Origin of the sequence: Microbacterium sp. NPDC060132, from assembly GCF_042729675.1 — a bacterium.
Classification (GTDB): Bacteria; Actinomycetota; Actinomycetes; order Actinomycetales; family Microbacteriaceae; genus Microbacterium; species Microbacterium sufflavum.
The window spans coordinates 3,184,468-3,241,018 of record NZ_JBHWXU010000001.1; the positions used below are offsets into that span (position 1 = coordinate 3,184,468).

Annotated in this window: 54 protein-coding genes and 1 tRNA gene (2 of these 55 running past the window's edge); 10 read left to right on the forward strand and 45 right to left on the reverse strand. The window is 71.7% G+C overall.

Annotation, left to right across the window (positions count from 1 at the left end):
* Positions 1-1,241 carry the 5' portion of a glycoside hydrolase family 1 protein gene (locus tag ACFWCH_RS15420; protein WP_378803768.1) on the reverse strand. It extends 133 nt beyond the left edge of the window, so only the first 1,241 of its 1,374 coding nucleotides appear in the window; its start codon is at positions 1,239-1,241; its stop codon lies off the left edge, out of view.
* A 221-nt stretch (positions 1,242-1,462) separates the two neighbouring features.
* On the opposite strand from ACFWCH_RS15420, the gene rpsT reads away from it, so the two are divergent.
* Entirely contained in the window at positions 1,463-1,723 is a 261-nt protein-coding gene (rpsT, locus tag ACFWCH_RS15425) for a 30S ribosomal protein S20 (protein ID WP_136030523.1), read from the forward strand.
* A gap of 214 nt (positions 1,724-1,937) precedes the next feature.
* Here the strand turns inward: rpsT and holA are convergent, their stop codons facing one another.
* From holA to ACFWCH_RS15445, 4 genes are read right to left on the reverse strand one after another with little or no spacing between them, the layout of a single operon-like run.
* On the reverse strand, positions 1,938-2,975 hold the full coding sequence (gene holA, locus ACFWCH_RS15430) for a DNA polymerase III subunit delta (protein WP_136030521.1): 1,038 nt from the start codon (positions 2,973-2,975) through the stop codon (positions 1,938-1,940).
* Between the two features lie 9 nt (positions 2,976-2,984).
* Complete coding sequence (locus ACFWCH_RS15435) at positions 2,985-3,404, reverse strand: ComEC/Rec2 family competence protein (RefSeq protein ID WP_378803769.1); 420 nt, start codon at positions 3,402-3,404, stop codon at positions 2,985-2,987.
* Positions 3,314-5,383 carry a ComEC/Rec2 family competence protein gene (locus tag ACFWCH_RS15440; RefSeq protein WP_378803770.1) on the reverse strand — a complete coding sequence of 690 codons (2,070 nt, stop codon included), beginning with the start codon at positions 5,381-5,383 and terminating at the stop codon, positions 3,314-3,316. The genes ACFWCH_RS15435 and ACFWCH_RS15440 overlap by 91 nt, the downstream gene beginning before the upstream one ends.
* Positions 5,380-5,979, reverse strand: a complete 600-nt coding sequence (locus ACFWCH_RS15445) for a ComEA family DNA-binding protein (RefSeq protein WP_136037318.1) — start codon at positions 5,977-5,979, stop codon at positions 5,380-5,382. Before ACFWCH_RS15445 ends, ACFWCH_RS15440 begins: the two co-directional genes overlap by 4 nt.
* A 215-nt stretch (positions 5,980-6,194) precedes the next feature.
* Between ACFWCH_RS15445 and ACFWCH_RS15450 the strand changes: the two genes are divergently transcribed.
* The gene (locus ACFWCH_RS15450) at positions 6,195-6,872 is read left to right on the forward strand and encodes a hypothetical protein (RefSeq protein WP_378803771.1); all 678 of its coding nucleotides are present in this window, start codon (positions 6,195-6,197) and stop codon (positions 6,870-6,872) included.
* A gap of 25 nt (positions 6,873-6,897) precedes the next feature.
* Here the strand turns inward: ACFWCH_RS15450 and leuS are convergent, their stop codons facing one another.
* Both leuS and ACFWCH_RS15460 read right to left on the reverse strand, forming a co-directional pair.
* Positions 6,898-9,435, reverse strand: a complete 2,538-nt coding sequence (gene leuS / locus ACFWCH_RS15455; protein WP_136037320.1) for a leucine--tRNA ligase — start codon at positions 9,433-9,435, stop codon at positions 6,898-6,900.
* Between the two features lie 73 nt (positions 9,436-9,508).
* Positions 9,509-10,819, reverse strand: coding sequence for an anthranilate synthase component I family protein (locus ACFWCH_RS15460; protein ID WP_378803772.1), 1,311 nt, complete (start codon positions 10,817-10,819; stop codon positions 9,509-9,511).
* A gap of 41 nt (positions 10,820-10,860) precedes the next feature.
* On the opposite strand from ACFWCH_RS15460, the gene ACFWCH_RS15465 reads away from it, so the two are divergent.
* From ACFWCH_RS15465 to ACFWCH_RS15475, 3 genes are read left to right on the forward strand one after another with little or no spacing between them, the layout of a single operon-like run.
* Positions 10,861-11,532: a DedA family protein gene (locus tag ACFWCH_RS15465; protein ID WP_136033589.1), complete on the forward strand. Its 672-nt coding sequence runs from the start codon at positions 10,861-10,863 to the stop codon at positions 11,530-11,532.
* 4 nt (positions 11,533-11,536) lie between these two features.
* On the forward strand, positions 11,537-12,562 hold the full coding sequence (locus tag ACFWCH_RS15470; RefSeq protein WP_136033591.1) for an App1 family protein: 1,026 nt from the start codon (positions 11,537-11,539) through the stop codon (positions 12,560-12,562).
* Position 12,563: 1 nt separating this feature from the next.
* Positions 12,564-13,427, forward strand: a complete 864-nt coding sequence (locus ACFWCH_RS15475; protein WP_378803773.1) for a 3-methyladenine DNA glycosylase — start codon at positions 12,564-12,566, stop codon at positions 13,425-13,427.
* A gap of 15 nt (positions 13,428-13,442) precedes the next feature.
* Here ACFWCH_RS15475 and ACFWCH_RS15480 read toward each other — a convergent pair whose 3' ends face one another.
* Genes ACFWCH_RS15480 through ACFWCH_RS15500 form a run of 5 tightly spaced genes read right to left on the reverse strand, consistent with a single transcriptional unit; the run spans position 13,443 to position 17,868 of the window.
* Positions 13,443-14,729 (reverse strand): glycoside hydrolase family 3 N-terminal domain-containing protein, encoded by a 1,287-nt coding sequence (locus ACFWCH_RS15480; RefSeq protein ID WP_378803774.1) that lies wholly within the window; start codon positions 14,727-14,729, stop codon positions 13,443-13,445.
* Positions 14,730-14,748: 19 nt separating this feature from the next.
* Entirely contained in the window at positions 14,749-15,405 is a 657-nt protein-coding gene (locus ACFWCH_RS15485) for an SDR family oxidoreductase (RefSeq protein WP_136030705.1), read from the reverse strand.
* A 28-nt stretch (positions 15,406-15,433) separates the two neighbouring features.
* Positions 15,434-15,961, reverse strand: a complete 528-nt coding sequence (locus ACFWCH_RS15490) for a DUF3592 domain-containing protein (protein WP_136030703.1) — start codon at positions 15,959-15,961, stop codon at positions 15,434-15,436.
* Positions 15,958-16,749: a hypothetical protein gene (locus ACFWCH_RS15495; RefSeq protein ID WP_136030700.1), complete on the reverse strand. Its 792-nt coding sequence runs from the start codon at positions 16,747-16,749 to the stop codon at positions 15,958-15,960. The genes ACFWCH_RS15490 and ACFWCH_RS15495 overlap by 4 nt, the downstream gene beginning before the upstream one ends.
* Before the next feature lie 48 nt (positions 16,750-16,797).
* Positions 16,798-17,868, reverse strand: a complete 1,071-nt coding sequence (locus ACFWCH_RS15500) for an NAD(P)-binding domain-containing protein (protein WP_378803775.1) — start codon at positions 17,866-17,868, stop codon at positions 16,798-16,800.
* A 134-nt stretch (positions 17,869-18,002) separates the two neighbouring features.
* Between ACFWCH_RS15500 and ACFWCH_RS15505 the strand changes: the two genes are divergently transcribed.
* Positions 18,003-18,078, forward strand: a tRNA-Ala gene (locus ACFWCH_RS15505).
* Positions 18,079-18,222: 144 nt separating this feature from the next.
* On the forward strand, positions 18,223-18,408 hold the full coding sequence (locus tag ACFWCH_RS15510) for a hypothetical protein (RefSeq protein ID WP_136030696.1): 186 nt from the start codon (positions 18,223-18,225) through the stop codon (positions 18,406-18,408).
* A 64-nt stretch (positions 18,409-18,472) separates the two neighbouring features.
* Here the strand turns inward: ACFWCH_RS15510 and ACFWCH_RS15515 are convergent, their stop codons facing one another.
* The 8 genes from ACFWCH_RS15515 to ACFWCH_RS15550 form a co-directional block, all read right to left on the reverse strand.
* Positions 18,473-18,757, reverse strand: a complete 285-nt coding sequence (locus tag ACFWCH_RS15515) for a hypothetical protein (RefSeq protein ID WP_136030694.1) — start codon at positions 18,755-18,757, stop codon at positions 18,473-18,475.
* 91 nt (positions 18,758-18,848) lie between these two features.
* Positions 18,849-19,850 (reverse strand): Lrp/AsnC family transcriptional regulator, encoded by a 1,002-nt coding sequence (locus ACFWCH_RS15520; protein ID WP_240744543.1) that lies wholly within the window; start codon positions 19,848-19,850, stop codon positions 18,849-18,851.
* Positions 19,851-19,873: 23 nt separating this feature from the next.
* A complete protein-coding gene (locus ACFWCH_RS15525; protein ID WP_136035915.1) occupies positions 19,874-20,773 on the reverse strand; it encodes an alpha/beta fold hydrolase in 900 nt (299 codons plus the stop codon).
* Between the two features lie 25 nt (positions 20,774-20,798).
* Positions 20,799-21,977, reverse strand: coding sequence for a Xaa-Pro peptidase family protein (locus ACFWCH_RS15530; protein ID WP_206251110.1), 1,179 nt, complete (start codon positions 21,975-21,977; stop codon positions 20,799-20,801).
* 9 nt (positions 21,978-21,986) lie between these two features.
* Positions 21,987-22,886, reverse strand: a complete 900-nt coding sequence (locus tag ACFWCH_RS15535; RefSeq protein WP_136030686.1) for an ABC transporter permease — start codon at positions 22,884-22,886, stop codon at positions 21,987-21,989.
* On the reverse strand, positions 22,883-23,845 hold the full coding sequence (locus ACFWCH_RS15540) for an ABC transporter permease (RefSeq protein ID WP_136035917.1): 963 nt from the start codon (positions 23,843-23,845) through the stop codon (positions 22,883-22,885). The genes ACFWCH_RS15535 and ACFWCH_RS15540 overlap by 4 nt, the downstream gene beginning before the upstream one ends.
* A gap of 32 nt (positions 23,846-23,877) precedes the next feature.
* On the reverse strand, positions 23,878-25,497 hold the full coding sequence (locus ACFWCH_RS15545; protein WP_136045768.1) for an ABC transporter substrate-binding protein: 1,620 nt from the start codon (positions 25,495-25,497) through the stop codon (positions 23,878-23,880).
* Positions 25,497-26,702 carry a dipeptidase gene (locus tag ACFWCH_RS15550; RefSeq protein ID WP_136030679.1) on the reverse strand — a complete coding sequence of 402 codons (1,206 nt, stop codon included), beginning with the start codon at positions 26,700-26,702 and terminating at the stop codon, positions 25,497-25,499. Before ACFWCH_RS15550 ends, ACFWCH_RS15545 begins: the two co-directional genes overlap by 1 nt.
* A 156-nt stretch (positions 26,703-26,858) precedes the next feature.
* On the opposite strand from ACFWCH_RS15550, the gene ACFWCH_RS15555 reads away from it, so the two are divergent.
* Positions 26,859-28,526 carry a dipeptide ABC transporter ATP-binding protein gene (locus tag ACFWCH_RS15555; protein WP_378803776.1) on the forward strand — a complete coding sequence of 556 codons (1,668 nt, stop codon included), beginning with the start codon at positions 26,859-26,861 and terminating at the stop codon, positions 28,524-28,526.
* A 10-nt stretch (positions 28,527-28,536) separates the two neighbouring features.
* Here the strand turns inward: ACFWCH_RS15555 and ACFWCH_RS15560 are convergent, their stop codons facing one another.
* From ACFWCH_RS15560 to rplU, 10 genes are all read right to left on the reverse strand, one after another.
* Positions 28,537-29,226: an SDR family oxidoreductase gene (locus ACFWCH_RS15560; protein ID WP_136030677.1), complete on the reverse strand. Its 690-nt coding sequence runs from the start codon at positions 29,224-29,226 to the stop codon at positions 28,537-28,539.
* A 1-nt stretch (position 29,227) separates the two neighbouring features.
* On the reverse strand, positions 29,228-29,608 hold the full coding sequence (rsfS, locus tag ACFWCH_RS15565) for a ribosome silencing factor (protein WP_136030675.1): 381 nt from the start codon (positions 29,606-29,608) through the stop codon (positions 29,228-29,230).
* Positions 29,608-30,762, reverse strand: coding sequence for a hypothetical protein (locus ACFWCH_RS15570; protein WP_378803777.1), 1,155 nt, complete (start codon positions 30,760-30,762; stop codon positions 29,608-29,610). The genes rsfS and ACFWCH_RS15570 overlap by 1 nt, the downstream gene beginning before the upstream one ends.
* Positions 30,759-31,361 carry a nicotinate-nucleotide adenylyltransferase gene (gene nadD / locus ACFWCH_RS15575; protein ID WP_136035386.1) on the reverse strand — a complete coding sequence of 201 codons (603 nt, stop codon included), beginning with the start codon at positions 31,359-31,361 and terminating at the stop codon, positions 30,759-30,761. Before nadD ends, ACFWCH_RS15570 begins: the two co-directional genes overlap by 4 nt.
* Before the next feature lie 7 nt (positions 31,362-31,368).
* Entirely contained in the window at positions 31,369-31,593 is a 225-nt protein-coding gene (locus ACFWCH_RS15580) for a hypothetical protein (RefSeq protein WP_136030670.1), read from the reverse strand.
* Positions 31,594-31,657: 64 nt separating this feature from the next.
* A complete protein-coding gene (locus tag ACFWCH_RS15585; RefSeq protein WP_136035385.1) occupies positions 31,658-32,911 on the reverse strand; it encodes a glutamate-5-semialdehyde dehydrogenase in 1,254 nt (417 codons plus the stop codon).
* A 9-nt stretch (positions 32,912-32,920) separates the two neighbouring features.
* Positions 32,921-33,706, reverse strand: a complete 786-nt coding sequence (gene proB / locus ACFWCH_RS15590) for a glutamate 5-kinase (protein ID WP_136030666.1) — start codon at positions 33,704-33,706, stop codon at positions 32,921-32,923.
* A complete protein-coding gene (gene obgE / locus ACFWCH_RS15595) occupies positions 33,703-35,205 on the reverse strand; it encodes a GTPase ObgE (RefSeq protein WP_136030664.1) in 1,503 nt (500 codons plus the stop codon). Before obgE ends, proB begins: the two co-directional genes overlap by 4 nt.
* Positions 35,206-35,306: 101 nt before the next feature.
* Complete coding sequence (rpmA, locus tag ACFWCH_RS15600) at positions 35,307-35,564, reverse strand: 50S ribosomal protein L27 (protein ID WP_017202370.1); 258 nt, start codon at positions 35,562-35,564, stop codon at positions 35,307-35,309.
* 19 nt (positions 35,565-35,583) lie between these two features.
* Positions 35,584-35,892: a 50S ribosomal protein L21 gene (gene rplU / locus ACFWCH_RS15605; RefSeq protein ID WP_168387232.1), complete on the reverse strand. Its 309-nt coding sequence runs from the start codon at positions 35,890-35,892 to the stop codon at positions 35,584-35,586.
* A 213-nt stretch (positions 35,893-36,105) separates the two neighbouring features.
* Here rplU and ACFWCH_RS15610 point away from each other — a divergent pair, with 213 nt between their 5' ends.
* Positions 36,106-36,375: a DUF4031 domain-containing protein gene (locus ACFWCH_RS15610; RefSeq protein ID WP_136030663.1), complete on the forward strand. Its 270-nt coding sequence runs from the start codon at positions 36,106-36,108 to the stop codon at positions 36,373-36,375.
* On the opposite strand, the gene ACFWCH_RS15615 is transcribed toward ACFWCH_RS15610, so the two are convergent.
* The gene (locus tag ACFWCH_RS15615; protein ID WP_378803778.1) at positions 36,337-39,069 is read right to left on the reverse strand and encodes an Rne/Rng family ribonuclease; all 2,733 of its coding nucleotides are present in this window, start codon (positions 39,067-39,069) and stop codon (positions 36,337-36,339) included. The genes ACFWCH_RS15610 and ACFWCH_RS15615 overlap by 39 nt on opposite strands.
* A 280-nt stretch (positions 39,070-39,349) precedes the next feature.
* Between ACFWCH_RS15615 and ACFWCH_RS15620 the strand changes: the two genes are divergently transcribed.
* Positions 39,350-39,967, forward strand: coding sequence for a vitamin K epoxide reductase family protein (locus tag ACFWCH_RS15620; RefSeq protein ID WP_136034030.1), 618 nt, complete (start codon positions 39,350-39,352; stop codon positions 39,965-39,967).
* Positions 39,968-40,030: 63 nt separating this feature from the next.
* On the opposite strand, the gene ndk is transcribed toward ACFWCH_RS15620, so the two are convergent.
* The 14 genes from ndk to ACFWCH_RS15690 all read right to left on the reverse strand — a co-directional run.
* Complete coding sequence (ndk, locus tag ACFWCH_RS15625; protein ID WP_136034032.1) at positions 40,031-40,447, reverse strand: nucleoside-diphosphate kinase; 417 nt, start codon at positions 40,445-40,447, stop codon at positions 40,031-40,033.
* A 1-nt stretch (position 40,448) separates the two neighbouring features.
* Entirely contained in the window at positions 40,449-40,871 is a 423-nt protein-coding gene (locus ACFWCH_RS15630; protein ID WP_378803779.1) for a DUF4233 domain-containing protein, read from the reverse strand.
* Entirely contained in the window at positions 40,868-42,220 is a 1,353-nt protein-coding gene (locus ACFWCH_RS15635) for a bifunctional folylpolyglutamate synthase/dihydrofolate synthase (RefSeq protein WP_378803780.1), read from the reverse strand. The genes ACFWCH_RS15630 and ACFWCH_RS15635 overlap by 4 nt, the downstream gene beginning before the upstream one ends.
* Positions 42,217-45,606: an isoleucine--tRNA ligase gene (ileS, locus tag ACFWCH_RS15640; RefSeq protein WP_136034039.1), complete on the reverse strand. Its 3,390-nt coding sequence runs from the start codon at positions 45,604-45,606 to the stop codon at positions 42,217-42,219. The genes ACFWCH_RS15635 and ileS overlap by 4 nt, the downstream gene beginning before the upstream one ends.
* Before the next feature lie 252 nt (positions 45,607-45,858).
* On the reverse strand, positions 45,859-47,364 hold the full coding sequence (locus tag ACFWCH_RS15645; RefSeq protein WP_378803781.1) for a dipeptide ABC transporter ATP-binding protein: 1,506 nt from the start codon (positions 47,362-47,364) through the stop codon (positions 45,859-45,861).
* Positions 47,361-48,173 (reverse strand): ABC transporter permease, encoded by an 813-nt coding sequence (locus tag ACFWCH_RS15650; protein WP_136030943.1) that lies wholly within the window; start codon positions 48,171-48,173, stop codon positions 47,361-47,363. The genes ACFWCH_RS15645 and ACFWCH_RS15650 overlap by 4 nt, the downstream gene beginning before the upstream one ends.
* Positions 48,170-49,114: an ABC transporter permease gene (locus tag ACFWCH_RS15655; RefSeq protein ID WP_136030942.1), complete on the reverse strand. Its 945-nt coding sequence runs from the start codon at positions 49,112-49,114 to the stop codon at positions 48,170-48,172. The genes ACFWCH_RS15650 and ACFWCH_RS15655 overlap by 4 nt, the downstream gene beginning before the upstream one ends.
* 40 nt (positions 49,115-49,154) lie before the next feature.
* Positions 49,155-50,774, reverse strand: a complete 1,620-nt coding sequence (locus ACFWCH_RS15660; RefSeq protein WP_378803782.1) for an ABC transporter substrate-binding protein — start codon at positions 50,772-50,774, stop codon at positions 49,155-49,157.
* Positions 50,775-50,868: 94 nt separating this feature from the next.
* The gene (locus tag ACFWCH_RS15665; protein WP_378803783.1) at positions 50,869-52,392 is read right to left on the reverse strand and encodes a serine hydrolase domain-containing protein; all 1,524 of its coding nucleotides are present in this window, start codon (positions 52,390-52,392) and stop codon (positions 50,869-50,871) included.
* Positions 52,389-53,102, reverse strand: coding sequence for a type 1 glutamine amidotransferase (locus ACFWCH_RS15670; protein ID WP_247981819.1), 714 nt, complete (start codon positions 53,100-53,102; stop codon positions 52,389-52,391). The genes ACFWCH_RS15665 and ACFWCH_RS15670 overlap by 4 nt, the downstream gene beginning before the upstream one ends.
* Positions 53,099-54,211, reverse strand: a complete 1,113-nt coding sequence (locus ACFWCH_RS15675) for a dipeptidase (RefSeq protein WP_378803784.1) — start codon at positions 54,209-54,211, stop codon at positions 53,099-53,101. The genes ACFWCH_RS15670 and ACFWCH_RS15675 overlap by 4 nt, the downstream gene beginning before the upstream one ends.
* Before the next feature lies 1 nt (position 54,212).
* Entirely contained in the window at positions 54,213-55,103 is an 891-nt protein-coding gene (locus ACFWCH_RS15680) for an aminotransferase class IV (protein WP_378803785.1), read from the reverse strand.
* A gap of 30 nt (positions 55,104-55,133) precedes the next feature.
* Positions 55,134-56,282, reverse strand: a complete 1,149-nt coding sequence (gene menC / locus ACFWCH_RS15685) for an o-succinylbenzoate synthase (RefSeq protein ID WP_378803786.1) — start codon at positions 56,280-56,282, stop codon at positions 55,134-55,136.
* On the reverse strand, positions 56,279-56,551 hold the end of the coding sequence (locus ACFWCH_RS15690) for a MurR/RpiR family transcriptional regulator (protein ID WP_136030929.1). The gene runs 414 nt beyond the window's last position; only the last 273 of its 687 coding nucleotides appear in the window; the start codon falls outside the window, past its right edge; its stop codon occupies positions 56,279-56,281. Before ACFWCH_RS15690 ends, menC begins: the two co-directional genes overlap by 4 nt.

Sequence of the window (56,551 nt, forward strand, 5' to 3'; positions counted from 1 at the left end):
TAGCCGTCGGCCCACTCCCAGTTGTCCAGCAGCGACCACACCGTGTACTCCTCGACCGGCACTCCGGCGTCGATGGCCTCGGCGACCGCGGCGATGTGCCCCGACAGGTAGGAGATCCGGTCGGCGTCGTCCACGCGGGCCGCCGTGTCGGGCTCGGGGAAGGAGGCACCGTTCTCACCGATGATCACGGGCGGCAGCTGCGGGTGCCGGGCGTGCAGGTCGACCAGCAGGTCGCGCAGGGCGGACGGCATGATCGGCCACTCCGGTCCGAAGCCCGTCACCGGCACACCGGGGGTCGGCACGATGTCGAACGGGATGGGTCCTCCGGCGGTGGACGCCGTCACGGTCGTGGGGTTGTAGAAGTTGACGCCGTAGAAGTCGATCGAGCCGCCGATCGCCGCCAGGTCGCCCTCCTCCACGGGCAGCGGCGGCAGCCCGATCGCCTCCAGGTCGGGGTACGCGCCGTCGAGCAGCGGGGTGCTGAAGATCCGGTTGTGCAGGAGGTCGTAGACGAACGCCGCCTCGTGGTCTTCCGGGGCATCCTGCAGCGGGAGTACCCAGGTGTGGTTGTTGACCAGTCCCACCGCCGTGGCACCCCGCGTGCGCAGCGCCGCCGCAGCCCGCGCGTGAGCCAGCAGCTGGTGATGGGCGGTGGGCAGGGCGTCGAACAGCAGCTGCTTCCCCGGTGCGAGGGCACCCACCGCGTAGCCCTGGAGCGTCGTCATCGCCGGCTCGTTGAGGGTGTACCAGTGCGCGACGCGGTCGCCCAGGCGGTCGGCCACGATCGCCGCATACTCGCCGAATCGCTCGGCGGTGTCGCGCGCGAGCCACCCGCCCGTCTCCTCCACGGTGCTCGGCATCTCCCAGTGGAACAGCGTGGGGAAGGGCGTGACGCCGCGCTCCAGCAGCAGATCGACGAACCGGGAGTAGTGGTCGAGGGCTGCGGTGTTCCCGCGCCCACGTCCGTCGGGCTGCACCCGCGCCCACGGGATCGAGAAGCGGTAGCGGTCGAGGCCGAGGGCGGAGGCGAGGTCGGCGTCACGCTCGGGATGGCGGTAGCTGTCGCAGGCGGGGTCGGCGGTGGAGCCGTCGACGATCGCGCCGGGAGCTTCGAGGTAGTCGTCCCAGATCGAGCGCCCTCCCCCGTCGGCGGAGCGCGAGCCCTCGATCTGGAGCGCCGAGGTCGCCGCAGACCAGCGGAGCCGGCCGAGCGCGGGGGAAGGAACGGAGGCGGGGGTCATGGGGCTCCTTGACGTCGTTGTCGGGTCACGATGATTCTGCACCCGGTACCACTCCGAGCGCGACGCAGTTTCGCGGACGCGGCCTCGTTTCGCGCGATGCATCCCGGACTGGTAGAGTTGGCTCTTGGCTTGCGTGTGGGTTCTTCCCTCACGACCGCCGTGCAGCAGCCCTCTTCTGCTGCCGGCACTCCGAACAACTCCTGTACAGAAAGCGTCCACACGTGGCAAACATCAAGTCGCAGATCAAGCGCAACAAGACCAACGAGAAGGCTCACGAGCGCAACAAGGCCGTGAAGAGCGAGCTGAAGACTCTCGTCCGCCAGACCCGCGAGGCCGTCGCCGCCGGCGACAAGGCCGCCGCCGAGAAGGTCCTGAAGAAGGCCACGGTCAAGCTCGACAAGGCCGTCAGCAAGGGCGTGCTCCACAAGAACCAGGCGGCCAACCGCAAGTCGGCCATCGCCAAGAAGGTCGCCGCTCTCTGAGCATCTGATCATCCGGAAGGCCCGTCTCCTCGCGAGGCGGGCCTTCTGTCGTTCCCGGAACACGTGGGGTCGACACGGGACAAGCGAGGGGCCGGGAACATGCCCTCCATCGCGGAGGCGGCGTGCAGCGGCACACGCTCGCGCCGGGACTGCGTGCCGGCGACGTGCATCTTCACGGGTGGCGGACCGCTGCCAGGCTGCGGGCGCCGCACGCTCAGCCGCCGAAGGGCTCCCGCGTGGCGATGACCGTGACCATGCGCTCGAGCGCGAAGATCGGGTCGCGGGCGGCACCCTTCACCTCGGCGTCGGCGCGGGCGGTGGCCTGGATCGCCATCCCGAGCGACCGCTCGTTCCAGCCCGCGAGGTCGCGGCGGGCGCGGTCGACCTGCCAGTCCTTCATCCCGAGGCGCTGCGCGAGCTGACGGCTCGGCTCCCGATTCCCGGCGACCCGCGCCATCGTGCGCAGCTTCATGGCGAACGCCGCGACCATGGGCACCGGATCCGCTCCGGAGGCCAGGGCGTGCCGCAGCGACACCAGGGCCTCGCCGTAGCGCCCGGCGATCGCCGTGTCGGCAACGACGAACGCCGACACCTCGACGCGGCCGCCGTAGTACTTGGTGACGACCTCTTCCGTGACGTCGCCCTCGACGTCGCCGATCAGCTGCTGGCAGGCGGCGGCGAGCTCGGTGAGGTCATCGGCGAACGCGGAGACCAGGGCTCGCAGGGCCGGGGGCGCGATGCGCTTCTTGGCAGCCGCGAACTCCCCCGCCGCGAAGTCGACCCTGTCGCCGTCTCGCTTGATCGCCGGGCAGGGGATCTCGATGCCCCCGCCCGTGCCGGCACGCAGGGCGTCGAGCAGCTTCTTGCCACGAACGCTCGCGCCCGTGTGACGGAGCACGACCGTGGCGCCCTCCTGCGGTTGCTCGAGATAGGACACGGCCTCCTGCAGGAACGCGTCGGAGCACTTCTCGACGCCGGAGACCCGCACGAGGCGCGGCTCACCGAACAGGGAGGGCGACGTGAGGGCCAGGAGCGTGCCCGGGGCGTAGTCGTCGGCGCGGACGTCGCTGACCTCGAGGGCCGGATCCTCGGCGCGCAGATAGTCGCGGACACCGGCGATCGCACGCTCGGCGCAGACCTCTTCCGGACCGGAGACGAGCACGATCGGGGCGGGACGGGGCTCGCGCCACGACACCTGCGGGATCTTCGCGGGCTTCGCGCCACCGCGGGCGGGAGGACGGGACGCTGCCATGACCCCAGCCTACCGGCGGCGTCCGACACCGCGATCGGACGATCGCTGCCGCTGGTTCGGCGCAGACCTGCACGATGTCCCGCTGCCACGGCGACGACCTCGACGCTCGGGAGTCGTCTCGCTCCACATCGCCAGAGCGCCGTGACGCAGCCCGAGGAGGATGCGTCCGCGCTCGTCGGTCCGATACACCTGGGCCCCCAGCGCGCCCAGCAGGTCGAGCGTCTCACGGCGCGGGTGCCCGTAGTCGTTGTCGGCACCCACGCTGATGAGCGCGACCACGGGTGAGAGCGCCTGGTAGAGCCCGGGGTCCTGGTCGGCGCTGCCGTGGTGGGCGACCTTCACCACCGCGTACGGGCCGAGGCGCTCCGAACGCTGGAGCAGGCGCTGCGCAGGGGCCGACAGATCGGCGAGGAAGAGCGAGCGAGGCACCTCTCCCCACTGAACTCCATCACGACGCCGAGGTCGTTGCCCGCGGGGAACGCCGTCGTATCGCGAACGGGCCACCGCACGCGCCAGCTCGCCCCGCCCAGGGTTCCCCTGAGCCCCGCGGACGCCTGCTCCACCCGTGCTCCCCCGGCCGCGAGCGAGGCGAGGGTCCGCTCGTCGTCCGCGTCGGCGGTCGGCCCGTGCAGCACCGCGGACACCCGGCCCCGCACGGCCTCGACGCCGCCCGCATGGTCCAGGTCGAAGTGGGTGAGCACGAGCAGGTCGAGTCGATCGATGCCGAGCGAGCGCAGGCAGTCGCGAAGAGGTTCCGGCGCCGGACCGGTGTCGATCAGAGCCACGGCGCCCTCGGATCGGACGAGCAGCGCGTCGCCCTGACCCACGTCGCACGCGGCGATCGACCAGGCGTCCGGGGTCGCGGCCGTCGCGAGGGGCCCGCCGAGCAGGGCCTGCGCCCCGGCGAGGGAGCCGGCGACCACGAGCACCGTGACGGCGCCACCGCGCAGCACGGCGCCGCCGCGCACGCGCCACCGCGGACCACGGCTCCCGCCCTCCAGGCACACGACCGCGACCGCGGCGCCGAGCCCGGCGACCAGTGCCGCGCTGCCGATCCCTGCGGGCAGCAGGATGGTCGCACCGGGCAGGTCCGCGGTCACCTGGGCGGTCGTCGCGATCCAGGTCGCGGGCAGCCACGCGGTGGCGGCCAGGAGGTCGGCGACCGCGGGCACGGGCGCCGCGAGGCAGGCGAGCAGCCCGACCACGGTCGCGACCGGTGCCGCGGGTTCCGCGATCAGGTTCGCCGCCACGCCGATGAGCGACTGCTGTTCCGCGAACAGCGCGATGATGGGCCCGCACGCGAGCTGCGCCGAGAGCGGGACCGCGATCGCCAGTGCGACCGGGCCCGGCATCCACCGTCGCAACCCGCGTGACAACGGCGGTGCGAGCAGGATGAGTGCGCCCGTCGCGGCGGCCGACAGCGCGAAGCCGGGCGTCGCGGCGAGCCACGGATCGGACACCAGGATCATGATCGTCGACAGGGCGAGCACGCCTGCACCGGCGCTCGGTCGTCCTAGGAGCACGGACAGCATCCCCGCGCCCGCCATCACCGCGGCGCGCACCACGCTCGGCTCCGGCGTGACCAGCACCACAAAGCCGGAGAGCGCCGTGGTCGCGAGCACCACCCGCAGCGCCCGGCCGCCACCGCACAGCGCCGTGAGCCCGAAGACCGCCGCCACCACGATCGCGCAGTTCGCCCCGCTGACGGCCGTGAGGTGACTGAGACCGCTCGAACGCATGTCTTCGTCCAGGTCGGAGCCCACCGCCCTGGTGTCCCCCACGGCGAGTCCCGGCAGGAGCGCCCCGCCCGGCTCGGGCAGCCGCAGCGCGCGGTCGACGAAGGCGCGGCGCGCCGTGGCGGCCACGCCGAACACCCCGGACGGAGGCTGCACGACCTCCGTGGTCGTGGCGTAGAGCACCAGCACCGCGCGCTCCCCCGCCTCCGTCGCCGAGGTCTCCCCCACGACGCGGAGCCGAGCGCCGAGGTCGATGCCGTCGGCGGGCACGGTCCCGATCCGCACCGGCACCGCGACCGGGCGCGCCCGACCCGGCGGACCGAGGCTCTGCGTGGTCGCCTCGACCCAGAGCCGCCCATCCTGACCCGTGGACGCGGACGACGTGACCTCGACCACCGCTTCGACCACGCGGCCGCCCTGCCCCGCGGCGGCTTCGCGCGACGGAAGGGCGTACCCCACGGACAGCGCCGTGGCCGCGGCCGCCGCGAGCATCAGGAGGACCAGCCCCGCGCCGTGCCTCCCCCGTGCGAGCAGCACCAGCAGGACGACGCCCGCCGCGACGCCGCACACGAGCGCACAGGCCGCCGCGAGACCGGGCTGGAACACGCAGACGAGCGCCGCCGCCCACACCGCGAGGGCGACCGGCACGAGCCGGAGATCGCGGGACTTCACACCCGTACCCCGTCGCGTAATCCCGCGAGCAGCTTCTCCCCGATGCCCGGCACGCCGAGGAGGTCGTCCACCGACTGGAAGCGTCCGTTCTCCTCCCGCCACGCGATGATGCGGGCGGCCAGGGCGGGGCCGATCCGCGGCAGCGTCTCCAGCGCGGCCTGGTCGGCCGCGTTGAGGTCGATCCGCGCGTCGGTGGGTGCCGCGACGGGAGAGCCGGTGCCCGACCCGCCGACCACGGGCACGAGGATCTGCTCGCCGTCCTCGACCCGGCGGGCGAGGTTGATCGCGGCGAGGTCGGCGTCGACCGTCGTACCACCCGCGGCCGCCACCGCATCGACCAGCCGCGCATCACCGCCGACGACATATAGTCCCGGCCGCTCGACCGCGCCGAGCACGTGCACGTACAGCACGTCGGACGACGGCGCGGCCGTCGCGCGGTCGCCCACCGGGAAGGACTCCGCCGGTGCGCCCTGACCGCGCAGGATGCCCAGTCCGACGGCGGCCGACAGCACGACGAGAGCCAGTGCCACCGCGGCGCCCACACCGAGCCGCAGTCGTCGCTGCCGGGGTACGGGTGTCGGTGCGGGAGGAGTCACCCCGTCACGGTAGGTCTCCGCAGACCCCCCGCGACCACGGAGAACCGCCGGTCGTGGACAACAGCGGCGCCCGGTCCGCCGTGCAGAGCCGAAGGCGGGGCGATCGGAGCCGAGCTCGCTCCGACGCCGCCAGGCTGGCAGCACGCATGAGCCGGCGCCCGGGCACGCCGCTCTCTCTTCCGATGCGTGCCCGCCGCGTGGCGCAGACTGGACCGGTGACCGACATCGTCGACGACCTGCCCCCGGAGGCCTCTCATCACGACGCTGAGCGCGCTTTCCGCGAGGCGGGCTGGACGCCGAGCGGCGCGGGCGACTGGGCCTTCGCCCTGCGCTCGCCCGACGGCGTCGCCGCGGTGCGCATCAGCCCGTTCGATCCGGTCGGACCGTACACGGCCGCGCTGTATCGCGAAGCCGCGCACACCGGTCAGGTACCGCGATTGTTCGCGCACCGCCGACTCGCGGGCGGCGGGGATCTGCAGGTGATGGAGTGGCTCCACGCGGTCGACGAGAAGGACGCGGTCGCCTTCCACACCGCCATCGCCGAACGCGCACCGCACGTCGCCGAGCTCGTCGACGTCGTGCGCCGCATCCATGCCAGGGCAGCGCGGGCGCTGCCCTGGTGCGGCCCCCTCGATCAGAACCCGTCCAACATCATGCGCGGCAGCGACGGGCGTCTCGTCGCGTGCGATCTGTACTACGCGGACGGTCCGGCTCTGTATGCGATGGCCGGCTCCGATCCGACCCGGTTCGTGACGCTCCTGCCGGAGTCCGAGCGCCGCTACCTGACCGAGATCCCGCTCGCGGAGTCCGGCCCGTGGGACGAGGCGTCTCGCGCGGCGATGCGCCGGGGCATCGCCGTCGCGGACGCCGCGCGCGCCGACCAGGACGCGTGACCGCGGCTCCGGAGGTCGCGACGGATCAGCCCGCGACGACGATGCTGACGATCTTGGGAGCGCGCACGACGACCTTCACGATCTCGCGGTCGCCGATCGACCGGATCACGCGCTCATCCGCGCGGGCGAGCGCTTCCAGCTCGGCCTCGCCGATGCGCGCGGGGACCTCGAGCTGAGCCCGCACCTTGCCGCCCACCTGCACGACGGCCGTGACCGTGTCCTCCACGAGCAGCGCGGGGTCGGCCGAGCGCCACGTGACCAGTCCGACGGACGGTTCGTGCCCGAGCAGCTCCCACATCTCCTCCGCGGTGTGCGGCGCGATCAGGTCGAGCATCACGGCGATCGTCTCGGCGGCCTCGCGCACCGCGGGGTCGCCCGCACCGCCCGCGCCGTCGATGGTCTTGCGGGTGACGTTCACCAGCTCCATCAGCCGGGCGACCAGCACGTTGAACTTGGTCTGCTCGACCAGGGCCGGAGCCTCCGCGAGCAGCTTGTGCGTGGCGCGACGCAGGGCCGCGTCTCCCCCGTCGAACACCACGTCGACCGGGCTGGACACCTCGTGCCCGATGCGCAGCGCACGCGAGAGGAACTTCTGCGCGCCCGTGGTCGACACGTCCGCCCAGTCCTTGTCGTCCTCCACCGGACCGGCGAAGGCGAGGCCCACGCGCAGCGCATCGGCGCCGTGCGCGTCGAGCTCCTCCTGGAACAGCACCAGGTTGCCCTTGCTCTTCGACATCTTCTGCCCGTCGAGCAGCACCATCCCCTGGTTGATCAGGTTCGAGAACGGCTCGGTGAAGTCGATCAGGCCCATGTCGAACAGGACCTTCGTGATGAAGCGTGCGTAGAGCAGGTGCAGGATCGCGTGCTCGACGCCGCCGATGTACGAGTCCACCGGCGCCCAGCGCGACGCCTGGGCGGGGTCGAACGCCACGGTGTCGCTGTTCGGCGAGAGGAAGCGCAGGAAGTACCACGAGCTGTCGACGAACGTGTCCATCGTGTCGGGGTCGCGCAGCATGGGGTCGCCGGTCTCCGGGTCGGTCGTGCGCACCCAGCTCTCCGCCCCGCCCAGCGGCGAGGTGCCCTTGGGCTTGAGGTCGAGTCCCTCGACGCTCGGCAGCTTCACGGGCAGCCGGTCCTCGGGCACCGGCACGATGCGGCCGTCGTCGCCGTGCAGCATCGGGATCGGCGTTCCCCAGAAGCGCTGTCGCGAGATCAGCCAGTCGCGCAGACGGTAGTTCTTCGCCGCACGGCCCGTGCCCGACGCCTCCAGCTGCTCGATCGCGCGGGCGATCGCGTTGCGCTTGGACAGCCCGTTCAGCGGACCCGAGTTGATCATGCGACCGTCGCCCGTGAGCGCGACACCGGTCGATGCGGGGTGCTGCTCGTCGAGCGCGGCGCCCGTGTCGATCGGGACGCCCTCCTCGTCGACCTCGATCACCGGCATGGCCCCCGTGATCGGCGCGGTCGTGTCGACCACGACCTTGACCGGCAGGTCGAAGGCGCGGGCGAAGTCGAGGTCGCGCTGGTCGTGCGCGGGAACCGCCATCACGGCGCCGTGGCCGTAGTCGGCCAGCACGTAGTCGGCGGCCCACACCGGCAGCTTCTCGCCGTTCACGGGGTTGATCGCGTAGCGCTCCAGGAACACGCCCGTCTTGGGGCGATCCGTGGACTGCCGATCGATGTCGGACTCCTTCTGCACCTGCTCCAGATAGTCCTGGAACCGCTGGCGCACCTCGACGGGAGCCTCGGCGGCCAGTTCAGCGGCGAGATCGGAGTCGGGCGCCACCACGAAGAACGTCGCACCGTGCAGGGTGTCAGGGCGCGTGGAGAACACCGTCACCGGCTCGTCACGGCCCTCGATGCGGAAGTCCACGTCGGCGCCGACCGAGCGGCCGATCCAGTTGCGCTGCATCTGCAGCACCTTGTGCGGCCAGAAACCCTCGAGCTGATTCAGGTCGTCGAGCAGCCGATCCGCGTAGTCGGTGATGCGGAAATACCACTGGGTGAGCTTCTTCTTCACGACCTCGTAGCCGCAGCGCTCGCAGCGACCGTCGACGACCTGCTCGTTCGCCAGCACCGTCTGGTCGTTCGGGCACCAGTTGACCGGGCTCTTCTTGCGGTACGCCAGGCCGCGCTCGTACATCTTCAGGAACAGCCACTGGTTCCAGCGGTAGTACTCCGGGTCGGACGTGTGCAGGACGCGGCTCCAGTCGAACGAGACGCCGTACTGCTCGAAGCCGACCTTCTGCTGCGCGATGTTCTGATAGGTCCACTCGCGCGGGTCCGCGCCCTGGCGGATCGCCGCGTTCTCGGCGGGCAGGCCGAACGAGTCCCAGCCGATCGGGTTGAGCACGTTGTGCCCGCGGTGACGCCAGAACCGCGCCACGATGTCGGAATAGAGGTAGTTCTCCGCGTGCCCCATGTGCAGGTCGCCCGAGGGGTACGGGAACATCGCCAGGACGTAGCGCCGCGGGCGGGTGTCGCCGTCGCCGCCGGTAAGGAACGTCTCGTGCTCCGCCCAGTACTTCTGCCACTTGGCCTGGATGGCGTGCGCCGAGGGCATCTCCTCGTCGACGGGAGCGGTGGACAGGTTCTCGGACAACGAACGCACGACCAATCTGAGGGGAATTGCGGGATCAGTTCAGGATATCGGAACCCCACGGCCAGGGCGGCTCCGCGCCCAGCGCCGCGAGCGGAGCCCTCGCCTTGGTCGCGACCTCGGCGACCTCGGCCGCCGGCACCGAGCCCCACGTGATCCCGCCGCCCGCTCCGACCACGGCCTCGTCCCCCGCGATCACGATGCTGCGGATCACCATCGCGAGGTCGACGGCGCCGTCCACGCCCACGTAGCCGAAGCAGCCGGCGTACACGCCCCGGGGGCCGCCCTCCAGCTCGTGCAGCCGCGTCATCGCCGACAGCTTCGGCGCCCCGGTCATGCTGCCGGCGGGGAACGCGGCCGCGAGCAGCGCGCCGAGCGTGACGCCGTCCGCCAGCGTGCCGCTCACCGTGCTCACGAGCTGGTGCACGGCCGGGTAGCTCTCCACGACCCACAGCCCGTCGACACGGATCGTGCCGGGCACGCACACGCGCGACAGATCGTTGCGCATGAGATCGACGATCATCACGTTCTCCGCGCGCTCCTTCGGGTCGCCGGCGAGCTCGGCGGCGAGTGCGGCATCCGTGTCGGGGTCGCTGCTGCGCGGCCGGGTGCCCTTGATCGGCCGGGTGCGCACGACTCCGCCCGCCGCGTGGAGGAACTGCTCCGGACTGGCGCTCAGCAGCGCGCGCCCGCCGATGCGCACGAAGCCCCCGTGGTGCGCGGGGGTCGCCGACCGCAGCCTCCGGTACACCTCGACCGGGTCGTGCGTCCCCGGCACGGTGAAGCGCGTGGTGAGGCAGAGCTGATACGCGACGCCCGCGCGGATCAGGGCGCGGCACCGCTCGATGAGCTCGGCGTACTCCGCGGGGGTGTGCCGGGCCACGGTGGTCCCCGGTACCGGATCCGGCCGCGCGGGAGTGAGGTCGACCGCCGCGACGAGGAGCTCGTCCGCCCAGGGGTCGGCGTCGGGCCCGGCGGGGTCGAGCGCCCACAGGCGATGGCGCGCATGGTCCCAGGCGATCGCGTGGGTCACCCGCATCCAGCCGTCGGGCACCGGGTCGTCCGCGGACACCGGGGCACCGGCGGCCGCGGCACCGCCCTCGTACGTGCACCAGCCGACCCATCCGCCGAGGAACGGGGGGAGCCCGGGCTCGGAGACGCGGCCGTCCAGCCGCACATCGTCGGGTCTCGGCGACAGCACGCCGACCCCCAGCAGACTCCACCCCTCCGCGGCTCCCTCCCCCGCGTCCAGCCAGAACACGTCACCCGCCCTGGCGGCGAGCACGCGGAACAGCCGCTCGGGGTCCGCCCAGGTCGGCAGGGGTCGGGGGCTCAGGTGCGCGCGCACCTTCCCAGCCTAGGTGCGGCGACGCCCGATATTCTCAGGGGGTGGACGACCTCCTGCTCTGGCTCCTCGACACCGTGCAGTCGATCGATCCGGTCACGCGCACGCTGGTCGCCGGACTCGCGGTCATGCTGGAGACGAGCATCCTGATCGGGCTCATCGTCCCCGGCGACACGATCGTGATCATCGCCTCCATGGGGATCGCGACCCCCTGGGAGGGTGTGGCGATGGGCGTGACCGTCGTGGTCGGCGCCCTGATCGGCGAGAGCATCGGCTTCGGGCTCGGCCGGTGGCTCGGTCCCCACATCCGCTCGTCGTGGCTGGGGCGCCGCATCGGCGAGCAGAACTGGGTGCGCGCGGAGAACTACCTGGCCCGCCGCGGCGGCATCGCCATCTTCCTCTCCCGCTTCCTTCCGGTGCTGCACTCCCTGGTGCCGCTGACCGTCGGGATGAGCGAGTACCCGTACCGCCGCTTCCTGGCGTGGACGACGCCCGCCTGCATCATCTGGGCCACGGCCTACGTGAGCGTGACCTCGCTCGCGGCGGGAAGCTTCCGCGACCTCGTCGACCGGGTGCACTACGCGAGCTACATCTTCGTCGGCGCCATCGCACTCTTCCTGCTCCTGGCGTATCTGGGCAAGAAGCTGCTGCAGCGGCTGGAGGCGCGGCATCTGGAGGCGCCGGAGGCGGGCACGGACGCCGACGTGAAAGACTGAGGCAATGGCTTCCCCACCCCCGGCGCCCAGGATCCACTGGTTCGCACGGCTCGAGCACCGCCTCCACGTGTGGCGCGAGGGGCGAGCGCGCCGACGCGGCCGCAGCGCCACGATCCTCCCATTCCCCGGCTACGGCGGTCCCGGGTGGGTGCGCGTGCTGGGGCGGGTGCTCATCGTGCCGCCGCAGCGCAGCAACCGGGACGGCGAGCCGGCGAGCATCCGCGGCTGGCGCAGCTTCGTCGGCATCCCGGTCGGGTTCGCGTCGGTCAGCGTGCACGTGGGCGACAGCACTCACCAGGTCGTCGCCGACCGCGGTGGTGTGATCGACGCCGTGATCCGCGCCGACCTGGAGCCCGGGTGGCAGACCTTCACGGTCACGGTCGAGGGGCAGGAGCCGATCGAGGCGCGGGCGTTCATCGTCGCGGCGGACACCCGGTTCGGGGTCGTGTCCGATGTGGACGACACGGTGATGGTCACGGCGCTCCCGCGCCCGTTCATCGCCTTCTGGAACTCCTTCGTCGTGGATGAGCACGCCCGCATCCCGGTCCCGGGCATGGCGGTGCTGCTCGACCAGCTCCTGCGCCAGCACCCCGGCGCGCCCATGGTGTACCTGTCCACGGGCGCCTGGAACGTCGCACCCACGCTCTCCCGGTTCCTCGGGCGGCACCTGTTCCCCGCAGGGTCGCTGCTGCTGACCGACTGGGGCCCGACGCACGACCGCTGGTTCCGCAGCGGCCGCGAGCACAAGCTCACGAACCTGCGCCGCCTGGCCACCGAATTCCCCGAGGTGAAGTGGCTGCTGATCGGCGACGACGGCCAGCACGACGAGGCCATCTACACGCAGTTCCAGGAAGAGCACCCCGACTCCGTGGCCGGTGTGGCCATCCGGCGCCTCCTTCCCGCCGAGGCCGTGCTCGCCGGTGGGCGCGCCGAGATGGAGTCGCACGAGGCGGACGCCGCCCCGTGGGTCAGCGCCGAAGACGGTGCCGGTCTGCGCGACCAGCTCGGCGACGTGGGCATCCTGCACTGACATGGCCCTGTCGCGCGAGGAGTGGCTCCCGCGGGAGCAGGCGCATCGGGAGCGTGCCGACACGCTGACCGCCGACCACCGTGCCCGCCTGTCCCGCGGCGAGAAGCACCCGGTGTGGGACTTCCTCCACACCTATTACGCCTGCAAGCCCGCGCAGCTGCGGCGCTGGCACCCCGGTGCGGGGGTCGAGCTGCGTGACGCCGCCGAGCGTGCCGGGTGGCGCTGGTACTCCCCCGGCGCGACCCCCGACGCGGTGGTTCCCGATGTCGACCGGTACGCGGCCGAGAAGCCCGAGCTGGCCGCGCTGGTCGAGCGCATGCTGCGTCGCACGGCCTCGCGGCCCGGTCAGTTCGGCTGCTTCGGACTCCACGAGTGGGCGATGGTGTATCGCGCGGACGAGCACCGTCACCCCGTGCCGCTGCGCCTCGGGAAGGACGGCACCGATGCGGTCGTGGAGACGCACGACCTGCGGTGCACCCACTTCGACGCGTTCCGGTTCTTCACCCCGGAGGCCGTGCCACGCAACCGGACGACGCTCAGCAGGGACGGGCAGCCCCAGGTCGAGCAGCCGGGGTGCCTGCACGCCGGCATGGACCTGTACCGCTGGGCCATGAAGCTCGGGCCCCTCGTGCCCGGTGAGCTGCTGCTCGACACCTATGAGCTGGCGAGGGACATCCGCCTGCTGGACATGCAGGCCGCCCCCTACGACCTGGCCGCCTGGGACGTGGAGCCCGTGCGCATCGAGACGCCGGAGGGCAAGGCCGACTACGTGCGACGACAGCGCGGCTTCGCGGAGCGGGGGGCGGTGCTGCGCGCGGCTCTGCTCCGCGCCTGGCTCGGCTCGGACGCACGCGCCGTCGCCTGAGCCGTCGCTTCCGCCTCAGCCGGCCGGGGTGCAGGTGTCGCAGACTCCCCAGGTCGCGGTGGATCCCGCGAGCTGCATCCGCAGGGCCAGAACTCGCGTCGCGGCGTCCGCCAGCCGCTCCGCGGGCAGGGTGCCCGCGTCGACCGCCGCCGCGATGCCCGCGGCCATGCGTCCGGCGGTCTGCGCGTCGGAGCCGGCGACCATGAGCACCAGGTCGTTGCCCGCCGCGACCGCCGCCACCCCGTTCGCCACCGGATCGGCGTAGGCGGGGTCGCCCGACGACAGCAGCATCCCGAGGTCGTCCGTCACCGAGACACCGTCGAAGCCGAGCTCGTCACGGGCGAGCGTGTGCCACGTCGCTGAGAGGGAGGCGGGCAGCGGGTCGACGGCGGTGTAGGCGAGATGCCCGTACATGAGGAGGGAGGCTCCCGCGTCGATGCCCGCGGCGAAGGGCACCGCGTCCGTCGTCTTCCACTCCTCCAGGCTCCGTCCGGTGGTCGGGATCGCGTGGTGCGAGTCGCCCGGAGCCGCACCGTGGCCGGGGAAGTGCTTGAGTGCGGAGGCGACGAACGGCTGCTGCGCCGAGGTGGCCGCCGCGACGCGCTCGGCCGCCCCGGACGGATCGGTGCCGAGGGCCCGCCCGAAGATGAACGAGCCGCTGTCGGCGGTGACGTCTGCGACCGTGCCGAAGTTCACCGTGATGCCCGCACGGGCCACCAGTGCACCGCGGGCGGCGAACGCGGCCGACGTGTCGGCGGCCGGGCGGTCCTTGAGGGTCGTTGAGGCGGGGAACACGTCCCCGTCGAGCCGGGAGACCAGGCCGCCCTCCTGGTCCACCGCGATCAGCGGAGGCAGCGTCGGGTCCACCGCGAGAGCATCCGTGAGCGCGTGCAGCTCGGCGTCGGTGCCGGGGATGTTCACCCCCATCAGGATGAACCCGCCGAACCCGGCCTGCATGTAGGCGGCCAGCGCTGCCGGGTCGGTGCCGCCGATATGTCCCATCACGATGGAGGCCGCCTGCTGCGCCACGGGCAGGTCGGCGACCGCGGCGGCGGCGCGTTCGCGGAGATACGCGGTGTCGGCGGCGTCCACCGTGGCGTCGGCGCTCCCGGCATCGTCGGTGGGCGCGGGAGTCTCCCCCGCGGTGGTCGCGGCAGCGGCAGGCGCGGGAGGGGCGGTCCACGTCGCTGCGGTCGATGTCGCAGCGGGCAGCGGTGGCGCGGCGGCGGGCGGCGCACAGAGGGCGAGCGCCAGCGCGGCGAGCACTCCGACCGTGCGCCGTCGCGCGGGCCTCAGGGGCACGTCGGGGCCTCCGTCACGGTCAGCCCGCGAGGGCCTCGGCGATCGGGAGCGAGGAGTCCGCGTCGCCGTTGCCGAAGCGGATCGTGCGGCCGACTGTCGCCGGATTCTGCAGGACCTCGACGATGACGGCCGCGACGTCGGCGCGCGAGACCTCTCCCCGGCCTTCGGGGTCGATCTGGATGCGTCCGGTCGGCTCGTCGAACGTGAGACCGCCCGGTCCGAGGATCGTCCCGGCGAGGTTCGAGCCGCGGAGGTGCTCGTCGGCGGCCCACTTCGCGTCGGCGTACGCGAAGAACGGGTCGTCCTGCGGGATCCCGTGCTCCGCGGTGGAGCCGATCCAGGACACCAGGACGTAGCGCTCGACGCCGGCACGCTCGGCGGCGTCCATCGACCGCTCCGCCGCGTCGCGATCGACAGCGTAGGTGCGCTTCGGGTCACCGCCGCCCGCGCCGGCCGACCACACCACGGCGTCGTGCCCGCGGATGATCTCGGCGAGGGCGTCGACGTCGAGCTGTTCGATATCGGCCACCAGGGCGGTGGCCCCCGTGGCCTCCACGTCGGCGACGTGGTCGGGGTTGCGGATCACGCTGGTGACCTCGTCGCCGCGGGCGACGAGCAGCGGGGCGAGCAGGAGGGCGATGCGGCCATGGCCGCCGAAGACGAGGACGCGCGACATGCTTCCACCCTACGCGCCGGGTCCGACGTCAGCGCGGGGTCTGCGCGCTGTCGATCACGAACGCCTGCGGGTGGTCGGGCAGGTAGCGCACCACGACCGGGGCGCCGCTCGGCAGGTACGCGTCGCGGTCGGGGTAGACCGCCGGGGTGAAGAAGTTGCTCTCCAGCGTGTACTCCACGCCCTCCGCGGTGGTGAACGTGACCCAGTCCCCGTCGATCGTGGCCGTCGTTGGTCGCCCGTTGTCGTAGATGTACGCGCGCGTGACAGGCACGCCGGTCAGGCTCAGGATGCCGATCACGAGCGACCCGAGCATCACGAAGGCGAGCACCCGGAACACGATCCGCACGATCGTCCCGCCGATCCCGGCCCGCGGACGGGTGTCGAGCGGCAGCAGCCCCTCCCGCTCGCGGATGGCCCGCAGCGACCCACCCGGTGTGGCTCCTCTGGCCGACACGGCGAAGAGCCCGAGGATCGAGAAGCCGGCGATGAACACCATGGCGTAGCCGTGCGACGCGGGGAAGTTGACGAGCCACATGAGGGTGTCGAGCGGGTTCATCGCGTCGCCTCTTTCTCGATCGTGACCGCCACCGTGTGCGGATCCTCCCGCCGGTAGTACGCCCAGATCGGCGCGCCCACCTGCAGCCGCGACACCGCCTGGGGATACACGAACACCGTGGTGTCGGCCTCCCAGGTCGCCGCCCCCTCCGGTGCCACCAGCACCTTGAGCGCGAGCTCGCTCTGCCCCTCCCTGCGGCGTCCGGTCGGGCGCACCTCGAGCACCGACGCGGGCACCGCGGTGCCCGTGGTCCTGGCTCGCACCTGGGCGGGGTCGATGAGCCCGCGGTCGATGCGCCACTGCAGCATCGCCTCTCGCACGGTCGGGTCGCTGAGGTCGGCGAGCTGCACCGTGTCGTGGTCGGTCGTGCTGTACCGCACCGGCACGGGCTGCCCGACCTGGAGTCCCGCGGAGTCGGAGGGGTCGATGAGCATCCGCAGCTGTCCGATGAAGTCGTCGCCCTCAGCGGGGCTCACGCGCAGGAACAGGTCGTACTGCGGCACGTCGTTGATCGTGACGCCCGTGCGGGAGAGCTCGACGATCGTGCCGACGCCGATCCGGGTCTCGCCGCGGAGCTTCGTGCGGCGGCCGAACCCCGTCATCGTGCCGCCGAACGTGAGGAGCAGCCCCCAGGCGACGCCGATCAGGATCGGGCCGCCCAGGGTGTCATCGCCCGCGAACGGGAGGATCGAGTGGCGCTGATCGACGCCGAACAGTCCCTCGCCCACCCAGATCGCCAGCCAGGCCGTGAGCAGGAGCCAGACGACCGTGAGGATGATGCGCAGCATGGTCTTCAGCGTATCGAGAAGCCCGGCCGCACTCCGGCTGACGCGCCCTCAGCCGGTCGAGACGGGAACGGCGGCGGCGGCCAGCGCCCGCTGCACGCCCTTCGCGGCCGAGCGCCCCGCACGGTTCGCGCCGATCGTGCTGGCCGAGGGCCCGTACCCCACGAGCTGCACGCGCGGATCGGCGACCGCGGTCGTACCGCGGCCGTGGCGGTCGAGCTGGATGCCGCCCGCGGCGCTGCGGAGGTGCAGCGGCGCCAGGTGCCCGATCGCCGGCCGGAATCCGGTGGCCCAGAGGATCATGTCGACCCGTTCGAACGACCCGTCGGCCCAGCGCACCCCGTCGGGCTCGATGCGTGCGAACAGCGGCCGAGGGTCCGCATAGGCGCCGAGCCGCTCGGCCTCGCGCTCCTGCAGACGCAGCATCAGCCCGGTCACACTGACGACGCTCCGCGGTGGGAGCCCGGCCGCGACGCGCTGCTCGACGAGCGCGACCGCCGCGGCCCCCGCCTCGGGGGTGAAGTCGTCGCTGCGCCAGACGGGCGGTCGCCGCGTGACCCACAGCGTCTCGGTGATCGGGGCGAGGGCGCCGAGGAACTGCACCGCGGACGCGCCCGCGCCCACGACGAGCACTCGGCGGCCTCGGAAGTGCTCCGGTCCCGGGTAGTCGACCGTGTGCAGCTGCTCGCCGAGGAAGGTCTCCATGCCGGGCACGTGCGGCACGAACGGGTGGGTCCAGGTGCCGGTCGCGTTCACGAGCGTACGGGTCGTCCACTCCCCCTCCGGTGCCTGCACCACGAGCAGCCCGTCGTGGTCGTCCACGCGACGCACGTGCACGGGGCGCAGAACGGGGAGGTCGTGCGCGCGCTCGTAGGCCGCGAAGTATTCCGGCACCGCCTGGTTGGCTCGACGTCGGTCGCGCGCGGGCGGGGTGTCGCCCGGCAGCTCGGCGACGCCGTGCACGTCGCTCATGGTCAGCGCGTCCCAGCGGTGCTGCCAGGCGCCGCCCGGCCGCTCGTCGGCGTCGAGCACCACGTGCGGGATCCCGAGCCTGGTCAGGTGGTACGACGCCGAGAGGCCGGCCTGCCCTGCACCGATCACCAGGCTGTCGAGAATGCTCACGCTGTCAGGAACGCCCGGAGAGCCGCGGTTGTTCCACCCCGGCGACGCGCCCGGGCTGCCCGCCCCGATTGGTGCCGGTGTCGCTTCGTGTAGTACGCTGTTCGAGTTGCTCCGGCAGATGAGGAGCGGCTTCTGGGCCTGTGGCGCAGCTGGTAGCGCACCTGCATGGCATGCAGGGGGTCAGGGGTTCGAGTCCCCTCAGGTCCACCAGAGAATCCCGCGAGAGATCGCGGGATTTCTTCGTTTCCGGCACGGTCGCACGGGGCTAGCGCCGCAGCGCGCGAGCGTCAACCGTCTCGCGAAGCCCCCCGCGTCGACGTAGACAGGTCGCATCCGCCGACGAAAGGATGCCCCATGTCCAACCCGACTCCCCCGATCCCGCCCGTCCCGCCGTTCGCCGAGGGTGACGCGGAAGACGTGCCCACGCGCGAGGTCGACGGCGAACGCGTGCTCGACGAGGACGCCGACGACGCACAGATCGACAGCGCCGAGGCCGACCGCGCCGCCACGACGGCGGACGTCGACGGCGACGACGCCTGACCGCCGGACGAGAGAAGGGCACCGCCTCGACCGAGGTGGTGCCCTTCTCTCCGCGCTGCGGCGCTCACGTCGCCAGCAGCGGGGGGCGGTGCGGGATCGCGATCGGGCGCGTGGCCCGGCTCGCCCCCTGCATCCGCTCGACCTCTTCGAGAACCTCGAACGCGGTGCCGTAGCGGATCGCGAGCGGAAGGTCGCGCAGCCACGTCACCTCGACCTCGGTGTCGGCGAGCTCGTAGACGCAGGCGACGACGTGGCGCGGGTCGTTCTGGGGATAGCGCAGGTCGTTGATCACCCACTCGGACGGTGTGATGCGGTGGAGCACGAAACGGGGATCGGGGATGTCGGACATCTGGGGGCCCTCCAGGACTCTCTTATAAGGAGGGTGCGCCCTGCGGGCACGGAAGGGTAGGCCCTTGACACCTGACCGGCGAAGTGCAGGACTAGGTGTCGAGCCCGCCCGCGGAGGCCACCTGCGCCCGCCACCACGGAGTCTCGATGAACCCGCGCTTCATGAACACGAGCTCCATCGCGGCGTTCCATCCGCGCACGCCCTTGAGGTGCGCGATCGTCCCGGTGAGGAAGTCGTGCAGGGTCTCGGTGCTCGGCAGGATGATCTCGCAGTACAGCGAGTTCTCCTCCAGCGCCGCCGCGAGGAACCGCACGGACACGTGCTGCGCGAGCGTCTGTGCCACCGAGGCGATGCGCGACGGCTCGACCCGCAGCATCAGCAGCGTCTCCGCGCTCATGCCCAGCGCCGACGCGGGCACCATCGTCACGGTCGTGAGGCAGCCGGCGCTGCGCATCCGCTCGTACCGGCGCCGCACGCTGCTCTCGTTCATGTCGAGCGCATCGGCGATCGACTGGAACGACGCCCGTCCGTTGTAACGCAGTTCCGCGACGATCGCCCGGTCGGCGTCGTCGAAGTGCGTCGGGTCGCACGTGTTCGGTGCCGGCATGTACGACTTCGGGTCGCTGGCGGCCTCGGCGTGCGAGTCGTACAGCTGACGTCCCCAGTCGAAGCTCACCTTGTAGGTGTGCACGACGAGGTCGCTGCGCCAGCGCTCCACGCCGGGGATGGCCTGCAGATCCGTGAGCACGTGCGCGTAGGTCGCCGAGTCCCCCGGGATGACGACCTCCGCGAACACGTCGAACTTGCCGGTCACCAGGGTCACGAACCGCACGTACGGGGAGCCGATCAGCGCCTGCGCGACGCTCAGCTGCGACCCGGGGGTGCAGTTGATGCGCACGAAGAACGTCTCCACGTGCCCCTCGCTGCCCAGGGTCGGCACGATGCCCACGCTCACCACACCCTCGGCGAGCAGCTGCTGCCCGCGCCGGGTGACCGTCGAGACGGACGCGCCGGCGAACTCGGCGATCGACGTCCAGCTCGCGCGTCCGTCCTGCTGAAGTGCGACGACGATCCTCCGGTCGAGATCGCTCACTTCTCTCGTCAGTGGAACGCTCGTCATCGGGTCGGCGGGTACACCCGGTGCAGGAACGTGCGCACCGCTTCCGTCCACGCCTCTGCCTCCTCGATCTGCGGGGAGTGCCCCGACTTCTCGAACACCACCATCTCGGAGTCCGGGATGAGATCGGCGATCGTCTGGCTACACGATACTGGCGTGATCCAGTCGGTCCGGCCCACGGTGATGAGTGTCGGGACTGCGATCTCGGGCAGCCGCGGCTTCAGGTCGTAGTCCGGCAGGTTCACGGAGAAGGCGTAGTTGTGCGCCCGGTAGCGGTAGGGCGTCGCCTGCACCTTCCGCTCGACCGCCTCGGGGTCGTAGACGAAGTCGTACAGGGGCAGGATCTCCCGCCAGCAGTCCTTGAGGTCCTCGTCGTCGCGCACCTGCCCGAGGTCGATGCGGTCGAACTTCTCCATGTCGATGTCGACCCGGTCGGAGGCGAGGGCGTTCTCGCGCGCCAGGTGCGCGTTGGAGTTGTCCGGGGAGGTGTCGCGCAGCACGAGCGCGGCCACGCGGTCGGGGTAGCGCAGCGCGTACTCCATGGTCATGAAGCCGCCGTAGGAGCCGCCGGCCATGACGATCTTCTCCGCGCCGATCCACTCGCGCAGACCGTCGATGTCGGCCGCCCACTGCTCGTGGCTGTAGGTGCCGTTCCCCTCGCTCTGGCCGCTGCCCCTGGCGTCGAACACGACCACCCGGTACTCGTCGGCGAGCCGGCCGAAGCTCGCGCGCGGCTCGGCACGCGACCCCAGCCCCGGGGCGCCGTGGTGGGTGATGATGACGGGCGCGTTCTCCGGGCCGAGCACCTCGACGGCCAGGTGGTTGCCGTTGATCTCGACCCACTGGTGGTCGCTCGTGGCGGCGGCGAACTCCGGGGAGACGTCGGGGGTGGATGTCATGTCGTCCTCTTTCTTCAACAGGCGTTCAGAGCGCGATGGTGCACTCGTCGAGGCTGCGCGGATAGGTGGTCAGGGGTTCGGCGCCGTCGGCGGTCACGAGCATGCTGTCGCTGATGCGATACCCCGCGTGCCCCGGCACGTAGATGCCCGGCTCGTTGGAGACGACCATGCCCGCCTCCAGGAGCGTGGCGTCGCCGTCCTCCAGCCACGGCGCCTCATGCATGCCCAGACCGATGCCGTGCCCCTGGCGATGCCGGATGAACTCGCCCAGCCCGGCGTCGCGGATCACGTCGAGGCACAGCCGGTTCGCCTCGCGGCACTCCAGGCCCGCGCGGATGGTCTCGCGGCCCACGCGCTGGGCGTCGCGGATCGTGTCGTGGTAGCGGCGCTGCTCGGCCGTAGGCTCCCCGAGCACGAACGTGCGCTCGCCCTCGATGAAGCGGCCGCCCACGGCGCAGCCGAGCGAGAGCATGAAGGTGTCCCCCGCCCGGAGCCGGTTGACCGACGGCAGCCCGTGCGGGAACGCGGAGTTCGCGCCGGAGTACACCAGACCGCCCGCGAGCAGCGAGGCCACGACCACGTTGCGGTGCTCGGCATACATGACACGGGTGCCGGCGGAGGTCACGTGCCGCTCCAGCTCGGCCTCGGTGGGCAGCTCTCCGCCCGCCGCGACGGCCTCGCGCACCAGTGCGACCCCGGCCTCCAGCATCAGGTCGGTGATGCGGGCCGCTTCGCGGTGCAGCACCACCTCCTCCGGGAACTTCACGTATCGGGTGCGGGTGAGCAGGTCGGACGGCACGAGCTCGGCGTGCGGCATCGCGGCGCGGGCGGCGGCCAGGCGCTGATACGGCATCGTGGTCGCGAAACCGACCCTGCCGCGCGGCGACACCGCGTCGGCGAGCACCTGGAACGGCGGGACGACCCCCGGGAACTCGAAGAACGCGACCAGCTCGGCGCGCGCGGACTGCGACTGCGCGTACTCGCGTTCCAGCTCGGGCAGCAGCATCACGACGCGCCCTCCCGCCTCGACCCAGATCGCGACCGGCCGCTCGGACGGGTGGTGGAAGAAGCCGGTGAGGTACGCGATGTCTTCGGGGTGGTCGGTCAGGAAGGCGTCGAAGCCCTCCTCCCCCATCCGCTCGCGGACACGCTGCTGCACGGTGTCGAAGAACTCCGGCGCGAGGCGCTGATCGAAGACGGTCATGCGGTGCTCCTAGCGGGACAGGTGGCGCGGGTTGCGCGCGTCGTTGTAGGCGATGGACAGGAGGGTGGCCGACAGCACCAGGATCAGGATCGCGATGGAGGGGAACAGCGTCAGCCACCACGCGCTCACCATGGCGCCCGCCTGCTGTGCCTCGTACAGGATGCGGCCCCACGACCACGTGGTCGGGTCGCCCAGTCCGAGGAACGCCAGCCCCGCGGCCGACAGCACCGCCCGCGACGCGGTCACCACGACCGAGACCACGACCACCGGGGTCACCGCGGGCAGCACGTGCCGCGTGATGATCCACAGCGGAGAGGTCGTCATCAGCCGGGACGCGTCGACGTACGGCAGCCCGACGACCGTGAGCGCCTGGGAACGGACGAGTCGGGTGACCTCGGGCCATGAGAACGCCGCGACCACGAAGATGATCGTCGAGGTGCTCGGCCCCACGAGCGCCGCGATCAGGATCATCAGCGGCAGCACGGGCAGCGACAGGGTCATGTCGACGATCACGCTGATGATGCTGTCGAGCTTGCGGAAGTAGGCCCCGATCACCGCGATGATCGTGCCGAAGACGATCGCGATCACCGAGGCGGCCACGGCGACCAGCACGCTCTGCTGCGTGCCCCAGATGACCTCGGAGAACACGTCGCGGCCGAGCGCGTCGGTGCCGAACCAGTGGTCCCCGCTCGGCGGGCGCAGCACGTCGGGCCCGTAGCTCGCCGGGTACGGGGCGATCAGGGGCGCCGCGAGGGCGACGATCACGAGCAGGATCAGCAGGCCGAGCGAGATCATGCCGAGCGGGTCGCGGCGGAAGGCGCGCCAGGTGTGCGCGCTGGCCCGCTCGCTGCCGGCCGCGGTCGGTTCGCTGGGGACGAGGTTCTCGGTGGAGGGCAGCGGAGCGGTCATGCGGTCTTCACTCTCGGGTCCAGGTAGCCGTAGATGATGTCGGTGACTGTGTTGGCCACGACCACGGTGATGGCGAGCATGAGGAATGCGCCCTGCAGCACCGGGAAGTCGAGCTGCGTGACGGCCTCGTAGATGCCGCGGCCGATGCCCGGGTAGGCGAAGACGGTCTCGGTGAGCACCGCCCCGCCGACGAGGAACCCGAGCTGGAGCCCGATCAGCGTCGTGGTCGGCAGCAGCGCGTTGCGCAGCGCGTGCTTCCACAGGATGCGGCGGCCGCGGAGGCCGTTCGCCTTCGCGAGCAGGATGTAGTCCTCGCCGAGCGTCTCGATGAGGGTGGAGCGCATGGTCAGCACGTAGGAGCCGACCTGGATGAGCATGAGCGACACCGCCGGGAGCACGAGGTGCTGCGCGACGCTGAGGTACCACTCGAAGCCGTAGGTGTTGTTGGTGTAGGCGCCGCCGATGGGGAACCAGCCGAGGTTGAGCCCGAACACGAACAGCAGCAGGATCGCGACGCTCGGCACGAACAGCGACTGCCCGGTCACGCCGAGCACCTGCACGGCCCTGTCGATGAAGCGACCCCGGTGCGACGCGGCCGCGACGCCGAGCGGCACCCCGATCAGGATCGTGAGGACGAGCGCGGTGATGGTCAGCAGCAGCGTCCACGGCAGCCGCTGCAGCAGCACGTCGGTCACCGGGATGGACTGCGTGAAGGAGATGCCGAGGTTGCCCTGCAGCAGCTGCCACATGTACAGGCCGTACTGCACGATCAGCGGCTGATCGAGGCCGTACTGCTCGAGGATGGTCGCCCGGATGTCCTCCGTCATGTTCGGACTCGCCAGCGCAAGGGCCGGATCGCCGGGCAGCAGACGCAGGAGCAGGAACGTCACGGTCACGGCGAACCAGATCGTGAGCAGACCTCGACCTGCGCGACGGAGAATGAACGATGCTCGGGACACCCGGGCGACCTTCCTCGAGAGTGGGGGTTTTCTTACTCGACCGGGTGCGCGCTCGCGAGCGAGAGCGGGTTCACGATCGACAGCAGTTCGCTCGGCTTGGAGATGAAGCCGGACCATTCGTCGCTCGCGGCGAAGAACAGGTTCTGCGTGTACATGATGTTGTCGTAGACCTGCTCGTGCACGATCTTGTTCGCCTTGCGCATGATCTCGATCTTGTCGTCCTCGTCGAACGTGACCATGCCCTCCTCGATCAGCGCGTTCAGCTCGGGGTCGTCGACGTGGGTGTAGTTGATCGCGCCGCCGGGCAGGTACGACAGGGCGAAGTTCGTCACCGGGTCGTCCATGATGGCGAAGTTGCCGGCGTAGATGTCGTAGTCGCCCTCGTTGGTCATGGAGAGGTAGGTGTTGCGCTCCGTGCCCTGCAGCTCGATCGTGATGCCGGCCTCGGCCGCGCTGTCCTTCACCATCTGCGCCCACTGGCTGGTCACGCTGTCCTGCAGCGAGTAGATCAGGCGGAACGAGACGGGGAACATGCCGTCGGCGTTCGCCGTGTACCCGGCGTCTTCCATGAGCTCGCGCGACTTCTCCGGGTCGAACTCGTACTCGGTGACGGAGTCGTCGTAGTACTTCGCGAGCACCGGCATCAGGGCGCTGGATCCCGTGGAGACGGCCTGCCCCTGCAGGACGACCGTGCGGATGGCCTCGTAGTCCACCGCGTGGGCGAGCGCCTGGCGCACCTCGGTCTTCGCGAGGTCGGGCTTCTCCATGTTGTAGACGAGGTGCGCGTAGCCGAGACCGGCGGCCTCGATCACCTGCAGTCCGTCGGTGCCCTTCAGCTGCTCGACCTGTGCGGGCGGGAGGGCATTGGCGATCACGTCGATCTCGCCGCTCTGCAGCGCCAGGATCTCGGTGTTCACGTCGGGGTACACGCGGTACACGACCTCGGCGGGTCCGGGGACGCCGCCGTCGACCAGCGGGTAGTCCTCCACGCGCTCGAGCGTGTAGTGCTGGCCGACCTGGAAGTCGGTCATGATGAACGGGCCCATGCCCACCCAGCCGCCGTCGCTGCCGTCGTTCGCGAACTCCGCGATCGATCCCTTCGGCTCGAACACGTGCTGCGGCACGACGACACCCCAGAAGCCGATCTCGTCGATGATCGACGAGTCGGGCTGCGTGAGCGTCAGCTCGACTCGGGTGTCGCTCACCGCGGTCGCGGTGTCGAGGTTGCCCAGCTGTCCGTAGAACGTGCCGGGCGCCTGGTCGCGCTTGACCGCGTTCAGCGTCCACGCGACGTCCTCCGCCGTGAGCGGCTCGCCGTCGCTCCAGGTCAGGTCGTCGCGGATCTCGTAGAACCCGGTGGTGTCGTCGACGTAGCCCCACTCGGTGGCGACGTGCGCCTCCTTGGTCCCGTCGTCGCTGATGCTCAGCAGGTGCGGGTACATCAGGTTGGTGACCCACGAGTCCGTGCGGCTGTTGCCGAGCACGGGGTTGAAGTTCACGACGTCGGTCGTCGTACCGATGCTGAGCGTCTCATCGCTCGGCCCGGTCGCGGCGGACGACTCCCCCGGCTCGGGTGCCGTGGGGGCGCACGCGGCGAGGCCGACGGCGAGGACCGCGGCCGCACCGAGTGCGAGGAACGTGTTGTGCTTCATCAGACCCAGACCTCCTCGAGGACGCGCATGGTGTTGCCGCCGACGACCGCGCGGATCTCGTCGTCGGAGTAGTCGTGCTTCACGAGCCAGCCGATGATGTTGTAGAAGGCCTCGGCGGGGTTCTCGATGCCGTCGACGTACGGCTGCTTCTCGTAGTCGACGTTGGCGTGCGCCTGACCCAGCGACAGGTTCGAGGAGAACGCGTCGTGCAGGCCCACGTGGTCGCCGAACAGCGTGTCGGGTCCGAAGCTCACGTGCTCCAGGCCGACCAGGTCGACGCAGTACTGGAAGTGGTCCATGACCGACTCCAGCGAGTGCTTCGGGTGCTGGGGCGAGATGGTGGTGTGCGGTGCGGCCTCGATGCCGATGACCCCGCCGCGCTTGGCGCACTCGATGATCGTCTCGTCCGTCTTCATGCGGTTCGTCGGCCACAGTCCGCGGGCGCCCGCGTGGGTGATGAAGACCGGCTTGGTGGAGTGGGCGATCACGTCGAGGCACGTCTGGTCGCCCGAGTGCGAGATGTCGATCGCGATGCCGAGCTTGTTCATCCGCTCCACGGCGCGCTCGCCGAAGTAGGTGAGTCCGCCGTCGCCGCGCTCCTTGAGGCCGCCGCCGAGCATGTTCGCCTCGGAGTAGGCGATGCCCATCTGGCGGACGCCGAAGCCGTACAGCACATCGAGCCGGTCGACCTCGTTCTCGATCATGGTCGCGGCCTCGAGCGCGAAGATGTGCGCGACGCGGCCGGTCTCCGCGGCGTACCGGATGTCCTTGATCGACTCGGCCTTGATCACGAAGTCCTGGTGCGCGAGGTCGGCCATGCGCACGCCGAGGTCGAACAGCACGTCCTGGTACTTCCACCCGGCGTCGCTGGAGATGCAGCAGGTGCCGTCCATGCCGTTGTCGAACACCGCGGTCAGACCGGAGCGGGCGAGGCCCTGGTAGCCGGTGGGTTCGCGGCCCTGGCGGATGTGGTCGCGCAGCTCCCCCATGTCTTCGGGGAAGACCTGCACGTGCTCGTGCAGCGAGATCACGGTCTCTTCGCGGAGGAGGCGCTCGGTGCGCTCCTTCTGCGCGTCGCTGAGGCCGAGGTCGTACGCCGGCACGCGGCCGATCTGCTTGGCGTAGCGGAACTCGCGGTAGTCCTTGCCGGCTTCCAGGTAGTCGTACGCGGTGTAGCCGGTGTAGCGGTCTGCTTGTTCGAGCACGGATGCGCTCCTTCGGGTCGATACGGGGGTGGCCTCCCGTTCGTCGAGCGGGAGATTTCCTCGAATCTCGACGATTCCGGCGCGAAAGTCAACTGTTGTGATGATTTTCGGCCGAGATGTTTCCTGTTCGAAACAATTCAGCGCCAGGATGCTGGCATGATGTCATCCATGGAGAACACATCCGTCCCCGAGAACACCGTCGTCCTCGACGTCCGCGGCCTCACCGTGACCCTCGACGGCTCGCGCGGACCCCAGCGCGTGGTCGACGGCATCGACCTCACCGTGCACCGCGGCGAGGTGTTCGCCCTGCTCGGCGAGTCCGGCTCCGGCAAGTCGATGACGGCGCGCGCGATCATGGGCCTCATCGACAACGGCACCGTGGAGGCCGCGACCCTCTCCCTCGGCGACACCGACCTGCTCACCGTCACGCCGGAGCAGCATCGGCGCCTGCGCGGCGTCCGGGTGAGCCTCGTGATGCAGGACGCTCTCTCCGCACTCAACCCCGTGCTCAGCATCGGCGACCAGATCATCGACCTGATCCGCGCGCACACGCCCGTCGGTCGTCGCGAAGCCGAGGCGCGCGCCGTCGAACTGCTCACCCTGGTCGGCATCCCCAGCCCGGAGAAGCGCGTCCGCGACTACCCGCACCAGTTCTCCGGCGGACAGCGGCAGCGCATCCTGATCGCGATGGCCATCGCGCTCGACCCCGACCTGATCATCGCCGACGAGCCGACCACCGCCCTCGACGTCACGGTGCAGGCGCAGATCCTCGACCTGCTGCTGTCGCTGCGCGACCGCCTCGGCATGGGCGTCCTCCTGATCACCCACGACCTCGGCGTCGTGATGGAGGTCGCCGACCGGGTCGCCGTGATGCGCACCGGGCGCATCGTGGAGTCCGGTCCGGCGGACGACGTGCTCACCGCACCCCGGGATCCGTACACGCTGCAGCTGCTCGACTCGATGCCGCAGGACGTGAGCGCCGCGGCGGACGATGACGGCTCCGCGCCGATCCTGGAGGGACGAGGACTCGAGCGCACGTTCCGCTCCGGGAGCGGACGACGCGCACACCGCGTCACGGCCGTCGGCGGCGTCGACCTCTCCCTGCGCAGCGGCGAGATCCTCGCGATCGTCGGCGAGTCCGGCAGCGGCAAGTCCACCCTGGCGCGCATGCTCGTCGGCCTCGACTCCCCCGACGCCGGCACACTGCGCTACCGGGACCAGGACGTGACGCGGGGTCGGCTGCGCGACCGCAAGGTTCTGCGCCGCGGCGTGCAGATGGTGTTCCAAGACCCGTACATGTCGCTGAACCCGCGCATGACCGTGCAGCAGATCATCGCCGAGCCGCTCGCCGCCACCCGCACCGGCACCCCGGCGTCACGCCGCGAGCGGGTCTCCGAGCTGCTCGAACTGGTCGGCCTCGACCCCGACATGGCCTCGCGCTTCCCGCACCAGTTCTCCGGCGGACAGCGACAGCGGATCGGCATCGCCCGTGCCCTCGCGCTCGACCCCGATGTCCTGGTGTGCGACGAGCCGGTGTCGGCGCTCGACGTCTCCATCCGCGCGCAGATCATCGACCTGCTGTGCGAGCTGCGCGAGCGTCTGGGCATGTCGATCGTGTTCATCGCGCACGACCTGTCCCTCGTGCGGCACATCGCCGACCGCGTCGCCGTGATGTACCTCGGCGACATGGTCGAGGTCGGCGACACGGAGGAGGTCTACCGGCACCCCGCGCACCCGTACACGCAGGCGCTGCTGTCGGCCATCCCGCCGCAGACGCGCGCCGAGCGGGGCATGCTCCAGCGACGCACGCGGCTGTCGGCCTGAGCGCCGCGGCTCAGCCGGCGGGACGGACGGTCAGGTCGGTGAGGTGGGCGTCACGCGGAAGGTCGAGCGCCGTGAGGATCGTGGTCGCCACCGCGTCCGGGGTGATGAAGCGCGACGCGTCGTACTCCGCCCCTTCCTGTCGGTGCACCCGCTCCTGCATCGGCGTGGCCGTGCGGCCGGGGTAGATCGAGGTCACGCGCACGCCGTGCTCCGCCTCCTCCGCACGCAGCGCGTCGGCGAGGGCCCGCAGGCCGTGCTTCGATGCCGCATAGGCGGACCACTCCGGGTTCGCCCGGAGCCCGGCCCCGGAGTTGACGAACACCACGTGCCCGCGCGACACCCGCAGCACCGGCAGCAGCAGGCGCGTCAGCTCCGCGGGCGCGACCAGGTTGACGGCGAGCTGCTGCTCCCACAGGGCGGGTGTGAGCTCGCCCACGGCACCGAGGTCCACGACACCGGCGGCGTGCACGAGACCGTCGAGGCGGTCGGGCAGGCTCTGCTTCGACAGCGCCCACGAGAGCCGCCCCGGCTGCGCGAGGTCGCCCACGATCGCCGTGGCACCGGGGAGCTCGTCGGAGATCTGCCGCGCCCTCCCCGCGTCGCGCGCCAGCACGACCACGTGGTCGCCGCGCTCGAGGAGGCGACGGGCGAGGACGGCGCCGATACCGGAACCAGCGCCGGTCACCAGATGGGTGGCCACCTCAGCCCGCGTCTGCAGCGGTCTCGACGACGTCGAGCGGGATCACGGGGCAGTCCTTCCACAGGCGCTCGAGCCCGTAGTAGACGCGCTCCTCCTGATGGAAGACGTGCACGATCAGGTCGCCGAAGTCGAGCAGCACCCACCGCGCCTCCGCGCGGCCCTCGCGGCGCACGCGCTTGTGGCCGGACTCGACCAGGCGGTCCTCGATCTCGTCGGCGATCGCGGCGACGTTGCGCTCGCTGTTGCCCGTGACGAGCAGGAAGATGTCGACGAGCGGAAGAGGCTCGGAGACGTTGAGCGCCACCAGGTCTTCCCCGCCCTTCGCGACGGCGGCTTCGGCGGCGATGCGCAGCATCTCTTCGGCGGTTTCAGGTGATTGCATCAGAACACATTCGTGGTGAAGGCGACGACCAGTGCCACACCCAGCGCGAGAGCGAGGCCACCGGCGACGATCGCCAGGATCAGCATCAGCCGATTGCCCTTCTCGGGCGCGGGCGGACGGATGACCTCGCCGGCGGGCTTGATGGTGCTGACAGCCGAGCTGGCAGCGATGGGGGTGGGCGAGGACGCCGGAGGCAGCTCCCCGTCGATGAGGACGGCGTCGACATCCTTGCCGTCGGCGGTGCCGTGTGCGTGGCCCTGCGAGCCGATGCCCTTCGGCAGCTCGTAGGAACCCGTGATGAGGATCTCCCCCGTCGACGCGACGGGCCCGGACAGCGACCCCTCCCCGGGCGAGGGCGTGAAGATCAGCGCGTTGGGCGAGCGGTGCGAGCCGCCCGAGTCGTTGGACGTGAGCAGCTCGTCGAAGGACGGCCGGAACGACGCGGGCTTCGCCGGCTCCTCGGCGGCCAGCACGCCCTCGCCGAACGCGGGGCTCACGGTGGGACGCTCGCCGTCGGCGACCTCGCCGCGGTCGTCGTCCTGATCGGCGAGCAGGTCGTCGCGCTCGTCCGTCGACCCGGTCTCGACCTCGTCGGCCTCCGCGGCGTCGGGGACGCCGAGCAGCTCGGCCACGTCGACCGGTTCCGGTTCCGCCGGCTCGGCGAGCGGCACGCTCCCGGCGGACTCGACGGCGTCGGCGGCGCTCACCGGCTCGATCGACACCTCGTCGTCGACGTCGTCGTCGTCGTCGACCTCGTCGACCACCGGGGCCGATGGCGAGGAGAAGTCGGGGATGCCCGAGACGATCGACGAGTCGTCGTCCGACTCCTCTGCGCGGGGGGCGGCGTCGCGGTCGTCCTCGGTCGCCTCGGCTCCCACGACCGGCACGGATGCGGTCTTGATCTTCTCCTGCTCACGCGCCTGGCGACGGGTGAGCGGTGCGGCACCGAGGTCGACCGCGGAGTCGGCCACCGGGGCCGGCGCCACCGGGGCGGGCTCGGCCGCGCGGGGAAGCGGGGCCGCCGGCGGAGTCGCGTTCGCCGCCTCCGCAGCGGCCTCGGCCTGCTCCTCCGTGATGACCGGGGTGGATCCAGTCAACCGGATCTCCCGCAGCTGCTTCCGCGTGAGCGGACCTCGCTGATCCGATGTGCTCATTCCTTGCTCCGATACAGATGGTGCTTCGCGATGTACTGGACGACGCCGTCGGGGACGAGGTACCAGACCGGTTGATCGTCGCGGACTCGCTCTCGGCAGTCCGTCGACGAGATCGACAGCGCCGGCACCTCCAGCTGGCTGACGTCGTCGCTCGGGAGGCCGTCGATGCTCAGAACGTGTCCTGGGCGGGAGACCGCGACGAAGTGGGCCAGTTCCCACAGTTCATCATGGTCTCTCCAACTGAGAATTTGCGCCACGGCGTCGGCGCCGCTGATGAAGAACAGCTCCGCGTCGGGCCGCTGAGCCTTGAGATCGCGGAGCGTGTCGATCGTGTAGGTGGGGCCGGCGCGATCGATGTCGACCCGGCTCACCGTGAACCGGGGGTTCGACGCGGTCGCGATGACGGTCATGAGATAGCGGTGCTCACTGGGCGTGACCTCCGCCTTCTGCCACGGCCGTCCGGTGGGAACGAAGACCACCTCGTCGAGATCGAAGGAGTGCGCGACCTCGCTGGCGGCGACCAGGTGGCCGTGATGGATCGGGTCGAAGGTGCCGCCCATCACGCCGATGCGCGGTGCGCGCGTGGTCGCAGTGCTCATGAAAGGCCTAGTGGCCGTGTCCCGCCTCGTGGCCGTCCTTGCCGTGCTTCGCCGCCCAGGCCTCCGCCTTCGCCGAGTGACGGTTCGCCACGTTCTTGTACGACAGCGTGACGAACCCGAGAGCGGCGAACACGATCGCGGCGATGACTCCGAAGATCAGGGTGTCGAGCGCGACGTTGCCGTGGTGCTCGGTCTCTGCGGCGGCCATCGCGATCTGTGCGACGAGGTTCATCCTTGCTCCGTTTCGTGGCGTGCTGTCTCGGGTGTCGGGGATGCAGCGTCCCCCAGTCTAGCCCTCAGCCGCGCGTCTGACCCGCCCCACGCGCGAGCCACTTCGTGCTGGTCAGCTCGGACAGTCCCATCGGCCCGCGGGCGTGCAGCTTCTGCGTCGAGATGCCGACCTCGGCGCCGAATCCGAACTCCCCGCCGTCGGTGAAGCGCGTCGACGCGTTCACCATGACCACCGCGGAGTCCACCTCGGCCAGGAACCGCTCGGCGTTGCGGGTGTCGGTCGTGATGATCGACTCGGTGTGACCCGTGCTGTAGCGGCGGATGTGGTCGAGCGCATCGTCGAGCGAGTCGACCACCTTCATCGCGATGTCCAGGCTCAGGTACTCGGTCGCCCAGTCCTCCTCGGTCGCCGGGATCACGGTGGCGACCAGCCCCGCGACGATGTCGTCGCCGTGGATCGCCACACCCTCGCTCATGAGCGCGCTCGCGACGAGGGGGATCAGCCGCGGCGCGGCCTGCCGGTGCACGAGCACGGTCTCCACCGCGTTGCACACGCTCGGACGCTGCACCTTGGCGTTCACCACGATGTCGCGCGCCCAGTCGTCTGGCGCGCTCTCGTCGAGCACGATGTGCACGTTGCCGGCGCCGGTCTCGATCACCGGCACGGTCGACTCCGTCACGACCGTCTCGATCAGGCCGGCACTGCCGCGGGGAACGAGCACGTCGATCAGACCGCGACCGTGCATGAGGGCCTTCGCGCCCTCGCGACCGAAGTCGTCGACCGTCTGGATCGCCTCCGGGGTGACCCCGGCCCCCTCCAGAGCGCCACGCATGACCTCCACCAGCACGGTGTTCGAGTCGCGCGCGGCACTGCCCCCGCGCAGCACCACGGCGTTGCCGGACCGCAGGGCGAGGGCGGCGATGTCGACCGTCACGTTCGGCCGGGCCTCGTAGATCGCACCGACCACGCCGAACGGCACCCGCACCTGCTCCAGCGCGACACCGTTGGGCATGCGGTGACCGCCGACCACGCGACCGACCGGGTCGGGCAGCGCCGCCACCTCGCGCACCGCCGCGGCCAGCGCGGAGACCCGGCGCTCGTCGAGCCGCAGGCGATCGATCAGCGAGTCGCCGATGCCGTCCTCGCGGCCGCGGGCGATGTCGCGCCCATTCGCCTCGATGATCCGCGGCGCGTTCTCCTCCAGAGCCAGGGCGATCGCCTCGAGAGCGCGCGCCTTGTCGTCGCTGGTGAGGCCGGCCGTGGCGCGGGAGGCCTCCTTCGCGCGCTCCAGGCGCGCCTGGGGGGTCGGGTCGGTCATCCGCCCAGTCTAGGAGGTCGCCGGTTCGAACCAGGTCCCGATGTCGTCGCCCGTGAGGGCCCGGTCGACCAGGTCGGCGCTGGTCACCAGCACGCCGATCCCCGAGGCTGCAGCGAGACGTGCCGCCGAGACCTTGGTGGCGGCTCCCCCGGTACCGACGCTGTTCACGACCGTCGATCCGAACTCCAGTCCGGACAGGTCGGCGTCGGGGGCCACGACGTCGATCGGCTCGGCACCCGGGTCGGTCGGCGGCTTGGTGTAGAGCGACTCGATGTCGCTCAGCAGGATCAGCGCGTCGGCCTCGATCAGCTGTGCCACGAGCGCGCCGAGGCGGTCGTTGTCGCCGAAGCGGATCTCCTGCGTCGCCACGGTGTCGTTCTCGTTCACGATCGGCAGGGTGCGCAGACCCAGCAGCCGCTCCATGGCCCGACGGGCATTCGACCGCGACGTCGGGTTCTCCAGGTCACCCGTGGTGAGCAGCACCTGCCCGGCGACGATGTCGAACGGGCGCAGGGCCTCCTGGTAGCGGTACACGAGGATGTTCTGGCCCACCGCCGCGGCGGCCTGCTGCGTCGCCAGATCGGTCGGGCGGGCGTCGAGCCGGAGGAACGGGATGCCAGAGGCGATCGCGCCGGACGACACCAGGACCACCTCGGCTCCCCTGGCGTGCGCGGCGGCCAGGGCCTCCACGATCACCGGGATGCGCCAGGACGACTCGCCGCTGATGGACGACGAACCGACCTTCACGACGATGCGCGACGCCGACGCGAGGTCGGCGCGCGTGCGTGCGGTCACTCGTCGCCCTCGCGGGCGGTGGCGAGGCGCTCGGCCTCCAGCTCCGCGCGCGCCTGCGCCTTGGCGTCCATCCGCTCGTAGTACTGCTCGCGGCGCTCGGACGTGGTGCGGCGGGAGTTCGGCGCCAGGCGCGGGTCGGTGCCACGCGGCGCGGTCATGAGCTCCGCGGCCGAGCTCATGGTGGGCTCCCAGTCGAACACGATGCTGTCGCCCTCGCCGATCACGACCGTCGAGCCCTGCACGGCACCGAGGCGGAACAGCTCGTCTTCGACACCCAGCTTCTCGAGGCGGTCGGCCAGGTAGCCCACGGCCTCCTCGTTCTGGAAGTCGGTCTGCTGCACCCAGCGCACCGGCTTCTCGCCGAGGATGCGGTACACGTTGCCGTAGGTGCCGCCCTCGACGCGGATCGAGAAGTCCTTCTTCGAGCCCCGCGGCCGGATGACCACGCGCTCACGCGGCTTCTCCGCCGCGATGTTCTCGGCGCGGTGCTTCTCCACCAGCTCGCCCAACGCGAACGTGAGCGGGCGAAGACCCTCGTGCGACACCGTCGAGATCTCGAACACGCGGAAGCCGCGCGCCTCCAGATCGGGGCGAACGAGCTCGGCGAGGTCGCGCGCCTCCGGCACGTCCACCTTGTTGAGCGCGACGAGCTGCGGGCGCTCCAGCAGCGGCGTCTGGCCTTCCGGCACCTCGTAGGCGGCCAGCTCGGCGAGGATGACGTCGAGGTCGGAGATCGGGTCGCGGCCCGGCTCGAGCGTGGCGCAGTCGAGCACGTGCAGCAGGGCCGAGCAGCGCTCGACGTGACGCAGGAACTCCAGGCCGAGGCCCTTGCCCTCGCTCGCGCCCTCGATCAGTCCCGGCACGTCGGCGACCGTGAACCGGAAGTCCTCCACCTGCACGACGCCCAGGTTCGGGTGGAGCGTGGTGAAGGGGTAGTCCGCGATCTTCGGGCGTGCGGCCGAGATGGCGCCGATCAGGCTCGACTTGCCGGCGGACGGGTAGCCCACCAGCGCGACGTCGGCGACGGTCTTCAGCTCGAGCACGACGTCGCCCTCATAGCCGGGCGTGCCGAGCAGGGCGAAACCGGGGGCCTTGCGCTTGGGTGTCGCGAGGGCGGCGTTGCCCAGGCCGCCCTGGCCGCCGGCGGCCACGACGAAGCGCTCCCCCGGCTCGATCAGGTCGATGAGCACCTCGCCGGACGGCGACTTGACCACCGTGCCGACCGGGACCGGAAGCTCCAGGGACTCGCCGTCGAAGCCCGACCGGTGGTCGCCCATGCCCGGCCCGCCGTTGCCCGAGGAGCGGTGCGGCGAGTGGTGGTACGACAGCAGCGTGCCCGTCTGCGGATCGGCGACCAGGACGATGTCGCCACCGTCGCCGCCGTTGCCGCCGTCGGGGCCGCCGAGGGGCTTGAACTTCTCCCGGTGCACCGAGACGCAGCCGTTGCCGCCCTTACCCGCACGGAGGTGCAGCGTGACGGTGTCGACGAACGTGACCATGTGTGCGTGTCCTTCGGGTAGCGGGGGAAGACGGACGGCAGATACGCGGACGGGGCGAGCCGAAGCCCGCCCCGAACCGGATGTCTAGCGTGGTGCTGTGATCACTCAGCAGCAGCGACGATGTTGACGACCTTGCGGCCGCCCTTCGCGCCGAACTCGACCGCACCGGCGGCCAGAGCGAACAGCGTGTCGTCGCCACCACGGCCGACGTTCACGCCGGGGTGGAAGTGCGTGCCGCGCTGGCGGACGATGATCTCGCCGGCGAGGACCTGCTGACCGCCGAAGCGCTTCACACCGAGTCGCTGAGCGTTGGAGTCACGACCGTTGCGGGTGGAGCTTGCGCCCTTTTTGTGTGCCATGTCCTGTGTCTCCTCGGTCTTACTTGATGCCGGTGATCTTGACGCGCGTGAGCTCCTGGCGGTGGCCCTGACGCTTCTTGTAGCCGGTCTTGTTCTTGTACTTCTGGATGACGATCTTCGGGCCGCGGAGGTTGCCCACGACCTCGGCCGTGACCTTGACCTTCGCCAGCGCGTCGGCGTCGGTGGTCACCGTGGCGCCGTCGACGAGCAGCACAGCGGGCAGCTCGATCTTCTCGCCCTGGGCCGCCTGAACACGGTCGAGCTGAACGATGGTGCCGACCTCGACCTTCTCCTGCCGGCCACCGGCGCGCACTACTGCGTAAACCACTTCATACCTGTTTCGTTGGGGAGCACGCGGCTCCGAGAATCTCACGGGAAGACTGTTGCTTGCATGCGTCGCTGGTACGACGGGCGCGAATGCAAGACTCTCCGCATCGGCCGTCGAGGACGACGCGGCATGCGCACCAAGGGACTACTTTACCGGATGCCGGAGCCCCTCGCAAAGTGAGACCGGTCGCGCCTCCGGTCGTAGGCTGGCGAGGTGACCGTACTCGTCGACGACCCCCTCTGGCCGGCCCACGGACGCCTGTGGGCGCACCTGGTCAGCGACACCGACCTCGACGAGCTGCACGACTTCGCCCGCGCGCACGGCATCCCGGCGCGCGCGTTCGACCTGGACCACTACGACGTCCCGGAGGACGCGGTGGCGCGGCTGATCGCCGGCGGCGCCCAGCACGTTCCGGGAAAGGAACTGGTGCGCCGCCTGATCGCGTCAGGCCTCCGGGTCCGCGGCCGCGACCGGCTGCGCTGAGCTCTCCGCCGCCACCGACACCGGCGTGCCGGAGAGCGCGGCCGTGGTCACCCGGCGGCGACCACGCCCCTGCCCCGGTGCCTTCGGCTCGGGAAGCGCATCCAGCACCGAGTCGAGGAGCTCCTCAGCCGGTGACTTCGGGCCCTTGCGGTCGGCCCCGCGCTTCTTGCGGGCCTTCTTCGGACGCTCGGCGGCGGGCGCGGCGGCCTGCTCGGCCGGTGCGCTCTCGGCGGGGGCGTCACCCGAGGGGGCGATGGTCGACGCGGCGATCTGGGCGAGCGCCGACTTCGCGCCCTCCGTGATGCTGTGCGTCACCGCGGCCACGACCGGAGCGGTGTTGCCGTTGCCGTTGCCGTTGCCATTGCCGTTCCCGTTGCCGCGCTGGCGGCGACCGCCGTTTCCTCCGCCTCCGCCGTTGCCGCCGTTGGCGCGGTGCTTGACCACCGGGTCGTGGTGCACGATGACGCCGCGACCCGCGCAGACCTCGCACGCCTCGCTGAAGGTCTCCAGCAGCCCGAGGCCCAGCTTCTTGCGGGTCATCTGCACGAGGCCCAGCGACGTGACCTCGGCCACCTGGTGCTTCGTGCGGTCGCGGCTCAGGCACTCGATCAGACGCCGCAGCACGAGGTCGCGGTTGGACTCCAGCACCATGTCGATGAAGTCGACCACGATGATGCCGCCGATGTCGCGCAGCCGCAGCTGACGGACGATCTCCTCCGCCGCCTCGAGGTTGTTCTTGGTGACGGTCTCCTCGAGGTTGCCGCCCGAACCGACGAACTTGCCGGTGTTGACGTCGACGACCGTCATCGCCTCGGTGCGGTCGATCACGAGCGAGCCACCGGACGGCAGCCACACCTTGCGGTCGAGCGCCTTCTCGATCTGCTCGGTGATCCGGAACGCGTCGAAGGGGTCGACCTCGTCCTCGTAGGACTCGACACGCTCGAGCAGGTCGGGCGCGACGCTCTCCAGGTAGGCGCGGATCGTGCGCTGCGCGTCCTCACCCTGGATGAGCATCTTCGTGAAGTCCTCGTTGAAGACATCGCGGACGATCTTGACCAGCAGATCCGGCTCGGCGTGCAGCAGCGCGGGTGCCTGCTGGCTCTCCACCTGCTTCTGGATGTGCTCCCACTGCGACGTGAGCCGCTGGACATCGCGCGTCAGCTGCTCCTCGGTCGCACCCTCCGCGGCCGTGCGGACGATCACGCCGGAGGACTCGGGCAGCACCTCCTTGAGGATGCGCTTGAGTCGCGCCCGCTCGTTGTCGGGCAGCTTGCGGCTGATGCCGTTCATCGACCCGCCGGGCACGTACACCAGGTAGCGGCCGGGCAGCGAGATCTGGCTCGTGAGGCGGGCGCCCTTGTGGCCGACCGGGTCCTTCGTGACCTGGACGAGCACGCGGTCGCCGGGCTTGAGGGCCAGCTCGATGCGGCGCGGCTGGTTGCCGGTCTCGACGCCGTCCCAGTCCACCTCGCCGGAGTACAGCACGGCGTTGCGACCACGGCCGATGTCGACGAACGCGGCCTCCATGCTGGGGAGCACGTTCTGCACACGGCCGAGGTAGACGTTGCCGATGAGCGACGCGTCCTGGTTGCGGGCGACGTAGTGCTCCACGAGCACGCCGTCCTCCAGCACGCCGATCTGCGTGCGACCGTTCTTGGAGCGCACGACCATCTTGCGGTCGACCGACTCGCGGCGCGCGAGGAACTCCGCCTCGGTGACGACCGGACGACGGCGACCCGCGTCGCGCCCGTCACGGCGGCGCTGCTTCTTGGCCTCCAGGCGCGTCGAGCCCTTGATGGCCTTCGGCTCGGTGATGTACTCCACGACGCGCTGGCGCTGACGCGGCTCGTCGCGCTGCTCGTCGCCGTCGGAACCTCCGCGGCGGCGGCGGCCACGGCGGCCGGAGGACGACTCCTCCTGGTCGCGCTCGGCAGGACGCTCGTCGCGACCGGGGCGTGCCGGCAGCGGGACGACCTCGGGCGCGTAGAAGTGCAGCTGGGTCGACACCTGCGACACGAACACCTCGGGCAGCAGGCCCAGGGAGACGGCGGTCAGGGGCGCCGGGGCCTCGGGCTCCGTCTTCTCGGCGGCGGGAGCGGCCTCGGCGGGAGCGGCCTCGGACGGCGCCTCGGCGGCGGGCTCGCCCTCGGACCGCGCCTCGGCGGCGGGCTCGCCCGCGGCGGGAGCCTCCTCGGACGGCGCCTCAGCGGCGGGAGCATGCTCGGACGGCGCATCCGTGGCGGGAGCGTCCTCGGCGGGCACATCGGCGGCGGGGGCGGCCTCGGCGGGAGCGTCTCCGGCAGCCTCCTGGCTCGCCGGCGCGTCAGCGGCGGCGTCGGCGTCCGCGTCGGCAGGAGCCTCGGCCGCGCTCTCCTCGTCGGCCGGAACGCCGGACGCCGAGGCGGTGTCGGCCCGGTCGGAGACCGCGTCGGCGGCGTCCTGAGCGGCGGCGGCGTCTTCCACCGCGGCAGCGGCGGCATCGTCGGCGGCGGCGGCCGCGTCTTCCGCGGCGGCGTTGTCGGCGGCGAGCTCGTCTGCGGCGACGTCGGCGGCGATGTCCGCCGTGTCGTCCTCGGCGAGCGGCGCGACGAGCGAGTCGTCGGTCGCGGGAGCCGTGGGCTCCGTCACCGGATCCGCGGCACCAGCCGGGAGATCGAGAGCGGAGGGGTTGTGGTCATTGTTCTCATCGGCCATCTCTGGCGTACTCCCTGCACGGGCACCGGGTGCTCCGTGAAATCTCATGCGGTACCCGCGGGTTCCGCGAACTCAATCGGCGTGCGACCGGCTCTGGGCTCTGGTCGCGTGGGGCATGGGCCCCGAAGTCTGCGTCGATGCGTGTCGCGGCGGCGCCGTTCATCGCATCACAGGTCATTATCGCACCACATGGCCCCGTTCGCGGCATCGGTGATGATGGCGCGTTTTCCCCGGGGCCGTTCTCGCCCCATCCATAGCACTCGCTGAGATAATCCTGAACATGAGCGAGCAGCGCACCCGCCCCGTCGTCTACGCCGTCTGGTTGATCGTCGCGGCCGTCATCGGGTGGTTCGCCGCCTTCCAGCTCACGATGGACAAGTTCATCCAGCTCGCCAACCCCGACGCCGACCTCAGCTGCAACGTGAGCGTCATGATCCAGTGCGGGAAGAACCTCGGCTCGTGGCAGGGCGAGGTGTTCGGCTTCCCGAACCCGATCATCGGCATCGCCGGCTGGATGGCGCCGCTGTTCATGGGCGTCGCCCTGCTCGCCGGCGCCCGCTTCCCCCGCTGGTTCTGGCTCACGTTCGGCGCCGGAATCACCTTCGCCTTCGGGCTCGTCTGCTGGCTGATCTGGCAGAGCCTGTACGCCCCCAACCTCGGCGTGCTCTGCCCCTGGTGCATGCTCACCTGGTCTGTCACGATCCCCACGTTCTTCGCGACCATGCTCCACCTCACCCGCAACGGGAGCTTCACGAGCAACGAGAAGACCCAGGCCCGCGCGAACCGCCTCATGGCGTGGGTGCCGCTCGCGACCGTCCTGGCCTACGCCGTGGTGATCCTGCTCGCGCAGTTGCGCGGGCTCGACCTGCTGGGCGAGGTCATCGGCATGGTCTTCTGAGCCGGCCGCACGCACGACGAAGCCCGTCCGCCTTCTCGGCGGACGGGCTTCGTCGTGTGGTCGTCAGTCGAACCAGATGCCCAGCTCCCGGGCGGCCGACTCCGGGCTGTCCGAACCGTGCACCAGATTCTGCTGCACCTTCAGGCCCCAGTCGCGCCCGAAGTCGCCGCGGATCGTGCCGGGCGCGGCGGTCGTCGGGTCGGTGGTGCCGGCGAGCGAGCGGAACCCCTCGATGACCCTGTTGCCCGCGAGCCGGATCGCGACGGAGGGGCCCGACATCATGAACTCCAGCAGCGGCTCGTAGAACGGCTTGCCCTCGTGCTCGGCGTAGTGCTGCGCGAGCAGGTCGCGGTCGGGCTCGACCAGGCGGATGTCGACGAGCGCGTAGCCCTTCGCCTCGATGCGGGCGAGGATCGCGCCGGTGAGGCCGCGGGCGACGCCGTCGGGCTTGACGAGGACGAGGGTTTCTTCGGTGGCCATGTCATTCACTCTCTGTCTGAGTCTCGGTCGAGGGCTGAGCGGGACGTCGTGCGTCCAGCCGAGCCCCCATGATGGTCGCATACGCCCACATGCCGCCGAAAATCAGCACGACGAGCAGCACCGCCGGCACGGCGATCGCCGCCAGGGCCACGATGACCTGCACGATCCAGCCGGCGGCGATCGCCCCCGGCCTCGTGATGAGCCCCGCGATCACAATGCACGCGAGGGCCAGCACGGCACCGCCGACGATGCCCCACCACTGCTCGATGCCCGCCGGCAGCGCCTTGAGGCCGAACAGCGTCAGACCCACGAGGAACACCACGATCGCCTCGAAGCCGAGCACGATCGGGGCGAGCTTCTGCACCAGCGTGCGCGGCGGACGGGGCCGGCGCGCGGGGCGGGAGGACGCGGCGCCGGCACTCATGCGCGCCACCCCGCCTTCCAGTCCTCGTCCTCCGAGAGCGCGATGGCCTCCCCCGCGAGCACGACCGATCCGGCGATGATCACGGCGCGGCGGTCGGAGGCGGCCGCCCACTCGCGCGCCGCGTCGGCGGCGTCGGCCAGAGACGGGTGGACGGTCGCCCGGCGGCCGGTCTGCTCGACGAGGTCGGCGATCATGTCGGCATCGCTCGCGCGATCCGACTCCGGCGCGGTCGCGAACACGTGCGCCGCGGCCGGCGCGAGGGTCGCCACGATGCCCGCCGCGTCCTTGTCGGCCAGGATGCCCAGCACCAGACCCCACTCGTCGAAGTCGAAGCTGTCGTCGAGGGCCTGGGCGAGCGCGGCGGCGCCGTGCGGGTTGTGCGCGCCGTCGACGATCACCGTCGGCGCGATGCCGAGCAGCTGCAGCCGCCCCGGCGAGGTGCTCCCCTGCAGGCCGTCCGAGATGATGCCGCCCGCGATGGCCTGCGAGGCACCGCCGATCAACGACTCCACCGCCGCGACCGCGAGGGCGGCGTTGTGTCCCTGGTGCGCACCGTACAGCGGCAGGTACTCCTCGGCGTACTGCCCGGCCAGGCCGCGGATCGTCAGCAGCTGCCCGCCGACCGCGAGCTTCTGCTCTGCGAGACCGAAGTCCTCGCCCTCGAAGGCGATGGTCGCGTGTCGTTCGGCGGCCACGCGACGCAGCACCTCGGCGGCCTCCGCGGGCTGCTGCGCGGAGACGACCGCTGCGCCCTCCTTGATGATGCCGGCCTTGACCTCCGCGATCTTCGCGATCGTGTCGCCCAGGCGGTCGGCGTGGTCGATGTCGATCGGCGCGAACACCGCCACGTCGCCGTCCGCCGTGTTCGTGGAATCCCACTCGCCGCCCATGCCCACCTCGAGCACCAGCACGTCGACCGGGGCGTCGGCGACCGCGACGAAGGCCAGCACCGTCAGCAGCTCGAAGAACGTGAGGGGTTCCTCGCCCTCGGCCTCCAGCTCGGCGTCGACGATCGCGACGAACGGCTTGATCTCGTCCCAGGCGTCGGCCACGGCCTCATCGGCGATCGGCTCGCCGTCGATCATGATGCGCTCCGTGAAGCGCTCCAGGTGCGGGCTCGTGAACAGGCCCGTGCGCAGGTCGTGCGCGCGCAGCAGGCTCTCGATCATCCGTGCGGTCGAGGTCTTGCCGTTCGTTCCGGTGATGTGGATCACGCGGTACGTGCGCTGCGGGTCGTCCAGGTACTGGAGCACGCGGGCCGTGCGCTCCTTGCGCGGCTGCACCCACCGCTCCCCCGCACGGCTCAGCAGCGTCTCGTAGACGGCGTCCGCCCTGTCCCTCGCGCTCATGCGCCCACCCTCTCCAGGTTCGTGTCGATCGTGACGATCAGGGGCGCCTTGCCCGCCCCGAGGGCCTTCGCCCCACTGCGGTGCACGCCGTCGCCGGGGCTCGTGACCTCGTCGACGAGACGGTCGAGCTCGTCCGTGGACTGCACCGCGAACGCGACGGCGAGGGTCTCCGCGGCGATCAGCTCGGCGTGCGCCTCCAGCGCCGGAGCCTCCGCGGGCGCCGCATTCAGCGCCAGCACGATGCGGTCGCTCACGTCGAGCCCCGCGTTCTTGCGCGCCTCCTGCACCACGCGGATCGCGTCGCGCGCGAGCCCCTCGGCCTCCAGCTCCGGCGTGGTGCGGGTGTCGAGCAGCACGAAGCCGCCCGACGGCACGATCGCCAGGGCCTCGCCCTCGGGCCGGCCCGTCGTCTCCAGCACGAGCTCGTACTCCGCCGGCTCCAGCGCGATGCCGCCGGCGGTGACGACGCCGTCGCTCTCCGACCAGTCGCCCGAGCGCGCTGCCTGGATCGCCTTCTGCACGTCCTTGCCCAGTCGCGGACCGGCCGCCCGCGCGTTCACGCTCAGCCGGTGGCTGATGCCGTACTCCGCCGCGGCGTCCTCCGTGAGGGACACGAGCTCGACGGACTTCACGTTCAGCTCCTCGCGGAGGATGTCCTCGAACTGCCCGAGGTCGCCCGCCAGCGGCGACACGACGGTGAGGCGCGCGAGCGGCAGCCGCACGCGCAGCTTCTCCTTCTTGCGCAGCGCGTTGCCCACGCTCGACAGCTCGCGCACGGCGTCCATCGCGTCGCGGATCTCGTCGGCCGCCGGGAACTGCCCGGCGTCCGGCCAGTCCTGCAGGTGCACGCTGCGGCCGCCGGTGAGGCCCTGCCACACGCGCTCGCTGACCAGCGGCACGAGCGGGGCGGCCACGCGGCACAGCGTCTCCAGCACGGTGTAGAGCGTGTCGAACGCCTCGCGGCTCTGCGGGTCGTCGGTGACGCCCACCCAGAACCGGTCGCGCGACCGGCGGATGTACCAGTTGGTCAGGACCTCGGCGAAGTCGCGCAGCCGGGCCGACGCGGTGGTCGAGTCGAGGCCCTCCAGGTCGGCCCGCACCTCGCGCACCAGATCGCCCAGGCGCGCCAGGATGTAGCGGTCGAGCACGTCGGTGGAGGAGGTGGACCACGACGCCTCGTACCCGCCGTCGCCCGAGGCGTTGGCGTAGGTGGCGAAGAAGTACCACGAGTTCCACAGCGGCAGCAGGAACTCCCGCACGCCGGAGCGGATGCCCTCCTCGGTGACGATCAGGTTGCCGCCGCGCAGCACCGCGCTCGACATGAGGAACCAGCGCATGGCGTCGGAGCCGTCGCGGTCGAGCACCTCGGACACGTCGGGGTAGTTGCGCAGCGACTTCGACATCTTGTAGCCGTCGCTGCCGAGCACGATGCCGTGGCAGCTGACGCCCGTGAACGCCGGGCGGTCGAACAGCGCGGTCGACAGCACGTGCATGACGTAGAACCAGCCACGGGTCTGGCCGATGTACTCCACGATGAAGTCCGCCGGGGAGTGCGAGTCGAACCACTCCTGGTTCTCGAACGGGTAGTGCACCTGCGCGTACGGCATCGAGCCGGAGTCGAACCACACGTCGAACACGTCCTCGATGCGGCGCATCGTGCTCTTGCCCGTCGGGTCGTCGGGGTTCGGGCGCGTCAGGTGGTCGATGTACGGCCGGTGCAGGTCGACCTCGCCCTCCGGGTTGCGCGGCAGCGTGCCGAAGTCGCGCTCCAGCTCCTCCAGCGACCCGTACGCGTCGACGCGCGGGTACTCGGGGTCGTCGCTCTTCCAGATCGGGATCGGCGAGCCCCAGTAGCGGTTGCGGCTGATGGACCAGTCGCGCGCGCCCTCGAGCCACTTGCCGAACTGTCCGTGCTTGACGTTCTCCGGCACCCAGGTGATCTGCTCGTTGTTCGCGAGCATGTCGTCCTTGATGTCGGTGACGCGGACGAACCAGCTCGACACGGCCTTGTAGATCAGTGGGTTCCGGCACCGCCAGCAGTGCGGGTACGAGTGCTCGTAGCTCTGCAGACGCACCAGACGCCCGTTGTCGCGGATGATCCGCACGAGCGGGCTGTTGGCGTCCATCCACAGCTCGCCCGCGACATCGGTCACGTTCGGCAGGAAGCGGCCGCCGTCGTCGAGCGACAGGATCGTCGGGATGCCCGCGGCCCCCGCCACGCGCTGGTCGTCCTCACCGTAGGCGGGCGCCTGGTGGACGATGCCGGTGCCGTCGGTCGTGGTGACGTAGTCGTCGACGAGGATGCGCCAGGCGTGCTGGGTGCCGTAGGTCTCCTCGTCGGCGTAGTAGTCGAACAGCCGGTCGTACGTGATGTCGGCCAGCTCCGCGCCGCGCAGCGTCGCGTCGACCGCGGCCGCCGCCTCCTCCGCGCTCTCGTAGCCGAGGTCCTTGGCATAGCCGCCCAGCAGGTCCTTCGCGAGCAGGTAGCGGTGCGCCGACGACTCGACGGCGACCAGGTCGGCCGAGGGCGCGCCGCGCCCCTGGTGCACGTCGGCCGCGCCCGCAGGCCCCGCGGGGAGCACGACGTACTCGATGTCGGGCCCCACGGCGAGCGCGAGGTTGGTCGGCAGCGTCCACGGGGTGGTCGTCCAGGCGAGCGCGCGCACGCCGGTGAGCCCGAGCGCCTCGGCCTTGGCGCCGGTGAGCGGGAAGGTCACGGTCACCGACGGGTCCTGGCGCATCTGGTACACGTCGTCGTCCATGCGCAGCTCGTGCGCGGAGAGCGGGGTCTCGTCGCGCCAGCAATACGGCAGCACGCGATAGCCCTCGTAGGCGAGTCCCTTGTCGTACAGGGTCTTGAAGGCCCACAGCACGCTCTCCATGTAGCCGAGGTCGAGCGTCTTGTAGCCGCGCTCGAAGTCGACCCAGCGCGCCTGGCGGGTGACGTAGTCCTGCCACTCGTGCGTGTACTTCAGGACGGACGAACGCGCCTTCTCGTTGAAGACGTCGATGCCCATCTCCTCGATCTCGCGCTTCTCCGTGATGCCGAGCTGCTTCATCGCCTCGAGCTCGGCGGGAAGACCGTGCGTGTCCCATCCGAAGACGCGGTCGACCTTCTTGCCGATCATGGTCTGGAAGCGCGGGAACACGTCCTTCGCGTAGCCGGTCAGGAGGTGGCCGTAGTGGGGCAGCCCGTTGGCGAAGGGAGGGCCGTCGTAGAACACCCACTCGGGGGCGCCCTCGCGCTGCGCGATGGAGGTGCGGAAGGTGTCGTCGGTCTTCCAGAAGTCGAGCACCTCCTCCTCGATCTGCGGGAAGCGGGGGCTCGGCGCCACAGTGGCGGCCTGGTCGGCGGCGGGTCCGAAGGAGGAGCGCGGGTAGGTCATCGTGTCTCGCAGTGGTCGTCGTGGCGGATGCTGCTGCGAGGACGACCCTCGCGGACCGCGGTACCACCTCGCGTGCCGCGCCATGCGACGCGACCACTCTCACTGCGGCTGTGACGGGCCTGCCCCGCTCGGTTCTACTGAGCCACGGCGCGGGGCCGGGACCGTTCTTCCGAGAGCTCCCCGGTGATGGCCGGATCGATGCTCGTGCTCCCAGTGTACGCGGATGCGGCACCCCGGGACCACGGCATCGGGTCAGGGGCGCGCGGTACCGGCCGCGGCCAGGAGCTCGCGCGTGAACGGGTGTCGCGGCGCGGCGAACACCTCGGCCGTCGTGCCCTGCTCGACGATGCGCCCGTCCTGCATGACCAGCACCTCGTCGGCGACCGCGCCCACCACGTCGAGGTCGTGCGAGACCAGGACCATCGTCAGCCGTCGCTCCCGCTGCAGCCGCGCCAGCAGTCGCAGCACGCGCTCGCGCACCGAGGGGTCGAGCGCGGACACCGGCTCGTCGAGCACCAGCACCTCGGGGTCGGCGGCGAGCGCCCGGGCGATGGCCGCGCGCTGGCGCTGTCCGCCGGAGAGGGCGAGCGGGCGCCGGGCGGCCAGCTCCGGGGCGAGGCCGACCTCGGCGAGCAGCCCCGCGACCCGTGCACGGCGCTCGGACCGGGGCACCCCGCCGGCCTCCAGGGCCTCGCGCAGCGACCGCCCGATCGTCCACCTCGGGTCGAACGCGCCGAGCGGGTTCTGGTGCACGAGCTGCACCCGCGGCGATCCCTGCCAGGCGAGCGACCCGGTGTCCGCCTTCTCGACGCCGACCAGGAGCCGCGCGAGCGTGGTCTTGCCCGACCCGGACTCTCCCACGATCCCGAGCGTGCGCCCCTCCGGCACCGTGAACGACGCGTCGGCCACGGCGGCCGTGGCGCCGAACGACTTCGCCACGCCCTCGGCCACGAGGATCGGGGCCGCCTCGCCGGCGGGAGCGTCGCGCGGCTCGTGCAGGGTCGCGGCGATGAGCTCCCGGGTGTACTCGTGCTGCGGACGCTCCAGCACCTCCGCGACCGGACCCGACTCCACCACGACGCCGTCCTTCATCACCAGCACCCGGTCGGCCAGCCGGCGCACGGCCGCGACGTCGTGGCTGATGAACAGCACCGCTGTCCCGCTGTCGGCGATCTCCCGCAGCAGGTCGAGGATGCGCGCCTGCACCGTCGCGTCCAGCGCCGTCGTCGGCTCGTCCGCGACCAGCACCGCCGGGGACGCCGCGAGCGCCGAGGCGATCAGGGCGCGCTGGCGGAGTCCCCCGGAGAGCTCGTGCGGGTACTGGCGGGCGCGGCGCTCCGGCTCGGGCAGCCACACGCGCCGCAGCAGCTCCTGCACCCGCTGCGACACGGCGCCCCGGCCGCGCGCGAGGCGGTGCAGGCGCAGGGGCTCGGCGACCTCCGCCCCGATGCGGCGCAGGGGGTCGAGCGAGATCAGCGCGTCCTGCGCCACCAGGCCGATCCGCGCGCCGCGGAGCCGCCGCCAGGCGCGCTCGCCGAGGGCGGCGGCATCCGTCCCGTCGATCACGAGCCCCTCCGCGGTCACGGTCGCCGCACGCGGCGTGAGCCCGAGCAGAGCGCGGGCGGTGAGGGTCTTGCCCGCACCGGACTCCCCCACGATCGCGACGCACTCGCCGCGCTCGACCGACAGGGAGACGCCGTCCACGACCGCCGTGCCGTCGAACGCGATCCGCAGCCCCCGCAGCTCGAGCGCCCTCATGCCGTCCTCCCGTCCGCCCTGGCCCGCAGGATCCGTCCGACGACCGTCGCGCACACGACCGAGAGCGTGATCGCGATGCCGGGGAAGACCGAGATCCACCACGCCTGTCCGAGCACGTTCCGGCCTCCGGCGAGCATCAGCCCCCACTCCGGGGTCGGCTCGGACGGCCCGAGGCCGAGGAAGCTGAGCCCGGCGGCGGCGAGGATGCTGGATCCGATGCCGATCGTCGCGAGCACGCTGAGCGAGCCCAGCACCCCGGGGGCGACGTGCCGGGTGAAGGCCCGCAGCGGCGGCACCCCGAGGATGCGCGCGGCCTCCACGTGCTCGGCCACGCGCAGCGTCCTGGTCTGCACCCGGGCCAGGCGCACGTACACCGGCACCGCGGCCAGGGTCACCGCGATCGCGATGTTCACCGGTCCCGGGCCCAGCACCGCGACCACCACGAGCGCCACCAGGAACTCGGGGAACGCCATCAGCACGTCGTTGACCCGCATCACGGTGAGGTCCACGCCCCGCGGCGCCATCCCCGCCACCGCGCCGACGAGCAGCCCGACGACGACCGCGATCCCGGTCGCGAGGAGCCCGATGCCCAGCGACCGCCCGGCCCCGTGCACCACGCGCGCGTACACGTCGCGTCCGCTCTGGTCGGTGCCGAACAGGTGCTCGGGGCTGGGCGGCAGCAGGGCCGAACGCACGTCGGTCTGCAGCGGGTCCTGCGGGGCGAGGAGGTCGGGCCACACCGCCGCGACCGCGATCACCGCGAGCACCGCGACCGCCGACCACAGGGCCGCCCGCTGACCGCGGCTCATCGGGCGCCTCCGGCCGCTGCGGCCCGCACCCGGGGGTCGATCAGCGGATGCACGAGCTCGACCACGAGGTTCACCGCCACGAACACGACGGCGCTCAGCAGGATGATGCCGGTGATGACGGGGAGGTCGCGGTCGCTGATCGCCGCGAGGGTCACGCGCCCCAGCCCCGGCCGCGCGAACACCGTCTCCACCAGCACCGCGCCGCCCAGCACCGAGCCCGTGAGGTAGGCGGCCAGCGTGATGCCCGAGGCCGCGCCGTGACGGAGTCCGTGCCGCAGCGTGAACCACGACGGGCTCGCCCCCCGCGCGCGGACCGTCTCGGCGAACGGCATCCGCTCGGCCTGCACGAGCGCGTCGCGCAGCACCTGGCTCAGCAGGGCCGCCACCGGCAGTGCGAGCGTGACCGCGGGGAGCACGAGGGTCGCAGGGTTGCGGGCGCCCGACACCGGGAACCACCCCAGACCGAACGCGAAGACGCTCAGCAGCACGAGCCCGATCCAGAACACCGGCGAGGACAGCACGACCAGCTCGACCGCCGCGGCCACCGCGCGCGCCGTCCGTCCGCGCACCAGCACGGTCACGGCGAGCGCGAGCACCACGGCGATCGCCAGGGCCAGCGCGGACAGCTGCAGGGTCGCCCCGAGCTGACGGCCGATCACCTCGGTCACCGGCAGCCGCAGCTGATACGACTCGCCCAGGTCGCCCCGGGCGAGCTGCCCGATGAACGACGCGTACTGCTCCAGGACGGGCCGGTCGAGCCCGAGCTCGGCGCGGATGCCGTCCTTCACCTCATCGCTCACCTGCGCCTGCGGGCCGAGCATCACCGAGACCGGGTCGCCGGGGATGAGCCGGAAGGCGAGGAACGCGAGGGTGGCGGCGCCCCACAGCACCACCACCACGGTCGCGAGGAGGCCGGCGATCCGCGGCAGGGCAGCCTTCACCGTTGCGTCCTGCTTCCGTCGTCCCGGCGGCTGAGCGGACTCAGCCGAGGGTCACATCGTAGAACAGCGGCCGGCCGTACAGGTCGTACTGCAGGCCGTTCACGCGCTCGCCGACCGCCGTGATCGCGGACGGGCTGTAGAGCGGCACGATCGCGGTGTACGTGGCGTTCCACTCCTGCAGCTGCGCGTACAGGGCGTTGCGGGTGTCCTGGTCGCTCGAGGAGACCGCCTGCTCCAGCAGCGCGTCGATCTGGGGGTCGGTGACCTGCGAGGCGTTCTGGAAGCCCTCGCTGTGCAGGTGGTTGCGCAGGAAGTCGGCGTCCACGCCCGAGAAGCCCCAGTCCGTGAGGTCGAACGTCTTCGGCTCGTACTGCGCGTTGTAGGCGCCCGGCTCCAGCACCTCGCGCTGCACCTCGAAGCCGATCGCCTTGAGGTCGGACTGGATGGCGTTCGCGAGCGCGGCCTGGTCGTCGGGCACCGGGGTCCACGCGATCCAGCGCACCGAGAGGCGCGCGCCGTCCTTCATGCGGATGCCGTCGGCGTCGCGCTCGGTCCACCCGGCCTCGTCGAGGAGCGCGTTCGCGGCGTCCTGGTCGTACGGCCACGTGCCCTCCAGCGCCGCGTCGTACCCGGGCGTCGTCGAGCCGAGGATGCTCCACGCCCGCGGGAACTGGCCGAAGTAGATCTCCTCCACGGCGGCGTCGATGTCGATGCCCCGCGCGAACGCCTGGCGCACCTTCTCGTCGGCGAACACGCCGTACTTCTCGTTCAGGTACAGCGAGTAGGGCAGGCCGGGGTACTCGACCGAGTCGACCGTGACACCGTCGCCGAGCTCCTCGACCAGGTTCGGCGGGATGTCGCTGGCGAGGTCGGCCTCGCTGCTGCGCACGACGCCGCTGCGCACGGCGGCCTCGGGCTGGATCTCCACGCGCAGCGTCTGGAACGACGGCGCCTTCTCCCCGTGCGGCCCCCAGGCGTAGTCGTCGTTGCGCGTGTACACGAGCTCCTGATCGGGCGTGTAATCGGTGAGCTCGAAGGGACCGGTGCCCACGGTGACGCCCGGGCCCCCGGCCTTCAGCTTCGCCGCGGACTCCTTCAGCACCGCGGGCGAGTAGAAGCCCAGCTGCGGCGTGCTGGCGGCCTGCAGGAACGGGGCGTACGGCTGCGTGAACGTGACCTTCACGGTGTGCTCGTCGACGACCTCCGTGCCCTCGTAGAAGTCGGCGCCCATCATGCTGGCCGCCTGCGCGGACTTGGTCTTCGGGTCGACGATGCGGTCGAAGTTCGCCTTCACGGCCTCGGCGTCGAACGGCTCGCCGTCGGTGAAGGTCACGTCGTCGCGAAGCGTGAAGGTGTACTCGGTGCTGTCGTCCGACACCTCCCACTCCGTCGCCAGCCACGGGCTGAAGCTGCCGTCCTCCTCCTGGAACACGAGCGAGTCGAGCACGGCGCGCTGCACCATGCCGGAGACGTCGAGCTGGCTGACCTGCGGATCCATGTGCCCCGCGGAGAGGTTCGCGCCCTCGATCGACCAGACGAGCTCATCGCCCACCTCCCCGTCGGCATCGGTGGAGGGACCGGCGCACGCGGCGAGCACCAGGGCGGTGACGGCGGCGAGCGCGGCGGCGGGCAGGAGACGACGCACGGGGGTGGCGGGCATGACGGTCCTCAGAACGATCGGGTGGGATGGATCCATCCTAGAACCGATTTTTGGACGGGGTCGATGTGTGACCGCGGCCCTCGTGCGCCGGAGGTCAGAGCGCGGGGAGCACGAGGCGGTGGCGGTCGGCCGGGCCCGGCTGCTCCCCCTCGGCGCGCGACTCGCCCGTCGGCACGACCACGACCGACAGCCCCTGTATCCGCGGCTCGGGCAGCCCGATCATCCGCACCTCGACGCGCAGATCGGCCCGCACTCCCGCGATCCGCCAGCGCAGCTCGGCCTCGCTCCCGGCGGCGACCACACGCTCCGCGAACGGCGCCTGCTCCGGCACGAGTCCGCCGATCTCCTCGAGCTGGGCGCCCAGCCGCGCATCCCGCACATCCGCGGGCACGTCGGCCAGCACGTGATCCGCGAGGACGGGATACGCGGAGGCGGACCGGCCGTCACGGATCGCCGCATCGATGGCCTGCGCCGCCGCCACGGTCTCCCGCCACGGTCGCACCACGGCCGACGGCGCCCCCGTGCCCGCGAGGAGCTCGTCCAGTGCGACGCCGGCCACGCACCGCGCCGCGAAGTCATCCGAGTTGCCGAAGGCGACCACGCCGAGCCCGGTCGCGGCGTGCCACCGCATGTGCGACGAGAACCCGGGCAGCCCGCCCGAATGCTGCACGATCCGCCCGAACCGTCGATCCTCCTCGACGACCAGCCCGTAGCCGTAGCCGGCGGCGGCGAGCTCGTGTCCGGGGAAGGCCCCTGGCGGCCCGGGGATGGGCGTGCGCGGCTGCTGCAGCTCCCTGCGTGACGCGGGTGAGAGCACCTCCGGCGCCACAGGCTCATCCGTGAACGCCGAGCCGAGGAACCACATCCACGTCGCGATGTCGTCCACCGTGCTGACCATGCTGCCGATGCACCCGAGCGCCCCCGCCCCCACGAACGGCTCGGGGCGGAAGGTCTCCCCGCCGTCGAACGTGCGGAAACCGTGCGCCCGCTCGTCGTCGGGGAACGCGTCGGGGGTGTGCGCGGTGCGGTGCAGCCCGAGCGGCTCCAGGAGCACCTCGCGCACCACGTCCTCCACCGCTCTCCCGGTCACGGCCTCGACCGCCCGCCCGAGCAGCGACTGCCCGAGGTTGGAGTACTGATACACGGTGCCGGGGACCGCGGCGAGCGGCAGGCCCGACGCGAACAGCGCCGCGAGCTCCTCCCGGCCGGCGCCGAGGTGACGGTCGACCCAGGCGTTGTCCTCTCCCAGCCCCGAGCGGTTCGACAGCAGCTGCTCCCCCGTCACCGTGCACTCCCGGCCGTCGTGGAGCAGTCGCACGCCCGGTACCGACGTGGTGATCGGCGCGTGCAGGTCGAGCAGTCCGCGGTCGCGCAGCACCAGGACCGTCGCGGCGAGGAAGCTCTTCGACATCGAGGCGATGCGGAACACGGTGTCGCGTGTGGTCGGGCGCCCGTCGCCGCGCGGGTGTCCGTGCACCGCGACCGCCCGCACCGTGCCCCGGTCGCACACCGCCGCGACGGCCGCGGGGGCCCCGCGCCGCGCGTCGTCGTCCAGCCCGAGCCGGAGGACGCCCTCGTCCGTCGCCTCCGCCGGCCCGCGGGGCCCGGGGGACGTCATGCCGAGACCCCGGCGAGCACCTCGTCGGCGAAGGCCTCGATGAGCGCGCGGCTCGCGGCGGTGTTGTGGTCGTGCACGCGTTCGGCCTCCGCGATCAGGGCCGGCAGCGACCGTCCCTCGCCACGCAGCGCCGCGTCGTCCCAGCGCTCCAGGTCGGCGGCGGACGCCTCGGGGTGGAACTGCACGCCGCGCACGTGCGCACCCAGCCGGAAGGCCTGGTTCTCCACCGCCGCGCTGGAGGCCATCAGCACGGCCGCGGGCGGGAGAGCCGTGATCATGTCCTGATGGTTCTCGATCATGGGGGCCTCGTCACCGAGGGCGGCGAACACCGCGTCCTCGCGCCCCGCGTCCGTGGGCTGGATGGGCGTGGCCCCGCGTTCGACCGGCCCGGTCTTGGCCCGCACCTCGCCCCCCGCCACGTGCGCGAGCAGCTGACCGCCGAGGCAGATGCCGAGTGTCGGGAAGTCGCGGGCGATCGCCTCGGCGGCGAGCGCGCGCTCGGCCGCCAGCCACGGCGCGCGGTCGTCGTCGTCGGGCATGAGTCCCCCGCCGAGGAGCACGAGCCCCGCGTAGCCGTCGAGCGAGGTCGGCAGCGGCTCCTGCGCTCCCACGACCGGGTGGACGTCGAGGCCGCGCTCCGTGAGCCACGCACCCAGACGTCGCGGGCCCGAGCTGGCGGAGTTCACGACCACGAGCACACGGGCGTTCATTCCGCCCCCTCTCGCGCGGTGGTGTCGACCGCGGGCACCAGCGCCGCGGGGGCCGGAGACCCCGCGCGGCCGGCGAGGAACGCCTCGTGGTCGGGGTCGGAGGCGGCGAGCACGCGCAGCACGTTCTCGTGGGCGGCAGCGGCCAGGTCCTCCTCCGACCAGCCGCGTCGCCGGAGCTCGGCGAACAGAGCCGGGTAGCACGAGACGTCGCCGAGACCGTCGGGCATCGCGTCGGAACCGTCGTAGTCCGCGCCGATACCGACCGCGTGCGCACCCGCGACGCGCCGGACGTGGTCGAGGTGATCGGCCGCGTCGCTCACCCCGACCGCCGGGGCCTCGCCCGCACCGCCCGCCTCCCACCAGTCGCGTCTGGCCTGCGACAGGAACGTCGGCACGAACGGCACCATCACCACGCCGCCCTGCGCACCGATGGCCGCGAGCACGTCGTCCGGCACGTTGCGCGGGTGGTCGCACAGCGCGCGCGCTCCGGAGTGGCTCACGATCACGGGCCGCGTGGTGATCGCGAGCGCGTCGCGCATCGTGCTCGGCGCCACGTGGGACAGGTCGACCAGCACGCCGATGCGGTTCAGCTCGCGCACGACCTCCCGCCCGAACTCCGTCAGTCCGCCGTGGCGCTCCTCGTCGGTCGCGGAATCCGCCCAGGCGATCGTGCGCGACCACGTCAGAGTCAGGTAGCGCGCACCGAGCCGCGCGAACTGGCGCAGCACCGCGAGCGAGCCGCCGAGCTGGTCGCCGCCCTCGATGCCGATCAGCGAGGCGATGCGCCCCTCGGCCATCGCCGCCCTGACGTCCGCCGCGGTCCGGGCGAAGGCGAGCCGATCGGGGTGGGCGTCCGCCAGCCGGTGCACGAAGTCGATCTGCTCCAGCGTCGCCACCACCTGCTCCGCACCCTCCAGCACCGGGTCGACCCACACCGACCAGAACTGGGCCGCCACGCCCCCGGCGTCCAGCCGCGGAAGGTCGGTCTGAGTGGCCGCGACCGGCCCGGCCAGCTCGTCCACCCGGTACCCGAGCAGCGTCCTGCTCGCCCAGGCCAGGTCGTTGTGCCCGTCGAACACCCCGTCCAGAGTCCGTCCGTCGCCGGTCATGTCAGTCCTCCCGTGCATCCAGCACCGCGTTCATCCGCGCGGTGAGCTCATGGTCGATCGCCAGGGCCGCGCCGTCGAGGGCGCGCACCGGCACTGCACCGCGCGTGCTGGAGCACAGCCACAGGGCATCCGCCCGCCGCAGATCCTCCCGCGTCACGGGCACGATCGCGGTGCGGCGGTCGGCGAGCCCCGCGAACACATCCCCCTGGGTGGTGCCCGGCAGCACGCCGAACTCCGGCGGCGGGGTGACCAGGGTGTCGTCGATGCGGGCGATCAGGGTCGACCGCGGCCCCTCCAGCACGAACCCGTCTGCGCTGACGAACACCACGTCGTCCGCACCGCGGCGTGCGGCCTCCCGCAGCGCCGCCTGGTTGACCGCGTAGGCGAGCGACTTCGCGCCCTGCAGCAGCCAGGGCGCCGTGTGCATCACGTCGTGCCGGTACCCGCGGTCGAGCACCACCGCGGTGACCCCCGCGGCGCGCACGGTCGAGGGGTCGGCGCCCGCGAAGCCGAGCACCCAGCCGGTGGGTCCCGCGTGGTCGAGCTCGTCGCCGCGGGTCATGGCGAACTTGATCGAGGCGATCTCGCCGTCGCGCAGCACCCCGGGTCGCGACACCGCGGCGGCCGCCCTGCGCACGGCCGTGCGCCAGCGGTCGAGCGACGGCGCCGGCAGCTCGAGCAGCGCAGCCGACCGTTCCAGCCGGTGCAGGTGCGCCTCCAGCGCCTGGGGCACGCCGTGGCGCACGACCGCGGTCTCGAACACGCCGTCCCCGCGGGTCACCCCCAGGTCGGTGGCGCGGATGATCGGGGTCGCGGGGTCCACCTCGACGACGGCGTCCGCGGGTTCGGTGTCCGGGGACAGCTCCAGCCGGTACAGCAGCAGTGCGCGCATGGGTCCACTCCTCGCAGCGGTCCGGGGCCGTCAGCCGAGCGTGAGGGCGGTGTCGCGCACGTCGGACGCCGCGGAGTCGTACACCCGCGCGGCGTCGCGCTCGATGCGCGCCACCCGCACCTCATGGCCGAGGCCGGGCCCGGTCGGCACCCGCACACGCCCCGCCTGAGCGGTGACGGGCGGCTCGATGATGTCGCTCTCGTAGTACTTGTCCGATCCGGACACGTCGGAGGGCAGCAGGAAGCCGGGCAACGACGAAACCGCGACGTTCGCGGCCCTGCCGACGCCGAACTCGTGCATGCCGCCGCACCACACGGGGATGCCGGCGTCGAGCGCGATGTCGTGCGCGGCGCGTGCCACCCCGAGCCCGCCCATCCGCGAGACCTTGATGTTGAGGATGCGCCCGGCGCCCAGACGGATCATGGCGCGCAGGTCGCCGAGCGCCACGACCGACTCGTCCAGGCACACGTCCGTGTCGAGGCGCGCCTGCAGCTCCGCGTGGGCCACCAGTTCGTGGGGGCCGAACGGCTGCTCGATCATGGTGAGCCCCTCGCGGTCAAGGCGCGCGAACACCGCGGCCGCCTCGTCGTCGTCGGGGTAGGCGCCGTTGGCGTCGACGTGGAGGTCGAGGTCGGGGTGGGCGGCGCGCACGGCCCGCACGGGCTCCACGTCCCACCCCGGCGCGATCTTGAGCTTGACCCGCGGGTAGCCGGCCGCGCGCTGCAGCTCGACCTGTGCGAGGAGCTCGTCGATCGACGGTTCGATGCCGAGCGAGACCCCCGCGACCACCTCGTCCCTGGTGCCGCCGAGCGCCGCGGCGAGCGCGATGCCGTGCGTGCGGGCGTACAGGTCCCACACCGCGCCGGAGAATCCCGCCTTCGCGAACTCGTGTCCGCGCACGCGCGACCACGTCGACTCCAGGTCGGCCGGGTCGTCGCCGGTCGCTCCGAGCAGGGCGGGGACCAGGTACCGCGTGGCGATCTCCCACGCGGTCACCGTGGTCTCCGCGCCGAAGTAGGGGTCGCTCGGGGACGCGATCTCCCCCCAGCCGGTGCGCCCGTCCGTGTCGGTGACCTCGACGAGGATGTGCTCGATGCCGGACTTGCGGTGCGAGCTGGTCTCGAAGCTGTGCCGCAGCGGCTGGCGCAGCGTGAACAGGCGGATGCGGTCGATCTTCACGCGCCGCCCTCCTCGCTGCGCGGCCGCGGCTGCTCCGGGCCGTAGAGGCCGAGGCGGGCCACGAGCCGGTCGCGCTCGGCCAGGCGGCGACGCGCACCCTTCGCGCTCGCCGTGGTCAAGGCGCTGAGCAGGTGGCAGACCGCCGCGACCGGGGTCGGCGAGTCGGCGTACGACGCCGACCCGGTGCGCACGCGGATGAGCGACGTGGCGATCGGTGCCAGCGGCGCGTCCTCGCTGTCGGTGATCACGACGAGCTGTCCGCCCGCCTC

Bases quoted from the DNA above. Each gene is read 5' to 3' on its own strand.
- holA (WP_136030521.1), bottom strand. From the start codon at position 2,975: ATGGCAGCGTCCCGTCCTCCCGCCCGCGGTGGCGCGAAGCCCGCGAAG.
- leuS (WP_136037320.1), bottom strand. From the start codon at position 9,435: ATGCCCTCGGCGCACGCCATCCAGGCCAAGTGGCAGAAGTACTGGGCG.
- ACFWCH_RS15470 (WP_136033591.1), top strand. From the start codon at position 11,537: ATGGCTTCCCCACCCCCGGCGCCCAGGATCCACTGGTTCGCACGGCTC.
- ACFWCH_RS15475 (WP_378803773.1), top strand. From the start codon at position 12,564: ATGGCCCTGTCGCGCGAGGAGTGGCTCCCGCGGGAGCAGGCGCATCGG.
- ACFWCH_RS15485 (WP_136030705.1), bottom strand. From the start codon at position 15,405: ATGTCGCGCGTCCTCGTCTTCGGCGGCCATGGCCGCATCGCCCTCCTG.
- ACFWCH_RS15490 (WP_136030703.1), bottom strand. From the start codon at position 15,961: ATGAACCCGCTCGACACCCTCATGTGGCTCGTCAACTTCCCCGCGTCG.
- ACFWCH_RS15495 (WP_136030700.1), bottom strand. From the start codon at position 16,749: ATGCTGCGCATCATCCTCACGGTCGTCTGGCTCCTGCTCACGGCCTGG.
- ACFWCH_RS15510 (WP_136030696.1), top strand. From the start codon at position 18,223: ATGTCCAACCCGACTCCCCCGATCCCGCCCGTCCCGCCGTTCGCCGAG.
- ACFWCH_RS15515 (WP_136030694.1), bottom strand. From the start codon at position 18,757: ATGTCCGACATCCCCGATCCCCGTTTCGTGCTCCACCGCATCACACCG.
- ACFWCH_RS15525 (WP_136035915.1), bottom strand. From the start codon at position 20,773: ATGACATCCACCCCCGACGTCTCCCCGGAGTTCGCCGCCGCCACGAGC.
- ACFWCH_RS15530 (WP_206251110.1), bottom strand. From the start codon at position 21,977: ATGACCGTCTTCGATCAGCGCCTCGCGCCGGAGTTCTTCGACACCGTG.
- ACFWCH_RS15535 (WP_136030686.1), bottom strand. From the start codon at position 22,886: ATGACCGCTCCGCTGCCCTCCACCGAGAACCTCGTCCCCAGCGAACCG.
- ACFWCH_RS15545 (WP_136045768.1), bottom strand. From the start codon at position 25,497: ATGAAGCACAACACGTTCCTCGCACTCGGTGCGGCCGCGGTCCTCGCC.
- ACFWCH_RS15555 (WP_378803776.1), top strand. From the start codon at position 26,859: ATGATGTCATCCATGGAGAACACATCCGTCCCCGAGAACACCGTCGTC.
- rsfS (WP_136030675.1), bottom strand. From the start codon at position 29,608: ATGCAATCACCTGAAACCGCCGAAGAGATGCTGCGCATCGCCGCCGAA.
- ACFWCH_RS15570 (WP_378803777.1), bottom strand. From the start codon at position 30,762: ATGAGCACATCGGATCAGCGAGGTCCGCTCACGCGGAAGCAGCTGCGG.
- nadD (WP_136035386.1), bottom strand. From the start codon at position 31,361: ATGAGCACTGCGACCACGCGCGCACCGCGCATCGGCGTGATGGGCGGC.
- ACFWCH_RS15580 (WP_136030670.1), bottom strand. From the start codon at position 31,593: ATGAACCTCGTCGCACAGATCGCGATGGCCGCCGCAGAGACCGAGCAC.
- ACFWCH_RS15585 (WP_136035385.1), bottom strand. From the start codon at position 32,911: ATGACCGACCCGACCCCCCAGGCGCGCCTGGAGCGCGCGAAGGAGGCC.
- obgE (WP_136030664.1), bottom strand. From the start codon at position 35,205: ATGGTCACGTTCGTCGACACCGTCACGCTGCACCTCCGTGCGGGTAAG.
- rpmA (WP_017202370.1), bottom strand. From the start codon at position 35,564: ATGGCACACAAAAAGGGCGCAAGCTCCACCCGCAACGGTCGTGACTCC.
- ACFWCH_RS15615 (WP_378803778.1), bottom strand. From the start codon at position 39,069: ATGGCCGATGAGAACAATGACCACAACCCCTCCGCTCTCGATCTCCCG.
- ACFWCH_RS15620 (WP_136034030.1), top strand. From the start codon at position 39,350: ATGAGCGAGCAGCGCACCCGCCCCGTCGTCTACGCCGTCTGGTTGATC.
- ndk (WP_136034032.1), bottom strand. From the start codon at position 40,447: ATGGCCACCGAAGAAACCCTCGTCCTCGTCAAGCCCGACGGCGTCGCC.
- ACFWCH_RS15630 (WP_378803779.1), bottom strand. From the start codon at position 40,871: ATGAGTGCCGGCGCCGCGTCCTCCCGCCCCGCGCGCCGGCCCCGTCCG.
- ACFWCH_RS15635 (WP_378803780.1), bottom strand. From the start codon at position 42,220: ATGAGCGCGAGGGACAGGGCGGACGCCGTCTACGAGACGCTGCTGAGC.
- ileS (WP_136034039.1), bottom strand. From the start codon at position 45,606: ATGACCTACCCGCGCTCCTCCTTCGGACCCGCCGCCGACCAGGCCGCC.
- ACFWCH_RS15645 (WP_378803781.1), bottom strand. From the start codon at position 47,364: ATGAGGGCGCTCGAGCTGCGGGGGCTGCGGATCGCGTTCGACGGCACG.
- ACFWCH_RS15650 (WP_136030943.1), bottom strand. From the start codon at position 48,173: ATGAGCCGCGGTCAGCGGGCGGCCCTGTGGTCGGCGGTCGCGGTGCTC.
- ACFWCH_RS15660 (WP_378803782.1), bottom strand. From the start codon at position 50,774: ATGCCCGCCACCCCCGTGCGTCGTCTCCTGCCCGCCGCCGCGCTCGCC.
- ACFWCH_RS15665 (WP_378803783.1), bottom strand. From the start codon at position 52,392: ATGACGTCCCCCGGGCCCCGCGGGCCGGCGGAGGCGACGGACGAGGGC.
- ACFWCH_RS15670 (WP_247981819.1), bottom strand. From the start codon at position 53,102: ATGAACGCCCGTGTGCTCGTGGTCGTGAACTCCGCCAGCTCGGGCCCG.
- ACFWCH_RS15675 (WP_378803784.1), bottom strand. From the start codon at position 54,211: ATGACCGGCGACGGACGGACTCTGGACGGGGTGTTCGACGGGCACAAC.
- ACFWCH_RS15680 (WP_378803785.1), bottom strand. From the start codon at position 55,103: ATGCGCGCACTGCTGCTGTACCGGCTGGAGCTGTCCCCGGACACCGAA.